This is a genomic window from Exiguobacterium alkaliphilum 12/1 (genome assembly GCF_000714435.1).
Lineage (GTDB): Bacteria > Bacillota > Bacilli > Exiguobacteriales > Exiguobacteriaceae > Exiguobacterium > Exiguobacterium alkaliphilum.
In genome coordinates this window covers 1-57,671 of record NZ_JJMW01000015.1, presented here as the reverse complement: position 1 = coordinate 57,671, position 57,671 = coordinate 1, and the positions used below count along the sequence as shown (strand labels likewise).

54 protein-coding genes, 1 pseudogene, 1 riboswitch and 1 other annotated feature (1 of these 57 running past the window's edge) are annotated in these 57,671 nt (G+C 52.9%); of the genes and pseudogenes, 16 read left to right on the top strand and 39 right to left on the bottom strand.

Translation table 11 applies throughout. The annotated features are described in order from the left end of the window. On the bottom strand, window positions 1-212 hold the start of the coding sequence (locus RT52_RS01770; protein WP_034814713.1) for a M42 family metallopeptidase. The gene continues 862 nt to the left of window position 1, outside the view; the window shows 212 of its 1,074 coding nt (coding positions 1-212); it begins with the start codon at window positions 210-212; its stop codon lies off the left edge, out of view. A 134-nt stretch (window positions 213-346) separates the two neighbouring features. Between RT52_RS01770 and RT52_RS01765 the strand changes: the two genes are divergently transcribed. The 4 genes from RT52_RS01765 to dhaM all read left to right on the top strand — a co-directional run bounded on the left by RT52_RS01765 (window position 347) and on the right by dhaM (window position 2,701). Beyond that, complete coding sequence (locus RT52_RS01765) at window positions 347-649, top strand: PepSY domain-containing protein (RefSeq protein ID WP_024371334.1); 303 nt, start codon at window positions 347-349, stop codon at window positions 647-649. A gap of 100 nt (window positions 650-749) precedes the next feature. Then, window positions 750-1,727, top strand: a complete 978-nt coding sequence (dhaK, locus tag RT52_RS01760; protein ID WP_034814711.1) for a dihydroxyacetone kinase subunit DhaK — start codon at window positions 750-752, stop codon at window positions 1,725-1,727. A gap of 19 nt (window positions 1,728-1,746) precedes the next feature. Beyond that, window positions 1,747-2,337, top strand: a complete 591-nt coding sequence (dhaL, locus tag RT52_RS01755; protein WP_034814709.1) for a dihydroxyacetone kinase subunit DhaL — start codon at window positions 1,747-1,749, stop codon at window positions 2,335-2,337. A 1-nt stretch (window position 2,338) separates the two neighbouring features. Continuing rightward, window positions 2,339-2,701, top strand: a complete 363-nt coding sequence (gene dhaM / locus RT52_RS01750) for a dihydroxyacetone kinase phosphoryl donor subunit DhaM (RefSeq protein ID WP_034814707.1) — start codon at window positions 2,339-2,341, stop codon at window positions 2,699-2,701. Between the two features lie 303 nt (window positions 2,702-3,004). Here the strand turns inward: dhaM and RT52_RS01745 are convergent, their stop codons facing one another. Together RT52_RS01745 and trmB are read right to left on the bottom strand one after the other, a co-directional pair. Then, on the bottom strand, window positions 3,005-3,514 hold the full coding sequence (locus RT52_RS01745) for a hypothetical protein (protein WP_235193473.1): 510 nt from the start codon (window positions 3,512-3,514) through the stop codon (window positions 3,005-3,007). A 105-nt stretch (window positions 3,515-3,619) separates the two neighbouring features. Continuing rightward, window positions 3,620-4,267, bottom strand: a complete 648-nt coding sequence (gene trmB, locus RT52_RS01740; RefSeq protein ID WP_034814706.1) for a tRNA (guanosine(46)-N7)-methyltransferase TrmB — start codon at window positions 4,265-4,267, stop codon at window positions 3,620-3,622. A 136-nt stretch (window positions 4,268-4,403) separates the two neighbouring features. Between trmB and cydS the strand changes: the two genes are divergently transcribed. Further along, complete coding sequence (gene cydS / locus RT52_RS17565) at window positions 4,404-4,514, top strand: cytochrome bd oxidase small subunit CydS family protein (protein ID WP_420834626.1); 111 nt, start codon at window positions 4,404-4,406, stop codon at window positions 4,512-4,514. Window positions 4,515-4,562: 48 nt separating this feature from the next. Here cydS and RT52_RS01735 read toward each other — a convergent pair whose 3' ends face one another. The 6 genes from RT52_RS01735 to pepV form a co-directional block, all read right to left on the bottom strand. Continuing rightward, a complete protein-coding gene (locus RT52_RS01735; RefSeq protein WP_034814704.1) occupies window positions 4,563-5,348 on the bottom strand; it encodes a phosphotransferase family protein in 786 nt (261 codons plus the stop codon). A gap of 50 nt (window positions 5,349-5,398) precedes the next feature. Next, window positions 5,399-7,564: a type I pullulanase gene (pulA, locus tag RT52_RS01730; protein ID WP_034814701.1), complete on the bottom strand. Its 2,166-nt coding sequence runs from the start codon at window positions 7,562-7,564 to the stop codon at window positions 5,399-5,401. A gap of 21 nt (window positions 7,565-7,585) precedes the next feature. Beyond that, on the bottom strand, window positions 7,586-8,425 hold the full coding sequence (locus RT52_RS01725) for an NERD domain-containing protein (RefSeq protein ID WP_034814699.1): 840 nt from the start codon (window positions 8,423-8,425) through the stop codon (window positions 7,586-7,588). Next, window positions 8,395-8,970 carry an RNA 2',3'-cyclic phosphodiesterase gene (gene thpR, locus RT52_RS01720; protein WP_034809497.1) on the bottom strand — a complete coding sequence of 192 codons (576 nt, stop codon included), beginning with the start codon at window positions 8,968-8,970 and terminating at the stop codon, window positions 8,395-8,397. Before thpR ends, RT52_RS01725 begins: the two co-directional genes overlap by 31 nt. A gap of 5 nt (window positions 8,971-8,975) precedes the next feature. Continuing rightward, complete coding sequence (locus RT52_RS01715; RefSeq protein ID WP_209325617.1) at window positions 8,976-10,127, bottom strand: MFS transporter; 1,152 nt, start codon at window positions 10,125-10,127, stop codon at window positions 8,976-8,978. A 61-nt stretch (window positions 10,128-10,188) separates the two neighbouring features. After that, complete coding sequence (gene pepV / locus RT52_RS01710) at window positions 10,189-11,574, bottom strand: dipeptidase PepV (RefSeq protein WP_034814696.1); 1,386 nt, start codon at window positions 11,572-11,574, stop codon at window positions 10,189-10,191. A 306-nt stretch (window positions 11,575-11,880) separates the two neighbouring features. On the opposite strand from pepV, the gene RT52_RS01705 reads away from it, so the two are divergent. Beyond that, window positions 11,881-12,102 carry a DeoR family transcriptional regulator gene (locus RT52_RS01705; protein ID WP_034809203.1) on the top strand — a complete coding sequence of 74 codons (222 nt, stop codon included), beginning with the start codon at window positions 11,881-11,883 and terminating at the stop codon, window positions 12,100-12,102. 84 nt (window positions 12,103-12,186) lie between these two features. On the opposite strand, the gene RT52_RS01700 is transcribed toward RT52_RS01705, so the two are convergent. Both RT52_RS01700 and RT52_RS01695 read right to left on the bottom strand, forming a co-directional pair. After that, the gene (locus RT52_RS01700; RefSeq protein ID WP_034809201.1) at window positions 12,187-12,897 is read right to left on the bottom strand and encodes a pseudouridine synthase; all 711 of its coding nucleotides are present in this window, start codon (window positions 12,895-12,897) and stop codon (window positions 12,187-12,189) included. After that, window positions 12,897-14,594 (bottom strand): putative polysaccharide biosynthesis protein, encoded by a 1,698-nt coding sequence (locus RT52_RS01695; RefSeq protein WP_034814694.1) that lies wholly within the window; start codon window positions 14,592-14,594, stop codon window positions 12,897-12,899. Before RT52_RS01695 ends, RT52_RS01700 begins: the two co-directional genes overlap by 1 nt. A gap of 140 nt (window positions 14,595-14,734) precedes the next feature. Between RT52_RS01695 and RT52_RS01690 the strand changes: the two genes are divergently transcribed. Further along, a complete protein-coding gene (locus RT52_RS01690) occupies window positions 14,735-16,006 on the top strand; it encodes a BaiN/RdsA family NAD(P)/FAD-dependent oxidoreductase (protein ID WP_200871122.1) in 1,272 nt (423 codons plus the stop codon). A 26-nt stretch (window positions 16,007-16,032) separates the two neighbouring features. Here RT52_RS01690 and RT52_RS01685 read toward each other — a convergent pair whose 3' ends face one another. The 5 genes and pseudogenes from RT52_RS01685 to RT52_RS01665 all read right to left on the bottom strand — a co-directional run bounded on the left by RT52_RS01685 (window position 16,033) and on the right by RT52_RS01665 (window position 22,524). Further along, window positions 16,033-16,560 (bottom strand): pyrophosphohydrolase domain-containing protein, encoded by a 528-nt coding sequence (locus RT52_RS01685; protein WP_376778075.1) that lies wholly within the window; start codon window positions 16,558-16,560, stop codon window positions 16,033-16,035. Beyond that, entirely contained in the window at window positions 16,557-17,624 is a 1,068-nt protein-coding gene (locus tag RT52_RS01680) for a hypothetical protein (RefSeq protein WP_034814690.1), read from the bottom strand. The genes RT52_RS01685 and RT52_RS01680 overlap by 4 nt, the downstream gene beginning before the upstream one ends. A 118-nt stretch (window positions 17,625-17,742) precedes the next feature. Then, on the bottom strand, window positions 17,743-20,145 hold the full coding sequence (leuS, locus tag RT52_RS01675) for a leucine--tRNA ligase (RefSeq protein WP_034814689.1): 2,403 nt from the start codon (window positions 20,143-20,145) through the stop codon (window positions 17,743-17,745). A gap of 41 nt (window positions 20,146-20,186) precedes the next feature. Further along, window positions 20,187-20,403 (bottom strand) — a binding site (T-box leader). A gap of 57 nt (window positions 20,404-20,460) precedes the next feature. Beyond that, window positions 20,461-21,144 (bottom strand): annotated as a pseudogene (locus RT52_RS01670) (bacteriorhodopsin); the annotation flags it as partial. Window positions 21,145-21,333: 189 nt separating this feature from the next. After that, entirely contained in the window at window positions 21,334-22,524 is a 1,191-nt protein-coding gene (locus RT52_RS01665; protein WP_245175446.1) for an MDR family MFS transporter, read from the bottom strand. 170 nt (window positions 22,525-22,694) lie between these two features. Here RT52_RS01665 and mnmL point away from each other — a divergent pair, with 170 nt between their 5' ends. Both mnmL and mnmM read left to right on the top strand, forming a co-directional pair. Next, window positions 22,695-23,678, top strand: coding sequence for a tRNA modification radical SAM protein MnmL/YtqA (gene mnmL, locus RT52_RS01660; protein WP_051690240.1), 984 nt, complete (start codon window positions 22,695-22,697; stop codon window positions 23,676-23,678). Continuing rightward, window positions 23,632-24,201, top strand: coding sequence for a tRNA 5-(aminomethyl)-2-thiouridylate-methyltransferase MnmM (gene mnmM, locus RT52_RS01655; RefSeq protein ID WP_034809186.1), 570 nt, complete (start codon window positions 23,632-23,634; stop codon window positions 24,199-24,201). The genes mnmL and mnmM overlap by 47 nt, the downstream gene beginning before the upstream one ends. Window positions 24,202-24,226: 25 nt before the next feature. Here the strand turns inward: mnmM and RT52_RS01650 are convergent, their stop codons facing one another. Then, entirely contained in the window at window positions 24,227-24,943 is a 717-nt protein-coding gene (locus RT52_RS01650; protein WP_034809184.1) for an alpha/beta fold hydrolase, read from the bottom strand. 88 nt (window positions 24,944-25,031) lie between these two features. Continuing rightward, entirely contained in the window at window positions 25,032-25,499 is a 468-nt protein-coding gene (locus RT52_RS01645; RefSeq protein ID WP_034814687.1) for a GNAT family N-acetyltransferase, read from the bottom strand. A 164-nt stretch (window positions 25,500-25,663) separates the two neighbouring features. On the opposite strand from RT52_RS01645, the gene RT52_RS01640 reads away from it, so the two are divergent. After that, window positions 25,664-26,161 carry a hypothetical protein gene (locus tag RT52_RS01640; protein ID WP_034814685.1) on the top strand — a complete coding sequence of 166 codons (498 nt, stop codon included), beginning with the start codon at window positions 25,664-25,666 and terminating at the stop codon, window positions 26,159-26,161. A 39-nt stretch (window positions 26,162-26,200) separates the two neighbouring features. Here RT52_RS01640 and metK read toward each other — a convergent pair whose 3' ends face one another. Further along, window positions 26,201-27,409, bottom strand: a complete 1,209-nt coding sequence (metK, locus tag RT52_RS01635) for a methionine adenosyltransferase (protein ID WP_034809180.1) — start codon at window positions 27,407-27,409, stop codon at window positions 26,201-26,203. 131 nt (window positions 27,410-27,540) lie between these two features. Further along, window positions 27,541-27,657, bottom strand: a riboswitch (SAM riboswitch). 316 nt (window positions 27,658-27,973) lie between these two features. Between metK and pckA the strand changes: the two genes are divergently transcribed. Next, window positions 27,974-29,545 carry a phosphoenolpyruvate carboxykinase (ATP) gene (pckA, locus tag RT52_RS01630; protein WP_034814683.1) on the top strand — a complete coding sequence of 524 codons (1,572 nt, stop codon included), beginning with the start codon at window positions 27,974-27,976 and terminating at the stop codon, window positions 29,543-29,545. Window positions 29,546-29,575: 30 nt separating this feature from the next. Here the strand turns inward: pckA and RT52_RS01625 are convergent, their stop codons facing one another. From RT52_RS01625 to RT52_RS01570, 12 genes are all read right to left on the bottom strand, one after another. Next, the gene (locus RT52_RS01625) at window positions 29,576-30,334 is read right to left on the bottom strand and encodes an alpha/beta hydrolase family protein (protein WP_034814681.1); all 759 of its coding nucleotides are present in this window, start codon (window positions 30,332-30,334) and stop codon (window positions 29,576-29,578) included. Continuing rightward, complete coding sequence (ytkD, locus tag RT52_RS01620; RefSeq protein WP_034814679.1) at window positions 30,315-30,788, bottom strand: RNA deprotection pyrophosphohydrolase; 474 nt, start codon at window positions 30,786-30,788, stop codon at window positions 30,315-30,317. The genes RT52_RS01625 and ytkD overlap by 20 nt, the downstream gene beginning before the upstream one ends. 98 nt (window positions 30,789-30,886) lie before the next feature. After that, window positions 30,887-32,239 (bottom strand): glucose-6-phosphate isomerase, encoded by a 1,353-nt coding sequence (locus RT52_RS01615; protein ID WP_034814677.1) that lies wholly within the window; start codon window positions 32,237-32,239, stop codon window positions 30,887-30,889. Window positions 32,240-32,345: 106 nt separating this feature from the next. Next, entirely contained in the window at window positions 32,346-33,509 is a 1,164-nt protein-coding gene (locus RT52_RS01610; RefSeq protein WP_034809175.1) for an iron-containing alcohol dehydrogenase, read from the bottom strand. 68 nt (window positions 33,510-33,577) lie between these two features. Beyond that, on the bottom strand, window positions 33,578-34,576 hold the full coding sequence (locus RT52_RS01605) for a Gfo/Idh/MocA family protein (RefSeq protein ID WP_034814675.1): 999 nt from the start codon (window positions 34,574-34,576) through the stop codon (window positions 33,578-33,580). Window positions 34,577-34,666: 90 nt separating this feature from the next. Then, window positions 34,667-35,059 (bottom strand): S1 domain-containing post-transcriptional regulator GSP13, encoded by a 393-nt coding sequence (yugI, locus tag RT52_RS01600; RefSeq protein WP_024371302.1) that lies wholly within the window; start codon window positions 35,057-35,059, stop codon window positions 34,667-34,669. 194 nt (window positions 35,060-35,253) lie between these two features. Then, on the bottom strand, window positions 35,254-36,504 hold the full coding sequence (locus RT52_RS01595) for a lysine N(6)-hydroxylase/L-ornithine N(5)-oxygenase family protein (RefSeq protein ID WP_034814673.1): 1,251 nt from the start codon (window positions 36,502-36,504) through the stop codon (window positions 35,254-35,256). Between the two features lie 58 nt (window positions 36,505-36,562). Next, entirely contained in the window at window positions 36,563-37,747 is a 1,185-nt protein-coding gene (locus tag RT52_RS01590) for an aminotransferase (RefSeq protein WP_034814671.1), read from the bottom strand. Continuing rightward, window positions 37,744-38,238: an Lrp/AsnC family transcriptional regulator gene (locus tag RT52_RS01585; protein ID WP_034809167.1), complete on the bottom strand. Its 495-nt coding sequence runs from the start codon at window positions 38,236-38,238 to the stop codon at window positions 37,744-37,746. The genes RT52_RS01590 and RT52_RS01585 overlap by 4 nt, the downstream gene beginning before the upstream one ends. A 4-nt stretch (window positions 38,239-38,242) precedes the next feature. Further along, window positions 38,243-39,043, bottom strand: a complete 801-nt coding sequence (locus RT52_RS01580) for a glycosyltransferase family 2 protein (RefSeq protein ID WP_034814669.1) — start codon at window positions 39,041-39,043, stop codon at window positions 38,243-38,245. Further along, window positions 39,040-39,288 (bottom strand): NifU N-terminal domain-containing protein, encoded by a 249-nt coding sequence (locus tag RT52_RS01575; RefSeq protein WP_034809163.1) that lies wholly within the window; start codon window positions 39,286-39,288, stop codon window positions 39,040-39,042. The genes RT52_RS01580 and RT52_RS01575 overlap by 4 nt, the downstream gene beginning before the upstream one ends. Window positions 39,289-39,300: 12 nt before the next feature. Further along, complete coding sequence (locus tag RT52_RS01570) at window positions 39,301-39,534, bottom strand: DUF1871 family protein (RefSeq protein WP_034814667.1); 234 nt, start codon at window positions 39,532-39,534, stop codon at window positions 39,301-39,303. 500 nt (window positions 39,535-40,034) lie between these two features. Between RT52_RS01570 and RT52_RS01565 the strand changes: the two genes are divergently transcribed. The 3 genes from RT52_RS01565 to RT52_RS01555 are packed head-to-tail and all read left to right on the top strand — an operon-like array spanning window position 40,035 to window position 43,838. After that, the gene (locus RT52_RS01565) at window positions 40,035-42,311 is read left to right on the top strand and encodes a ribonucleoside-diphosphate reductase subunit alpha (RefSeq protein WP_081852635.1); all 2,277 of its coding nucleotides are present in this window, start codon (window positions 40,035-40,037) and stop codon (window positions 42,309-42,311) included. A 23-nt stretch (window positions 42,312-42,334) separates the two neighbouring features. Beyond that, a complete protein-coding gene (locus tag RT52_RS01560; protein ID WP_034814666.1) occupies window positions 42,335-42,841 on the top strand; it encodes a flavodoxin domain-containing protein in 507 nt (168 codons plus the stop codon). After that, a complete protein-coding gene (locus RT52_RS01555) occupies window positions 42,798-43,838 on the top strand; it encodes a ribonucleotide-diphosphate reductase subunit beta (RefSeq protein ID WP_034814664.1) in 1,041 nt (346 codons plus the stop codon). Before RT52_RS01560 ends, RT52_RS01555 begins: the two co-directional genes overlap by 44 nt. A 199-nt stretch (window positions 43,839-44,037) precedes the next feature. On the opposite strand, the gene RT52_RS01550 is transcribed toward RT52_RS01555, so the two are convergent. Next, the gene (locus RT52_RS01550) at window positions 44,038-45,951 is read right to left on the bottom strand and encodes an N-acetylmuramoyl-L-alanine amidase family protein (RefSeq protein ID WP_034814662.1); all 1,914 of its coding nucleotides are present in this window, start codon (window positions 45,949-45,951) and stop codon (window positions 44,038-44,040) included. Window positions 45,952-46,078: 127 nt separating this feature from the next. Continuing rightward, the gene (locus tag RT52_RS01545; RefSeq protein WP_034809153.1) at window positions 46,079-46,855 is read right to left on the bottom strand and encodes a MazG nucleotide pyrophosphohydrolase domain-containing protein; all 777 of its coding nucleotides are present in this window, start codon (window positions 46,853-46,855) and stop codon (window positions 46,079-46,081) included. Window positions 46,856-46,939: 84 nt separating this feature from the next. On the opposite strand from RT52_RS01545, the gene ytvI reads away from it, so the two are divergent. Continuing rightward, window positions 46,940-48,070, top strand: a complete 1,131-nt coding sequence (gene ytvI / locus RT52_RS01540; RefSeq protein ID WP_034814659.1) for a sporulation integral membrane protein YtvI — start codon at window positions 46,940-46,942, stop codon at window positions 48,068-48,070. A gap of 4 nt (window positions 48,071-48,074) precedes the next feature. On the opposite strand, the gene RT52_RS01535 is transcribed toward ytvI, so the two are convergent. Next, window positions 48,075-48,734, bottom strand: coding sequence for a DUF429 domain-containing protein (locus tag RT52_RS01535; protein WP_034809149.1), 660 nt, complete (start codon window positions 48,732-48,734; stop codon window positions 48,075-48,077). Between the two features lie 135 nt (window positions 48,735-48,869). Further along, entirely contained in the window at window positions 48,870-50,309 is a 1,440-nt protein-coding gene (locus RT52_RS01530; protein WP_034814658.1) for a leucyl aminopeptidase, read from the bottom strand. 330 nt (window positions 50,310-50,639) lie between these two features. Between RT52_RS01530 and ptsP the strand changes: the two genes are divergently transcribed. Next, a complete protein-coding gene (ptsP, locus tag RT52_RS01525; RefSeq protein WP_034814656.1) occupies window positions 50,640-52,358 on the top strand; it encodes a phosphoenolpyruvate--protein phosphotransferase in 1,719 nt (572 codons plus the stop codon). 46 nt (window positions 52,359-52,404) lie between these two features. Here ptsP and ptsG (RT52_RS01520) read toward each other — a convergent pair whose 3' ends face one another. From ptsG (RT52_RS01520) to RT52_RS01505, 4 genes are all read right to left on the bottom strand, one after another. Beyond that, window positions 52,405-54,435 (bottom strand): glucose-specific PTS transporter subunit IIBC, encoded by a 2,031-nt coding sequence (ptsG, locus tag RT52_RS01520; RefSeq protein ID WP_034814654.1) that lies wholly within the window; start codon window positions 54,433-54,435, stop codon window positions 52,405-52,407. A 112-nt stretch (window positions 54,436-54,547) separates the two neighbouring features. Then, window positions 54,548-56,074 carry a glucose-specific PTS transporter subunit IIBC gene (ptsG, locus tag RT52_RS01515; protein WP_034814652.1) on the bottom strand — a complete coding sequence of 509 codons (1,527 nt, stop codon included), beginning with the start codon at window positions 56,072-56,074 and terminating at the stop codon, window positions 54,548-54,550. A 215-nt stretch (window positions 56,075-56,289) separates the two neighbouring features. Further along, window positions 56,290-57,135 (bottom strand): glucose PTS transporter transcription antiterminator GlcT, encoded by an 846-nt coding sequence (gene glcT, locus RT52_RS01510; RefSeq protein WP_034814650.1) that lies wholly within the window; start codon window positions 57,133-57,135, stop codon window positions 56,290-56,292. A 105-nt stretch (window positions 57,136-57,240) separates the two neighbouring features. Further along, a complete protein-coding gene (locus RT52_RS01505) occupies window positions 57,241-57,558 on the bottom strand; it encodes a YuiB family protein (protein ID WP_034805322.1) in 318 nt (105 codons plus the stop codon). Between the last annotated feature and the right edge of the window lie 113 nt (window positions 57,559-57,671).

Below are 57,671 nucleotides of genomic sequence, written 5' to 3'. Positions count from 1 at the left end.
GCGACCTCATCCAAATGGCCTGCGACCATGATGCGTGGTCCCGCCTCGTCCCCGGTCCGTTTTCCGAAAATCGAGCCGATGCCGTCCGTCATGATTTCATCCGCATGCGGTGTGATGCGGTCGCGCACAAACTGACGGACGTCAGACTCAAACCCCGGTGCCCCCGGCAGCTCGGTCAGCGTCTTGAATAAGTCTCTCGTTTTTTGTTTCATCTGTCTCATCCCTTCAACCGTTGTGCCACCATTATATACAGAAGTTTTCATGAGATGCGAATGCTTTTCATTCCAATGGGGTACAGGTTTTGGTACGATATACATGATAGCCATAGTTCAAGGGAGGTAGTCATATGAAGAAAAGGTATTGGTTAGTTGGAATCGGGGTCGCTGTCGTTGCCGCACTTATGACGAAGAAAGTTTTGGATGAACGAAGCTTATCGGCCGAGGACGCACTCGAATACACGAAACGCGCATTTTCTGCCAAAGGTCATGTCCAAGGGGCATGGATCTCGGCATCACCAGAAGTGTACACGTATGACGGGCGCGAGTATGACGTCTTCAAAGGCGGCATCTCGGTTCTCGAGAATGACGAAGAAAAAACGTACCAGTTCACAGTCGATTCAGAGACTGGTGCACTACTTGAATATGCGTAATCAAGTCGGCGAACACTCGCCGGCTTTTTTTGTTTAAACGTCTAGAAAGAGTGGAAAAATGTAATTGGTACTTTTTTAAATCGAAAAGGAGTGATCCCACGTGAAAAAACTGATCGGTGAAGCAAATGAGCTCGTATCGCAAATGGTGGAAGGGATGGTCCATGCCCATCCCGACGTGTACGGTCGTGTCGAAGGGGTAAACGTCATCTGTCGGGCCGATGGTGCGAAGTCTGGAAAAGTCGGTCTCGTCTCAGGCGGCGGAAGCGGTCACGAGCCTGCGCACGCTGGTTATGTTGGCGATGGGATGCTCGATGCGGCGGTGTGTGGAGAAGTGTTCACTTCACCGACACCGGATATGGTGCTCGAGGGCATCAAGGCAGCGGACGGCGGAAACGGTGTCCTCCTCGTCGTGAAAAACTATGCCGGTGACGTCATGAACTTCGAACTCGCGGCCGAACTCGCTGACGCCGAAGGGATCAAAGTCGACCACGTCGTCGTCGCCGACGATGTCGCCATCTCAAACAAAGACGACCGCCGTGGTGTTGCCGGGACTGTATTCGTCCATAAAGTCGCCGGTGCGGCAGCAGCGAGCGGCAAGTCGCTCGAAGAAGTGAAAGCCGTCGCTGAGAAAGTCGCGAGCCACGTCCGCTCAATGGGGATGGCCGTCGAGCCTTGTTATATGCCGGTGAGCGGTAAACCAGGCTTCGATTTGAACGAGGAAGAGATGGAGATTGGCATCGGGATTCACGGGGAGCGCGGCGTCGAGCGCAAACCGACGACGAGCGTTGATTCAATCGTTGACGACTTACTCGATCACTTGAAACAAGAAGTCGAACCCGGCGAAGTGGCCGTCATGGTCAACGGAATGGGCGGCACCCCGCTGTCCGAACTATACGTGACGTATCATTTCGTCGCCAAAAAATTAGAAGCCGCCGGCTATACGCTCAAACGGAAATACGTCGGCAACTATATGACATCGCTCGAGATGCATGGTTTCTCCATCACGATCTTGCCGCTCGACGATGAAATCACAAGATATTTAGACGCGCCTTCGGCCGCACACGGATTTAAAATTTAACAAACGAGGTGTTGATCGCATGTTAACGATTGATGGATTGAAAAAAGCGCTACGAAACGCCCAATCAGAGATCGAAGCACATAAAGACACGTTGACCGACCTAGATCGCGCTATCGGCGATGGGGACCACGGGATCAACATGTCCCGTGGGTTCGATGCCGTCTCCGCCATTCTTGATGACGACTATGAATCGTTAGGCGCGCTGAGTAAAAAAGTCGGCATGACGCTCATGGCAAAAGTCGGCGGAGCAGCCGGTCCGCTTTACGGGTCCGCTTTCGTCAAAGCCGCGACAGCGTTCGGCGATGCGACCGAGGCCGACTTCCCGCTCGTCAAGCAAGCGTTAGAAGAAGGCGCCGCGTCCATCAAGGCACGCGGAAAATCCGAGGTCGGTCAAAAGACGATGGTCGATGTATGGGAACCGTTTTTGAAGGGGTTGTCCGATTCGGACGATTACGCAGAAAAGCTCGACCGTCTCGTCCATGACACGGAAGATATGAAAGCGACGAAAGGCCGTGCTTCATACTTCGGAGAGAACTCTCGGGGCACGGTCGACCCCGGTGCAATGTCGAGCGCCATCATCTTGAAAGCCATCATGAAGGAGGTCGGTTAACATCGTCGAACTTATCATCGTCTCCCACAGTAAAAAAATTGCTGAAGGGATCCAAGACTTGTTGAAAGAAATGGCGCCGACGGTCCCAATCCATCTCGCCGGCGGACTCGAAGATGGGAGCATCGGGACCGATGTGACTCGAATCCTCGAGGCGATTGAAGCCGTCGACAAAGAGGCGCTCCTCTTATCCGATATCGGTTCGGCGACGATGAACGCCGAATTGGCAATCGATATGTATGAAGGCGATAAAGCCGTCCAGTTCTATGACGGTCCGATTGTCGAGAGTGCGTTCGTCGCAGCCGTCTCGTCTAGAAACGGGATGGAGCTCGATCAAATCATGGATCAACTGAAACAAGAAGCATGAAAAAAAAGCCTTTCGGCTCTCAAGCTGTTGACGAACCCCTTCGCAAAAAGCGGATCGGTTCGTCTTTTTTGTGTTCTAAGAGATCGAGCCCCCCTAGAAAAACACAAACGGCCACCCGACGGCGACCGTTTGTGTTGCTCGTCCGACGGCGCCCCGACTCCGGCAGGAAAAGCAATCCGACGGAGACCCGGCAGCGACGCGAGTCGCGATGCGGCTCCGGGATTGCCTGCGGAAAACGTAAGCGCCGGAAGGACGAGCGATTCAATTGATGTAAGTCAACAAGCTGAGCCTTTTGGCTCTTTTTTAGCGTGGATTATCGTTTTTCTCGTAAATCGGGTTCATGTATTCAGTCGTCGAGTAGAAACGTGGCACGACGAAGAACAAGATGAGTGCTGGAATCGCAATCAACAATAACATGATTAAAACTGGTAACCAGTAAACGACTTTTTGTCCGAGCAAATCGATGTTCGCATCTGAAAACTCTGTCGCACCCTCGACTTCAGCAAGGTCCGCCGTTTCTAAAATCTTGTTTTCTGTCGCATCGAAATAATGGAACTCGGTCTTGCGTGTGATGAAGATCCCGTCACGAATCGTATCGAGTTCGACGACCGCCGCAATGATTTCATTACCGTTCGAAGACGTAAGCGTCTCTTGCTTGATAATTTCAGCCGTTCCTTCTTTGTAATCATAGTGCGTGGCTTTTAAATCCTCTTCGAGGGCGTCCAAGAACGCCTCGTTCGCCGACGGATTCAGTGGTGCGATTGTCAGAATGAAGATTACTGCAAGCAGGCTTGCCCATGCTTTTTTCAACATCCCCATGTTCCCCCTTCTTTAATTCCAATTTAGCGTCATTCCTATTGTACCAAGAAGAAAGAAAAAAGTGTGAAGAAAATGCTATTAAAATAAGAAAAAAGCGTGTCAAATTTTCGATCGGAACGCGGCTTCCATACGATAGATCGGTTGCCCCATGGCGCTAAACCGCTCTTCATACTCGGTTCTAACGTTATCGGCCGGTTCATTTACGTGAAGATCAAGTGAAATATCGGTGAAGTACATGCCGTACTGGCTCATGCTTTCGAGTGAGTATTCGAATAGACCGCGGTTATCCGTCTTGAAGTGAATCTCGCCCCCACGCGGCAATACGGCCTCGTACGTGGCGAGGAACGTCTTGTACGTCAGACGACGTTTTGCGTGACGTGTTTTCGGCCATGGGTCCGAGAAGTTCAAGTAGATGCGATCGACTTCACCGGCATCAAAATAGTCAACGAGCTGTTTCGCATCGACCGTCAAGACGCGCACGTTCGGCATCGGCGTCTCGACCAACTTTTGAACGATTGACACAGCTACGCTCTCGAACAACTCGATGGCAATGAAGTTGACGTCTGGGAATTGTGTGGCCATCCCAAAAATAAATTGACCTTTCCCGGACCCGACCTCGATATAGAGCGGGTTTTCGTTACCGAACTCCTCGTTCCACTTCCCTTTCAGCGTCTCTGGTTCGGAGATAAAAACGTGTTCTTGAGCTTGCATATAATCTTTCGCCCAAGGCTTATGGCGTAATCGCATGAAAATCCTACCTTTCGTTCATGAAATGTTCAAGTTTATTCCGACTGTGGCCCATCGAGCAAGCAGTCCCCTTGCGATTATACACGAAAACATTGTTTAATGAACGTATATCATCCTTCATAGGGAGGTTAGATTGATGAGCACGTTGGACCAATTTTTGATTTTTTATGCGGCCCCGTTAACATTTTTCGGCGCCGTCATCGCGACGTTCGTATGGGCGTTCTTTATGAAACCAGATGATGTGTGATGCATATGGAAAGGGATGACCCGATTACCGGGCCATCCCTTTTTTTGTTCATTCATCGGCTTCCTCGAGAAGTTCTTTCAACACCGTGAGACCTTCGAGCCGCTCGAGATCACTTTGTTCCCCATAAATCGTAAGCACGGTTTGCGCGACGGCGTACCAATGCATGCGTTCATGCAACGACTGCGTCAAGTCGACGCCGTATTGACGGAACCAATCCTCCCAGCCCGCCTCATCGACGTAACTGTAGAGCACCATCGCCAAGTCGAAGGCACGATCAGCGATAATCGCATCGTCCCAGTCGGTCAAGTACAGTTGGCCGGATTCATCTTCTAGCCAGTTGTTATGATTCAAGTCCGAATGACAGACGACGAGCTCTCGGTCGTCATCGGCCGGCTGATGGCGGGTGAGCCACTGTATGGCCTCGTCGATTATTCGGTTCGACTCATCTTGGCCGTAGGCGACACATTGCCGGAGCAAAAGCGACGACGTGACGGGTGTATGATTTAATTGCTGTAACATGAATAATAGCTCTTTCGAATGATGGATTTTTCCAAGTTGTGCCGCCACGTCCGAACGTTGCATATCGGCTGGCGACAGTTCACGACCTTCGATAAACTGTTGGGCACTGAGGACGTCACCGTTGTACATCCGTTTTGTCCATAACAATTTTGGAACGATGCCTTCGGCAGATAAAATCGCCAAGAATGGAGACGAATTTCGCTTGACGAAGATTTTTTGTTGGCGCGTCGTCGCCACGTATGCCTCGCCAGTGATGCCGCCTGCGGAGGCGACCGTCCATTCCTCGCCGAGCGCACCGATTATATCTGAATACATAGTCATCACGCTCAAATCTCATAAGAAGTTAAAAAGATACAATCACCATATTAACACGCGATAATCGTCATTGACAACGACTCGACTCGAATCTCGGCTGGATTCCGGTCAATCGGCGTCAAGCTCGCCGTCTCGCCCTGGACGAACACGTTCCAATCCCCTTCCGCATGGAACGTCACGTCTTCAAACGTCCCGTTCAAATAAACGCGGACACGTTGCCACGCATCATACGAATGGCTCGCCGTCACCTCGTAGGCGATGACGCCAGCGGGAGACGGTAAAAACTTGAACTGCTCGATGACTTTTTGTCGTGTGTCATACCGGAAGCACGTATGGCGACGCCGCAGCTTGAGCAACGTTTTCACATATTCGACTTCGCAAGCACGCTCGTCGCGGAGGTCCCAGTCGAGATGGTTGATTCGGTCGGGTGCGTTATAACTATTCTCGACCCCATGCTTCGTCCGACCGAACTCCTGTCCTGCGTGTAAGAAGGGCACGCCTTGGGAGGTGAGGACGATGGCCGTGGCAAATCGTTGCATCCGTAGCCGTGTCGCCTCGTCGATGTCCTCGCATGCGAGCTTCAACTTGTCATACGTCGTGTAGTTGTCGTGCGCCTCGACATAATTGATCGTATATTGCGGGCTCGGGAAGCGGCCGACCGTCACGTTCGGAATTTGAACGGCACCGGTCAAACATTCTCTCAGTTCCCACTCTCGCCACTCATTACCGGAGACGAACCCACGCTCGCGGTCGTTGAACGTCGAGCCTTTGAGCGCATCCCGCATCATGTCGTTGAAGTGACCGATGCGCGGCATATGGGAAGCGTTATGCGACGTCGCTTTCACTGACGGACTGAGCGGTGTCGCCAAGTCCCACCCTTCCCCATAAATCAGGATGGAGCGATCGATTTTATCGAGCGCGATGCGCACTTGATTCATCGTCTCTACGTCATGGATCCCCATCAAGTCGAACCGGAATCCATCCACGTGATATGCCGACGCGAAATAGGTCACACAGTCGACGATCATGCGCCGCATCATGTAGCGCTCGGACGCGGTATCGTTCCCGACCCCGGTGCCGTTCGCCACAGTCCCGTCATGTTCGTAGCGGAAGAAATAATACGGGACGAGCGCCTCGAGGGCGGATTGCTCCCGAACGTAAACGTGATTCATGACGACGTCGACAACGACCCGGAGGCCGGCGCGGTGCAAGTCGGTGACGAGCTCGGCGTACTCGGTCACGCGGGACAACGGCGCCCTCGGTTCGCTCGCGTAACTGCCTTCAATCGCGAACCAATGAATCGGATCATATCCCCAATTGTACGGCATGCGGGTCGCCTCATCGACACTTCCAAAATCATGGACCGGAAGCAGTTGGACGTGGGTCACGCCGAGCTGTTTGATATAGTCGAGCCCGGCACTATGTCCGGCTTGTGTCGTGAGTCCCGTCTCTGCCACGCTTCCGTACAACCCTTTCATGCGGCTCGTCGATGACGGATGGCTCGTGAAATCACGGATGTGTAACTCGTAAATGACGGCATCTGTCGCTTTTCGAAGCGGCGGCCGCTCCACTCGTTCGACGCTTGAGGCGAGATGGGACTCGACATCGACCAGTACGCCAAACTCGCCGTTGAGACTGACGGCTTTCGCGTAAGGGTCGACGACATCGTTCGTCTCGACCGGCGTCTTCACGTGCAGCCGATAGAGGAGCCCTTCATATAATCGCGGAATGTCGGCATGCCAGACGCCGCGACTTTGTCGCGTCATCCGAAACCGTTCGATTTCACGGGAGGTCGTCTCATCGTGCACCGTCACCCATATCGAGAAGGCGACCGGTGACCAAATGAACGCTTCAATCGTAGTTGCACCGAAGACGAGACCGAGCGGGCCGTCATACGCATAACGCCGCTCGAACTCTTTGGTCTGGACGATCTCTCTTGGGACTGCGACGATCGTCTTATGGCCCGGGTGGAAGACGGTATAGACGGTCTCGAGCGAGACGGGCCGGCTCAATCTCACGTCCCGTTCCATCGTCCCCGTCTCGGTCCAACGTTCGTCGACAATCGTATAGTCGACAGGGCGCCCATTTTGTTCGATCTGCACTGGAATGGCTTCATATTCTGGAACGACCTCGAGCCGGATCAATTCGAACGATAATAAAGACGCTCGCTCGATTGTCGCATGTGTCGTCGTCTGTTGGTCATGTGTATGATGCATACGCGTTTCATCCTCTCCTACCTACTGATCTATAAATTGTCGAAACGGCATCTGAGCTGTCTGGTCTAGAAGTGTCGCCACATCTCGAATTTGTTGGGCTTTCACGATCGGGGCACGCCCGTTCACTTGTTTGAGCCACTGGTCATAGTCCGACCGTGAGATGAACTGGGTCGTGCTTGATGTAGGTACATGATCGAAATAGCCGTTCGGGGCCACCGTCACTTTCTGTAAGACCCCGTCATAGGACGGAAGAAACAGACGGACAATCTCCTCAGTTCGCGTCAAAGCGATGAGCGGATTGACTACACGGGTATTTTCCCCTTTGAGCGGCTGATGAATCCATGTCTTCTCTTTTGATATGTGATAGATGCTCCGGTCCCCTTCGAGCCATTCGACGATATAGAGATGGGACGGACCGATGATGAGATGACTCAACTCCACCGTCGCCCCGTTCCAACGGACGACCGGACGGAACATGAAGAAATGGTGTTCATTCCATTCCGTCAACATGTTCCGGTAGCCGAAGTCACGTAAAAATGCGAGCAACGGGGCGTCCGCCTCGGTCGCACCCTCGCACGCGAACTGCAACTTTTGCATCTTCTTTCGCGACGCCAACAGCGCCTGAAACTGTGAATCGGTCAACGGGGTCGGCTCGAGTTCGATGCGTTCGGTTCTGCGCCAAAATTTCCACCACGGGTTGTCGAACTCGACGACTTCGGGCGGATTCAAACGATTGAGCTCGTGCAAGCGTCGCATGCGGGCCGTATCGGACTCCACATATTCTTGGTAACGGTTATATTGGTCCAAGACGTTTCGTTCATACTTCGACGTCACGTCAAAAATTTTAATCGGGATCGCCATGTGTCCTCCTCTGAGCGTGTTAACGGGAATACGTCCACCGCTTCATAAGCAGGGGTGTGACTCGGGTTGATTCGATACAAGACGGCCGCGTCAATCGTTTCGGTAACATGGAACGTCGGTGCCATGTGCGGCACGACATGGCCACTGTCCCATTTTTTTGCGAGTGTGACGTGCGGGACGAACGTTTTTCGGTCGAGCCCCGGTACTTCATCGTGCAATCGTCCCCGCAACGTGCTCACGAACGCGGTGAGTGCAGGCGACGCTTCTGGAATGATCGTCAAGACGCGCGGACGATCCGGTCGACCGAAGAAATCAATCTGTTCGAACGTCAACGTGAACGGTCTCGTCTCATTCGCCACTTGTTTCGTGATTTCTCTCACGGCCTCGACTTGATCGTCATCGAGCGCCCCAAGAAACTGAAGCGTCAAATGGAACTCGTCCGGTCGATAGACACGGCGGTAGGAATAATAAGGGAGTACTTCCCGTTGAATGCGTGCGAACTCGTCTGCTTCTATCGGCAAGGCGATAAAATAATGTGTCGTCATCGGAATCATCCTTTCTCACGGAACCGTCTCATGCCTAAAAACAAAGCCGCTCCAAGAAGACTGACTGCGGTGTACATCCAAAATACACCAATGATGCTGTCGACTTCAATGATGATTCCGCTCAATTGGTTGAAGGCAGCCGTCGCCAAACCTGACGTGAGTGCCATATAGACGCCAATCGCCGTCGAGGTCACGTTCAGACTGACGAGGCTCCTTACGAACTGAAGCGCTACCGGGATGAGCAAGCCGACGACGAGCCCTTGGACGATTGCCAAGATCCAGACGACGAGAAGTGGCGGCTCGAGGGCGAGCCAGCCGTTTCGGATGGCCGAGATGAAGGCGGCGCCCGCGAGCACGTTCACCGTGCCGAGTTTTGCGACGATTTGATACGCGACTTTCATGAATGGGATCTCACAGAGCACGGCGACTAAAAATAATGTCCCGACGAGCGTCGTCGACCCACCGATACTCGTCACGTAAATGCCGAAGTAATAGTTGTTCGCATAAATCGGACCGAAGACGAGCATCCCTCCGATTAAAAAAGCGACGAACGGGACGTTCCACACGGCCGACCAGGCGAATGGCGCGACGGTCGTCGTCCGGGCCAACCCCGGTTCGTCGATTCGCCGCAAGATGATACTCCCAAGGACGAGGACGATCGCACTGAGGAGGAACGTGCTCGAAAGCCCCCATGGTGTGTCGGCGATTCGGCCCATCATGAACACAGCGATGGCGAACCCGGCGGAGCCATAGAGTCGAATCGCACCGTAATCGATTTTAGCGCGGGCCGTATAGTCGAGCGTCATCATGTCAACGAGTGGGATGTGGGCACATTGGAAAATCGACCAGGCGACCATCAACAGAACGATCCACAAGTAAGCTGTCGCGAACAAAAACGTGATCGAGATGGCGGCAGCGCCAATCATCGCGAGGACGAGCCAAGCTCGGACGCGACCGGTCCGATCGGCGAGCATTCCCCATAGCGGCTGCACCCCGATGGAGAGAATCGGCAGAATCGCGACGATCGTCCCGACCTCACTCGGAGACAAATCAAATCTGGATTGAGAGAAAAATAACGTCATGTATGGAATTAACGCACCTTGGGCGAAAAAGATGGCGACATAAATCAATTGGTATAACCGTTTTTGCTGATTCACAATAAACTTCCTTTCGAATAGGCAGAGAGCTGACCGATTCAGTCAGCTCTCCGAGTGTTTTTCATTTAGCGAGCTCATAGATGGCTTCCGCATAAATCGCAGCCGCCCGTAACAAATCTTCAATTTCCATGTATTCATCGACTTGATGGGCCACATCTTTTGCACCAGGGAACAGCGCGCCGAACGCGACACCGGCCTCGAGCGAACGGGCGTAAGTCCCCCCGCCAATCGCCATCAAGTTGGCCGACTCGCCCGTTTGCCGTTCATATACAGCTTGAAGCGTCTTGACGAGTGGATGATCCTCCGCGACGTGATGCGGTGGCATATGGTGACGTGTTGACAGTTCGAAGCCGAACGACAAGGCGATTTCTTTCAAGTTTTGCAACCGTTCCGTGAATTTCGCCGTGTACGGATAACGGATGTTGAGCGTCGCTGTGCGCTCATCCTCGTTATAACGGAACACGCCGCCGTTGACGGTCAAGTCGCCCGTCTCGTCACTCGCTTCGATTCCGAGGGAGATGCCCCGCGAATCGGCAAAGACGTGGCGGATGAATTCGATGTAACGCTCTCCTTGAATATCAAGTGGCAGCGGCAACAAGAATCCAGCGAGGACGTAGGCCGCGTTCACGCCGTTATCCGGCTCCATCGCATGGGCCGCGACACCACGCATCGTGAGCGTGTACTCCCCTTTATCGTAGACACACGTCCCGTCCGCCTCATATTTTTCAAGGTAAGCTTCAAACTTCTCCTCGAGCACATCGTCCGTCTTCAAGACGGCCGTCGCGTAATCCGGGACCATGTTCGGACGTTCCCCGCTCATGAACGAGATCAATTGATGTTTCACTCCCGGTACCCGTTGAATTGGGACTTGTTTCAATACCCCGTCATACAATCCTTTTTCCGCGTTGATGATGGGAAAGTCCGCGTCTGGGGCGAATCCGTACGTCGGCATCTCTTCTTGTTTGAAATACTCGCGCACGCAACGCCACTCACTCTCTTCGTCACACCCGGCGATGAGCCGAACCCGTTTCGAGAGCGGCAGACCGAGCTCTTTCACGATCTTTAACCCGTAATACGCGGCAAGTGTCGGCCCTTTATCGTCGTTGCTGCCGCGCGCGAAAATTTTCCCGTCCGCGACCGTCGGGTTGAACGCCCCATACGTCCAACCTTCCCCGGCCGGCACAACGTCCAAGTGGCAAAGAATGCCGACGAGTTCGTCCCCTTCCCCGTATTCGAGGTGTCCGGCGTATCCGCCGACGTCTTTTGTCGTGAACCCGTCCCGCTGACCGAGCTCGAGCATGTAGTCGAGGGCCTGGCGCACGTCCGGTCCGAACGGCTCATTCGGTCCTGCTTTTGATTCGTCGAGCACGCTCGGGATGCGAAGCAATCCGTGTAAGTCGTCTAGAAATGCCTCTTTTCGTGTATCGACTTCTTGTCTCCAGTTCATGTCAATCTCCCCTTTGCGAATGTTGTCTCCTATATTAGTATATCCAAATGTTAGAAAGACGAACATTCATTTCGAAAAGTTTTTTTCGTTCGTCTTTTAGCTTGATTTTACCTGTTTTACAAATTATTCATTCGATTTTTACGTTCGTAACATCAACTTTACATTTGAAACGTTCGTGCTTTTCACTTGCAATTCTATCCGAGAGCGGTATACTAAAGGTGTAATTTTAGAAAATAACAATTTCATATTTCATTTTGTCGTTCGTCGGTTATGTCTTTACCATTCTACGCATTGGGAGGTCATCCAATGAAAGGTTCAACAGATCGTATGCTAACCCGCATCAAGTCCATTTATTTGTTCATAAACGAAAGGGAATGCGTCACCACTTCAGAACTAGTAGAAGAGTTCGGAATCACATCGCGCACTGTCCAGCGTGATTTGAACGTGCTTGAGTACAATAATCTTGTTGAGAGTCCGAGCCGCGGAACGTGGACCGCATCGAAACGGTCGCTGAAGACGGCAAACTGAATAAAAATTACGTGGAAGTCTCAAGTTGAGGCTTCTTTTTTTGCGCAAGAAAACCGATGGACAACTCGTCCATCGGTCGCTTCATCACGCCAACAAGGCGTCATATTCTTCTTGCGTCAACTCCCGGTAAGCACCCCGCTCGAGCGTCGGGTCTAGTTCGAGCGTCCCGATTTGAATCCGTTCGAGCCGTTCGACGTGTTTCCCGACGGCCGCGACCATCCGTTTGACCTGATGATACTTGCCTTCAGACAACGTCAGGCGAATCATCGAGCGACGACCGTTCCGGCTAATCACTTCAAGACGGGCCGGTTTCGTCGTGTATCCGTCTTCGAGCTCGACGCCTTCGGCGAACCGGCGCACATCGTCGACGGTCATCTCGCCATCGATTTCAGCGACATACACTTTATCGACGTGCTTTCGCGGGGACATGAGCGCATGATTGAACGCCCCGTCATTCGTCAACAACAGTAGCCCGGTCGTGTCCTTGTCGAGCCGTCCGACCGGAAACAGTTCGTAATGTGCGTAGGACGGATCAATCAATTCGAGAACCGTCGTCTCGACTTGATCCTCGGTCGCGCTGACGACGCCCTCCGGTTTGTTCATCATCAGGTAGACGAACGGTTTATAGTCGACCGCTTCACCGAACACGGTCACAACCTCTGTCTCTGGTTTCACATGCCGCTTCGCATCTTTCACCGGTTGACCATCCACTTGAACAGCGCCTTGTTTCAATAACAGCTTGACGTCTTTTCGGGATCCATACCCCATATTGGCCAATAATTTATCAATCCGCATTATGCTTTCCTCCGATACTCGAATCGTTTCCCTAACAACTTACCGGCCAAATGACTTCTCCAACCGAGATAGCCGTAGACGATGAGGCCGAGACCGAAGCCGACGAACGTCGCGAGAATGTCATTCCCCCAGCTCGGTTCTTGATTCAACGTAACGAACAACGACCCATAGACGACGATAAACATGACAGCCCCCATCGCGAACATGAGCATCGTTCGGCGGAGCAACTGTTTATACGGGAACTGGAGCGCCCGTTGAATCTTCCAAACCATGAGGACGATGGCGACGATATAGCCGGCAATCGTCGCATAACCGGCCCCGATGCCGCCGAGCAAATAGACGAACGGGACGTTCAAGACGACTTTAGCGAGGAGTCCCATCGCCGTGGCAAAGATGGTGAAATATTGCCGATTGATTCCTTGTAGAATCGCGGCCGCTACCGAGTAGTACGCCAAGAAGAACGCACTCGGCGCGTAGTGAAGTAAGTACACCCACCCTTCCCGGTCACGCGGGAACAACGTCCCGAACAACGGTTCAGCCAATGCGACGAGACCGATGACGGCTGGAATCGTCACGAAGAACGACACTTGGAAGATGTGATTCACTTGGTTGCGCACTTTCGTCATGTCTCCGTGCGTAAACGAACGCGTGACGAGCGGGATGGTCGCCATCGACACACTCGCTGCAATCGACACGGGAATCAAGACGATTTTATGGGCGTTCCCAGTCAAGAATCCGAACGCCGACGTCGCCTCGGACACCGTCTTCCCTGAATTGAGAAGCGTGTTCACCATCGTCAACTGGTCGACGAACTGATAGAGCGGTGTCGACAGTCCGACCATGACGATTGGAATCGAATAGCTGAGTAGCTCGAGCAAGAGCGACTTCATCGACCGGACCGGCGTTTCTTCCGGATTTTCCGTATTCGTGTGGATCAGCTTTCGTTTCCGCCAGTAAATGGCCAACACGACGATACTACCGATCGCTCCGATGAACGCGCTGAACGTCGCGATCGTGACGGCGAGCACTTTTAATCCGTTCAACTCTGTCGTCTCGACCGCACCGGTTCCGCCGAGCGTATCGGCGAGCGGTCGAATCAATTCCGAATCCGCTAAGACGAACAAGACGAGCATCGTCCCGCTGAGCAGGAACAAGATGCGGACGATCTGTTCGATGACTTGTGAGATTGCCGTCGGTGCCATGTCTTGATGACCTTGGAAATAACCGCGGACCATGCTCATCGCCGGGATGAGGAGGAGTGCGAAGCTGACGCTGCGCGTGACGAGCGTGAGCGAGTCGACATATTGCTGATTGTTGTCGGAGTTACGGACCATCAGCTCCGAGAGCCAAGGTGCCGCAAAAAATAAGATGAGAAATGCGACGACGCCGGTAGCGAGCATAAGTTTCATCCCTTGTCGGAACAAGCGTTGACTCGTCCCGTATTCGCCAAGCGCGTTATACTTGGCGATGAACTTCGAGACGGCGACCGGAATGCCCGCCGTCGAGATGGCGATCATGAGTGCGTAATACGTATACGCCGCCTGATAGAGCGTGACACCGGCAATCCCGACCATCGCTTGGAACGGGAACGTATATAACAACCCGAGCATCCGAGAAATCAAGTTCCCGGCGGATAGAAGGAGCGTCCCTCTGACGAACGACTCTCTTCCTGAATCTTGTTTGACGCTTGATGACATGCGTTACCTCCATCTATTCGGTTCATCATGAAATGACTTCGTTTTACAAAACAACTGTTTCTCATTATACTCTTACTGTTGCGGATAATAAAGTTACGATAATTTTACCGATCGATTTGATAGAAACGAGGTATACCATCATGAAAGACGTCATCATCATCGGAGGCGGGCCGAGCGGTCTCATGGCCACTTATGCCGCGGCGAAAGCCGGCGCGCGCACGCTCCTCATCGACAAAGGCTCAAAACTCGGGCGCAAGCTCGCGATCTCTGGCGGCGGCCGTTGTAACGTGACGAATCGGAAACCGGTCGACGAACTTGTCCAGTTTATCCCCGGGAACGGTCGTTTCCTTTACAGCGCCCTCGCCCAGTTCGACAATCAATCCATCATTGATTTGTTCACCGGATTCGGCATCCCGTTGAAAGAAGAAGACAACGGTCGGATGTTCCCGGTGACCGACAAGGCACAAGACGTCGTCAATACGTTGCTCCGTGCCATCGACGACCTCGGCGTCGAGATTCGAAAGAACGCCAAAGTAAAGACGCTCCATTTTAATGAAGAAAACGAGTTCACAGCCGTCGAACTCGAAGACGGGGAACGTATCGAGGCGAACGCATGCGTGATTGCCGTCGGCGGACAGTCGGTCCCGCATACCGGATCGACTGGCGACGGCTACCCTTGGGCCGAGAAGGCCGGTCACACGATCACCGAACTGTTCCCGACCGAGGTGCCCATCAAATTGAACGACGCCTTCATCGGGACGAAGGAACTGCAAGGCCTCTCGCTACGAGACGTCGCCCTCACCGTCCACGGTAAAAAAGGGAAGCCGATCAAGACGCATCGCGGGGACATGATTTTCACGCACTTCGGTATCTCCGGACCGATTGCCCTTCGTTGCAGCCAGTATACGATTAAAGAGCGTAAGCGTAGTAAAGAACGTGTCGTGACGTTGTCGCTCGACTTGTTCCCGGACATGGCGCGCGACGAACTGTATCAAGAACTACTCAAACAAGTTCAGTCGCAACCGAAACGAGCCGTCAAAAACGTCTGGAAAGGTTTCATCCCGGAACGGATGCTCGACTTGTTGCTCGCGGCACTCGCGTTCGGTGAAGAAGACGCGAGTCAGTTGAAGAAGCAATCGGTCCTCGATTTCGCGACTCAGCTGAAGGCGTTCGAGCTTCACGCCATCGGCACGCTCGACTTCGACAAGGCGTTCGTCACCGGCGGCGGTGTCTCCGTCAAAGAGATCGCCCCGCAGACGATGATGTCGAAAAAGGCACCTGGCCTATTCTTCGCCGGCGAAGTGCTCGATATCCACGGTTATACGGGCGGCTATAACATCACGGCGGCATTCACGACCGGGCATTGCGCGGGGTCGCATGCAGCCGAGTTCGCTTCTGTTGAAGCAAAATAAGAGTAGGTGGTCGCGACCACCTACTCTTATTTTTTTGCCATCTGTCGGAGCACTTCAGCCTCGAGCTCTGGCTCAGGCGGCATCCACCCTTCTGGCTTCATGATTTTATTGTCCGATTCGCGCAAAATCGGTTTGCCGTCCGGACCGAGTTTCGCCATATTCGCCCGTTGTACGATTTCAAACATCGGCACCGGGTCAAGCCCGAGCTCGACGAAGCTGCCCATGACGAAGTAGAGCGCGTCCGTAAGCGCATCGCCTTGTCCGACGAGACGCTCGACGTCCGATTCGGGCAACGGCATCGATAACGACTTCTCGACCGCTTGGTCTAGACCTTGCTTGAATGCGGCGACGGCCTCTAAAAATTCCGCTTCGTTACGAGACGATTGGTGTAAAAACTCGACGACCGCTTCTTCGGCCGTCCAGACCGAGCGTTTGACGGCACGGTCAAGGACGAGTGGTTCCGGTGTCTTCGCTTCCGGGTGTCCGAACGTCTCATGGAACTGGCGGACCTCTTCAAAAAAATAGCGTTTACTCATAGTACCCTCTCCTATCAGTCGACCGAGACGAAAGCGTCCAGGTCGAACACGTCTGGTCGTACGATTGCAAAAATCTCGTTGTCTTGCAGGAACATCCCGGTCGATCCGTACACGCGCGGTGTCACCATCTGGCCGTTCATCGTTCCTTCATTCGGGTTGATGGTGTATAAGACGAGCTCTTCGGAGTCAAGGACGTAAATCCGGCCTTGTCGTTCGACGAGCCCGACGCCGCGGAACTTCTCGAATTTTTGTTGAATCGAGGCGCTCATACCGGTCGTCGTGAGCGCTTTGCGCGATTCAATCGCCCACTCGCTGAGCGGTTCCGGATCAGGTTCGGCCTCAGTCTGTAACGCTTCGTCTTCTGGTGAGACCGCATCGACATCGATTGTCTCTTCTCCCGTCGCTTCGTCGCTACCGCTCGACTCACCCTCGGGCTCATTCCGCTCCTCCGTCTCGACTTCCGTGATGCGCTCTTCGATGTAGAGGAGCTCGACGTCGGTCGTTCCCGATTCACGGTTCATAATGATTAAGCGTTCGGTCGTCTGGTCAAAGCCGAGACCGAACAAGCGGTCGTTCGGTCGGATGCCGGCAATCGCTTTTCGTTCTTGCTCGACCCAGCGACCGCCTTCCCGTTCAATCGTCACGAGGACGCCCTTGTCCGTGACCGCAAAGATTTTCGTCTCGGTGATCATCCGCATGCCGATGAACTCGCTCAGCTTCAACGTTTGTCCTTCGTTTTCGAGTTGGAGCGAAGCGATGACACGGTTGGCGTTTCCGCTCACTTCGAAGAACTCACGATTGTCCGTCAAGACGAGGTAGGCACCAATCGTGTCGCTGTAGTACACTTCGTCAATCTGTTGAATCTGTTCGAGCGCATCGGTCGTATCGATGTCCTCATCGTCGGGCGAGGCCTCGACCGGCGGGAGCGGTGTCGCTTGATGGCTCGTCTGAATCTCGATTTTATCAAACGTCGCGCCGATTTGTCGTTGAATCTCCTCGTCGGAAAAGACGAGCACGTAACAGAGAATCATCCCGACCAACACGGCGAACGAGGTCGTAAATAGTACGTAAGAACGTTTCATGGACGGTTTGTCCCCTTTTTCTGCAGTATCGCCCTTTAGTGTAACAAACCCTCTCGAAAAAGAAAACGGCGTCAGGAAAAAGAAAAGAACATGTGACAATGTCACACGTTCTCTTCGGTCATCCTACGACGATATTGACGAGTTTACCAGGTACGACAATCACTTTGCGGACCGTCTTTCCTTCCGTGAACTCTTGAACGCGTTCGTTCGCGAGCGCATCAGCCTCGAGTACTTCTTTCGAAGCGTCACGGGCCACGTGCATCTTCGCACGAAGCTTCCCGTTCACTTGGATGACGACTTCAATCGTGTCGCTGACGAGTTTCGACTCATCGAACGTCGGCCAGGCCGCGTACGTCAAGTCTTCCGTCATGCCGAGACGCTCCCACAATTCTTCGGCCAAGTGTGGCGCGACCGGGGCGAGCATCTTGATGAAGTTGACCATCTCTTGTTTTGGAAGCGTGTCTTGTTTGTACGCCTCGTTGATGAAGACCATGAGTTGCGAGATGGCCGTGTTAAAACGGAGCGCCTCGTAGTCTTCGGTCACTTTTTTCACCGTCTGATGGTATGTCCGCTCGAAGTCGGCCGTCGGCGCGCCGTCTGTGAGCTCCGTTTGGTCGAACAAACGCCAGACGCGGTCGAGGAAGCGACGAGCGCCGTCAAGTCCGTTCGTCGACCAGGCGATGGCCGCGTCGAGCGGTCCCATGAACATCTCATAAAGACGGAGCGTGTCGGCACCGTGCGATTTGATGATGTCGTCCGGGTTGACGACGTTGCCTTTTGACTTCGACATCTTCTCGTTGTTCTCACCGAGGATCATCCCTTGGTTATAGAGCTTTTGGAATGGCTCGTTCGTCGGAACGATGCCGATGTCGTAGAGCACTTTATGCCAGAAACGTGCATAGAGCAAGTGAAGGACCGCATGCTCCGTACCACCGATATACAAGTCGACCGGGAGCCAGCGCTTCAACTTCTCTGGGTCGGCGATCATGTCCTCGTTATGCGGATCGATGAAGCGAATGTAGTACCAGCAGCTGCCGGCCCACTGTGGCATCGTGTTCGTCTCGCGACGCCCCTTCTCTCCTGTCACCGGGTCCGTGTATGTCAACCACTCGTCCGCGTTCGCAAGCGGTGATTCGCCCGTACCCGACGGTTTGATTTCATCGATGATTGGGAGTTCGAGCGGAAGCTCTTCGACCGCTACCGTCTTGAGTGTGCCATCTTCCATATGAATGATTGGAATCGGCTCGCCCCAATAGCGTTGGCGACTGAACAACCAATCTCGGAGACGATACGTCGTCTTGGCGCGGCCAGTGCCGGCGAATTCGAGTTCTTCGATGATTTTGGCAATCGCATCGGCTTTGTTGAGCCCGTCAAGCGAGCCTGAGTTGACGTGAACGCCGTCTTCGACGTAAGCCGCCTCCTCCAAGTTGCCGCCTGTGACGACTTCGCGGATTGGGAGGTCGAACGTCTTCGCGAACTCATAGTCGCGGTCATCATGTCCAGGTACGGCCATGACCGCGCCCGTGCCGTATGTCGACAACACATAGTCGGCAATCCAAACCGGAAGTTTCTCGCCATTGACCGGGTTGATCGCGTAAGCGCCGGTGAATACACCCGTCTTCTCTTTGGCGAGGTCGGTCCGCTCGAGGTCTGTCTTTTTCGAGACTTCTTCGACGTACGCTTCGATGGCGACGACTTGTTCAGGTGTCGCGATCGCTTTCACGAATGGGTGTTCCGGTGCGAGCGTGACGTATGTCGCGCCGTAAAGTGTGTCCGGACGTGTCGTGAACACCGTCACGACTTTATCGTGACCGTCGACTTTGAAATCGACTTCGGCCCCGACCGACTTGCCAATCCAGTTGCGTTGCATCTCTTTGACACTGTCTGGCCAGTCAAGCCCCTCTAAATCGTCGAGCAAGCGCTCGGCGTATTCCGTGATGCGAAGCACCCACTGTTTCATCGGCACACGATAGACCGGATGGTTTCCGCGCTCCGATAACCCGTCGATGACTTCTTCGTTGGCAAGCACAGTCCCGAGGGCCGGGCACCAGTTGACGGCGACTTCGTCGACGTAGGCGAGTCCGCGGTCGTGGAGCTGTGTGAAGATCCATTGCGTCCATTTATAGTATTTCGGGTCCGTCGTGCTGATTTCACGGTCCCAATCGTATGAGAAACCGAGTTCTTTTAACTGGCGTCGGAACGTGCCGATGTTGCGCTCTGTGAACTCGCGCGGGTCGTTCCCTGTGTCTAACGCATACTGCTCGGCCGGAAGACCGAACGCGTCCCATCCCATCGGATGGAGCACGTTGAAGCCTTGCATCCGTTTCATGCGGGCGATGATGTCCGTCGCCGTGTAACCTTCCGGGTGACCGACGTGAAGTCCGGCTCCTGACGGATATGGGAACATGTCAAGGACGTAGAAACACTCCTTGTCCGGATCTTCTGTCGTCCGGAACGCATCCTTCTCTTCCCAACGCTTTTGCCATTTCGGCTCGATGTCTTGATGTTTAAAATAGTCCAAAATTCATCCTCCTCTGCATAATAAAAAGCCTTCCGCCCCGGTAATGGGACGAAAGGCTTAAAAGCTCTCCGCGGTACCACCCATGTTGCATTTCTGCCACTTGAGACGCCGATAACGTGGCGTAACTCCGGTTTACCCTACTCTCGTTCAGGCAAACTGCTCCAAGGCGAGTTCTCGACGTCCATATACCGGTTCGCACCAACCACCGGCTCTCTACGATACAGACAAGACGATACTATTCCTTTTCATCGCGATAGTTTATCTACCCTTTCATTCTATCCCAAGATAAAAAACCGCGTCAATGTGAACTTTTCGTTACGTCTTAATTTGTTTCATCGTCGAGATGGTTTTGACCGCAAAGAACGCGATGAGTCCAAACCCGACTTTGTTCACTAAATCCGCCACGTTGTAAATCAGCTCCCGTACGAGCTGGACCTCAACGCCGCTCGCAAACAGCGTCACCGCATAGCCGATCGGATATATCGCCCACCCGACTAAAATGAAGAGACGCATGTTGAGGAGCGCTTTCCGAATCGGTGCCGGAGACGACTCCGCCGCTTTCGTGACGTTCGTGAATAACAAATAGATGATATAGAGCCAAGCGAAACAACCGACTAAATAACCCCATAGCCCAAGCTGCGTGAAGCCACCGTTCAAGTTGATTGACGATTCCCCGAGATAACCGGCCACGATCATGATGACGTCGGCCACGATCAGTTTCGTCAGTAACCCCGTCTTCATCTTCCCTTTCAAACTCAACAGCAACGGGAACTTCACAAGCAAGAGCGGCGTCGTGACGAGCCAGTCGATATAGCGAATCTCCGTCGGGAATCCTGTGATTTCCGATAGCAGACCTGAATCGCCGACCGCATCTTTCATAAAGTAATAATGAATCGCTGCGACGAACGTGACGAGCGCTGCAACCGTCGCGACGGAACGATATTCAGGGTCTAAGCTGTTTCGTTCCACCAAAAAGTATAGCGTTGCCGCAGCCATGCCGACAAAGCCGACCTAAAACATATACTGTGTCGCCAATACAAGTAAGTTCACTTCTTCACTCACATTGTCCATCTGCTTCACATGAGACAAGACGAAAGACGACCCGGCGTTACGATGTGAAAGGATCCTTTACTTCTTTTTAATGCACAACTCAATGGTGCAACGTATATGAAGATGCAGCGAATATGCTCATTCTTCCGATGTTTGTCGATTCAGTGAACCCGTTTTAATGAAGAAGAAGAGACCGATTGCACTGAGAAGAATCATGAGTCCGAAGACCGCATTGATACCGAACACGTCATATAATATCCCGGACATCGTCGGGCCAATCATGCGCCCGACCGACGCCGCGATATTAACAAGTCCTTGATATTGACCGGCTTTCCCTGCCGGTGCGAGTTTGGCGGCAATCGTCGGGACCGCCGGCCAGATAAACATCTCGCCAACCGTCATGACGATCATCGCGACCATGAACATCGCAAAACCTCCGGCGAACGGCACAACGAGGAAGGCCGCAAGGAAGATGACGCCACCAATGATGAGCTGGCGCTTCAAGTCGTCTTCAAATTGACGCAACATCCGGTTAAGGAGCGGTTGGGCGAACACGATCATCGCCCCGTTCACCGTCCAGAGTAGCGAGTATTCACTAATCGTCACGCCAAGCCCTTGCGAGTGGACGGCGATCGTCCCTTGCCACTGGACGTAGACGAACCAGAGGGCGGCGTAACCGATGGCAACATACCACATCGATTTCATCGTCGCACCGGACAACGTCGTCGCGGCCGCCTCAAGTTGCGACTGAATGACCGGACGAGTCGTTTCTTTCAAGTAACGGAAGCCGAACAAAAGCACGACGACGAACAAGACCGACAAAAAGAAGTTCGCATAAAAGATCCATTCGATGTTGATGCGCGCCACTTGTCCGCTCATCGCCGTACCGAGCGCGACACCGACGTTTTGGGCGACATATATCGCATTGAACGAACGGCGCCCCCCTTCCGGCCAAATCAAGCCGGCGAAAGCATACACTGTCGGGAAGACGAGCCCGCCCGAGAAGCCGATGAGCCCGAGCCAGACCAAGTATCCGAAGAACGTCGCATGGAACAACAGAAATCCAAGTGAGCTGGCAAGGAGCAGTGATACCGCGATCACGAGCGTCGTCTTGCCACCGAGTCGGTCGAACAACGTCCCGCCGATATAGTTCCCGACGATGGCGAGGGCGGAGTTGACGAGGAGGGCGATACCGGCGAGCGTCATCGATTCTCCTAAATATCCATTAATATATAACGTGTTGAACGGCCATAAAAAAGACGCCGCCGTCGTATTGAGCGCCATCGCGATGACCAAAATCCATATTGAGATCGGCATTTTCTTGTTCACGCCAACTCCTCCTTTCCCATCGCCTAAACGATAAAAATTCGGCACGACGGCCGAATCCAAAATTAGTCCTTCTCCAAGCTAACGGAACGGTCCATAACTGTCAAGAAAAAGTACTCATTCTGAAGTTTTGCACCAAACAGTATGTGATAACGTGAGCAAAGAAGGAGAGGATGAAGATGATTAACCCATTTGGTGAAGCCAGATACAATAAGTTGAACGAAGCGTATCGCCGGGAGTATGGCGGAAAGGTGTTCAAAGTCCCGCTCGACGGTGGGTTCACTTGTCCGAACCGGGACGGCCTCGTTTCAAAAGGAGGATGTACGTTCTGTTCCGATGATGGGAGCGGCGACTTTGCCGGGAATGCGTGTGACCCAATTTCGGTCCAGTTCGCTGAAGGGAAGGCCCGGTTGCACCGTAAATGGAAAGAAGCACGGTATATCGCCTATTTCCAAGCGTTCAGTAATACGTACGCCCCGGTCACACGTCTACGTGAACTGTTCGAGTCAGCGCTCGAAGAAGAAGGTGTCGTCGGACTATCGATTGCGACACGGCCCGACTGCCTCCCGGACGAAGTCGTCGCCTACCTCGCCGAACTGAACGAGCGGACGTCGCTTTGGGTCGAACTCGGTCTGCAGACAATCCATGACAAGACCGGCAAAAAGATCAACCGCGGCCACGATTATGCGACGTTCTGTGACGGACTGGCGAAACTTCGCCGCCACAATATCCGGGTGTGCGTCCATATCATCAACGGACTACCGGGCGAGACGCCACAGATGATGCTCGACACGGCGCGAGAAGTTGCTAAAATGGATATACAAGGAATCAAGATCCATTTGCTCCACGTCTTGAAACGGACGCCGCTCGCAAGGCAATATGAATTAGGGCTCCTCGATTTGATGGATGAGACGACGTACGTCTCGCTCGTCTGCGACCAGCTCGAACTGTTACCGGAAGACGTGATCGTCCACCGGTTGACGGGTGACGGTCCGCCCGACTTATTGATTGGGCCGATGTGGAGCCGGCAGAAGATGGCCGTCTTGAACGCCATTCATGCCGAATTGGAACGCCGTGATTCCTTCCAAGGAAAAAAGAAGGATGAGAGATATGGGATTAATGAGAGTGTTGCCGTTCGCGAAACATCTGTTACGTGAACATGTGGTCCCCGGCACGGTCGCCATCGATATGACGGCCGGTAACGGGCACGATACATTATTTTTAGCCGAGCTCGTCGGTGACGGGCACGTCTATGCGTTCGACGTCCAAGAAGAAGCGGTCGTGGCGACACGACAGCGACTCGAGGAAGCCGGCATGGCCGAACGGGTCAGCGTCATCCACGACAGCCACCACACCGTCCAAACCATCGTCGCAGACGAGACCCGTCCGATCACCGCGGCCGTGTTCAACCTCGGATACTTACCGGGTAGCGACAAGACGGTCACGACGACAGGCGAGACGACGATTGACGCGCTGCGCCAGTTACAGGACGTCATGGCGATCGGCGGTGTCATCGTCGTCGTCATCTACCATGGGCACGACAGCGGTAAAATCGAACGGGACGAGGTGCTCGCTTACGTCGAGTCGCTCGACCAAAAACAAGCCGGTGTCCTGCGATACGGCTTCATCAATCAAGTGAATCATCCCCCGTTCATCATCGCAATCGAAAAACGGGCATGATAAAGGCGACTCGGACGAGTCGCCTTTATTCTTGAATCAATTCGTAAAACGTCAACAGCGTCTCGGCGAACTTCGTGTTCAGTCGTTCATAGCCGAAGTGTGGGAAACCTTCGAGACGACGGATGTAAACTTGGTCGCCTCCGATTTTTCGGCAGACGTTCAGCGTCAGCTTCACATCGGCGAAACGGTCGTCCGGCGCGTAAAAACAGGCGAGCGGTAAACGCGGCAAATGTTTTTTCTCTTCCTGATGCTCGACGATCTCTTCTTCAATCTCCCGGTACTGGGCGTACGTGATCTCGCCGAACCGGGATGACTCTTCGCCGCCCCCGGTGAACGTCATCATACCGAGCGGCAAATCGGGGCGGAAGCGATCGACGGCGGAAGCGACGACTTGTTTCAATCCGCCGATTTGACGGGACGAATGCCAGTCAAAGAGCGGGGAGATGTACGTCAAACTGCCGAGCGGGACATCATACTCCTGTAACAGTCGGTTCGTCAACAGCGCACCAAGGCTGAAGGCGACGACGTGAATCGGCAACTTGTACTGTCCGGCTTCACGGAGCGTGTTCTTAATGAGCAGTTTATGGTCCTCAGCCGTCAAGCCGAGCGTCGGCCCGGCAACGACGAGCACTTCGTAGTCCGTCCGCAACCGATCGAGGAACGCCTCGCTGACACGAGACGTGAACTGGAGCGGGTATACAATCACGATGACCCCTTTTCGTGATGGTTCTTCGTATGTCATGCTGTCACCTCATTATTAGTATGTCTGTTTTATTCTAACAAAAAACATCAGCCGAGACTGATGTTTCAATCAAAATCCGTCTGGAGTCTTAGCGTGGGTCGTATCGCAAGTGAACGAGCTCCATCGGCTCATCGTACACTTCTTCTTGAATCCGGTTCAATTCGACGAACGATTGATGGTTCAAGAAGGCGAGCGCCTGCTCGTTCGAACTCTCAACGTACAGTTCGACCGGTTGGCGTTTTCGTCCTGCAAGGTGTGTCAACAGCTCTGCCCCTAACCCTTGACGGTGATGGGCCGGATGGAGGTAAAGACGAAGCACTTCCCACGTCTCGCCCCGGTCAATCGCATGATAAAACCCGATGACGTCGCCGTCCGTCTCACCGACGATGAACAACTGTTCTTTCGCTTCTTCACTCGAACTGATGGCGCGCACGATTTCCTCGAGCTGATACGCCCGTTCCATCACGCGCGCACGCGCGTTGTCCGCGTCGGTCGTCGCGAGCGCGATTTCTCGAATTAGAGCGGCATCTTCCGGCACGGCTTCCCTCATCTTCATGACAGCTCCCCCTTTTGGCCAATCTAGTACTATCATTCCCCATCCCGCCAAAAATATCCTGCCCCTTCATTACTTTTTCATGACGAAATGAGCGAACGGGTTATGTTCCAATTTGACACGGGTATAAAGGTACCAATGCCAACTTACAGAAAAGGAGTGTTTTTATGCAACCACCATTGCAACACGACCCGCATGCTACACAAGCGAACAACCCGAACCGTCAATTCGACCATGAGTCGTCGAACGGTCCAAAAATCAACGTCGTCACCGGCATGTTGCTCGGTGCCCTCGTCGGCGGGCTCCTCGCCCTCCTCAGCTCATCAAACCGAGAGAACACGAAACAGTCATTCTCGAGTGCGAAAGCTTCTGTCGGCGGACTCGTCGAGACGGTGAAAGAAGATCCGGCCGGTAAGGCCTCACAAGTCATCGATCAAGTGAAGGCGGCCTCAGGCATCATCCAAGAAGTCGCGACAGACGTCCAAAACGTCTATGAAAAAGTGGCCGGCGAAGCCGACACGGTCAAACAAGACGTCAATAAAGTCGTCGAGACGGCCCAAGAGGCGAAATCGGATTTACAATCGATCGGCGAGAAAGTCGTCGAGGCGAAAGATACCGCGTTAGGACAAGGACACGAGTCGACTGACCATAAGCCACAGGCATAACAAAAACGACCTTTCGCGTGAAAGGTCGTTTTTCTTTGATTACGCGAAGCGTTTCGCGCCTTCTTCAAGTACTGCTGCTTTGTCCGTTTGCTCCCATGGGAGTTCCACGTCTGTGCGACCGAAGTGGCCGTATGCTGCTGTCTGCTTGTAGATCGGGCGGCGAAGGTCGAGCATCTTGATGATGCCGGCCGGACGGAGGTCGAAGTTCTCACGGATGAGTTCTACAAGCTCGGTCTCGCTCAATTTACCAGTGCCGAACGTATCGACCGCGATCGATACCGGGTGTGCGACACCGATTGCGTATGCAAGTTGAACTTCTGCTTTGTCCGCGAGGCCAGCTGCGACGATGTTCTTCGCCACGTAACGAGCCGCGTATGCTGCAGAACGGTCAACTTTCGTAGGATCTTTACCAGAAAACGCGCCGCCACCGTGACGTGCGTATCCACCGTACGTGTCGACGATAATCTTACGTCCTGTGAGACCTGCGTCCCCTTGTGGTCCGCCGATGACGAAACGACCAGTTGGGTTGATGAAGTATTTTGTCTCTGCATCGATAAGTTCAGTCGGGATGACCGCGTCGATGACATGTGCTTTAAGATCTGCTTGAATTTGCTCGAGCGTGATGTCTTCAGCGTGTTGTGTCGAGATAACGATTGTGTCGATACGAACCGGGTTGTTCGCTTCGTCGTACTCGACCGTCACTTGCGTCTTCCCGTCCGGACGGAGGTAAGCAAGCGTGCCGTTTTTGCGGACTTCCGCCAAACGACGTGACAATTTGTGTGCGAGCGAGATTGGGAGCGGCATGAGTTCAGGCGTTTCCTTCGTCGCATAACCGAACATGAGACCTTGGTCCCCTGCGCCAATCGCATCGAGTTCTTCTTCAGTCATTTGACCTTCACGTGCCTCGAGCGCTTGGTCGACACCTTGCGCGATATCGACTGACTGCTCGTCGATTGAAGTCAAGACAGCACACGTCTCGGCATCAAAGCCGTATTTCGCGCGTGTATAACCGATCTCACGGACCGTTTCACGGACGACTTTCGGGATATCGACGTACGTCGATGTCGTGATTTCACCAGCTACGAGCACGAGACCTGTCGTGACAGACGTCTCAGCCGCAACGCGGGCGTTTGGATCTTCTGCTAAAATTGCGTCCAAAATCGAGTCTGAGATTTGGTCACAAATTTTATCCGGATGTCCTTCAGTGACGGACTCCGAAGTGAAAAGTCGACGGTTCAAGTTTGACATTTCAAAAAACCTCCTATAATAAGGGTGATGTGTGGACGGTACTCGTTCCCCTTACGCGTTGCTTTGGGACGGTAATGAAAAAAACCTTTCGCCACGTTCAAATGGGAAAGGTTGAATCGTTCTTCCTTACCCTCTTATCGTTCGAAGCTTACGCTTCGCTTCAGGATAGCACCTTTTCCGACAACATTACATTCGGACGGTTGCTGGGCTTCGTAGGGCCTTGTTCCCTCCACCGCTCAGAATAAGAGTATCCGTTACGAAGACCATCATATAAATGACGTCCCGTTCTGTCAAGCGTATCGACCGAATTCGTAAAACTTTTCACGAACGGGCAAATAGTTATGTTTGTGAAATAACAAACATTTTTATGACGGTTTCCGATTTTGTTCTATGACCTGGTACAGAATATGTTAGAATGACAATGTAAGAAAGCGCTTACTTGTTAAAGTGAAGAAACGCTTGTTTTTAATTAGTGTGTCACATATAATAAAAACGTCATACTAATTAACTGCGGAAGTATGCGGATTTCATCCACATCTATTTAGGGGAAAGGTGGGATTCGGGATGGCGACAACGCTCCTGAAAATCGAAGAATTAATTAACGGTGCCGACGTGAAACGGAACTTGACGGTTCCAGAATTGGTGGAAGAAGCCATTCAAAACGGGGAAGGTGTGCTGACGAAAGACGGGGCTTTATCTGTCAGTACAGGCAAATTCACAGGCCGGTCACCAAAAGACAAATTCGTCGTGCAAGATGAAGTCAGCAATCACTTAGTCGACTGGGGACCGGTCAACCAACCGATCGCCGAAGAGAAGTTCACAGCGTTGCTCGATAAGGTGCTCACCCATCTTGAGCAAAAACAAAAGCTCTACTATCTTGAAGCGTCAGCAGGTGCGGATGAGCATTACACGCTTCCGGTTCGCGCCATCACAGAATATGCATGGCACAGCTTGTTCGCGAAGCAACTGTTCCTTCGTGAATGGCCGACAAAAGGTGCGTTCGACCCGTTCACGGTCATCTATGCACCGAGCTATAAGGCAGATCCGGCTGTCGACGGCACGAACTCCGAGACGTTCATTCTCGTCTCATTCGCCAAACGTACGATTCTGATCGGGGGAACAGAGTACGGTGGTGAAATCAAGAAATCAATCTTCTCTGTCATGAACTTCCTGCTCCCGGAGCAACACGTCCTCTCGATGCACTGTTCGGCAAACGTCAACGACGCCAACGAGACCGCACTCTTCTTCGGGCTATCGGGAACCGGGAAGACGACGTTATCGGCCGACCCAGAACGTCACTTGATTGGTGATGATGAGCACGGCTGGTCTCCAGACGGCGTGTTTAACATTGAAGGTGGCTGCTATGCGAAGACGATCAACTTGTCGCGTGAGAACGAGCCGCAAATCTATGACGCGATCCGTTTCGGATCTTTAATCGAGAACGTCGTCTTGAATGATGACCGTTCACCTGATTACAAAAACATTTCCTTGACGGAAAACACGCGAGCCGCCTATCCGATCGATTTCATTGATAACGCCATGCTCCCATCACGCGCCGGACATCCGAACACGATCGTGTTCTTGACGGCTGACGCGTACGGTGTATTACCGCCAATCAGCAAATTGACGAAAGAGCAGGCGATGTATCACTTCTTGTCTGGTTACACGTCGAAACTGGCTGGTACGGAGCGCGGTGTGACCGAGCCGCAAGCGACGTTCTCGACTTGCTTCGGGTCTCCGTTCTTGCCACTCGCACCAGAACGCTACGCTGATATGCTCGGCACGTTGATCGAGAAGCACGACGTCGACGTCTATCTCGTCAACACAGGCTGGACGGGCGGCGTATACGGCGAAGGGTCGCGGATGAAGCTCGCTTACACGCGCGCGATGGTGAACGCGGCCGTCAACGGAGAACTCCGTGACGTCGAGACGATCCGCCACGACATCTTCAATGTCGACATCCCAGTCGACATCAAAGGTGTGCCACGCGACGTCCTCAACCCGCGTGACACATGGAAAGATTCAGCGAAGTACGACGCCGAGGCGCGCGCGCTCGCGATCAAGTTCCAAGATAACTTCAAACGGTTCACGAAAGCGAACGAGTCGGTCATCGCGGCCGGACCAATCGTCTTCTAAATTAAAGAAAGGGCTAGTGCACATGTGGCACTAGCCCTGTTTCGTTTGCTTCAGCATCCAATCCATCGCCCGCTCCGTCGTCTCCCACTTGTCCCAAAACGGCAATTGGTGCGCGAACGGGACGACCCAAAGCTCGGCCTGTGCGCCGAGCTTTTCGGCGACAGCCGTCGCATGGCGGAGCCGGACTTGCTCATCGTCCGTCCCATGAATCAACAGCGTCGGCGCGTCCCAGTCTTTATAGAGCGGCGACCGCTCAATATACGCCGCACTCGCCGTCTCCGGGTCCCCGCCCGTCATCCGTCGAAGCATTTTGCGCATCGTCTGTTGCTCCTCATACGTCCATTTCAAATTCGTCACACCGGCCCATGATGTGACGGAGACGAGCGGACGGACGGAAGCGAGCGATAGCGCCATCATCCCGCCCCGTGAGAAGCCGAGTGCATGAATCCGTGGATTCGTCTGCTGCACCCGGTCATAGAGCGACAAGACGTCCTCTAAATCGTCGCCCCCGAAATCTTCTTTGCCGGTCCCGCCGTGATTGCCCCGATACACCGGGGCAACGACGTGAAAGCCACGCGCCGCGAATTGCATCAAGCGTGGCAAGCGGACGTCCCCGATGCGGCCCGTCCCGCCTCTCAAGTAAAACAGAACATGGCCGTTCGGGCGTTTCGGCGTGATCGTATACGCGACGACGTCTTCCCCGTCACGCGTCTCGTACCACCCTCGATGAATGCGATAGCCCGCGTAGGGAGCGAGGGGCTCAATCCGGTCAAACCATGTTTTTTGCATGCAGCACCTTCATCGTCTCAGGCAAGACGCGATCTTTCATCATGAAACTGTATTGATTGTTGCGGAGCAGGTTTTTCGGCAGTTCGTCAAGGAGTACGGCACCGTCTGTCTCCTCCACGGCCGGATGGTCCTCGAAACGGTCGATGACGGCAAAGTATATGTTCTTTATGACCGTGTCACCTCGTCCGAGCACCCGATATTGGCCGAGGTAATGGAGCGATTTGACGATGCCCCCCGTCTCTTCGAATACTTCGCGTATCGCCGCATCATCCTCGTGTTCGCCCGGTTCGACTTTGCCCCCGGGGAACTCGAGACCGCGCTGCTTATGTTTCGTCAACACCCATTTGTCCCCGTAACGGGCGACGACCCAGACGTGGAGCGGTGTATCTGAGAACGGATAATGGGTGAAGCTCAACTCGACTTGATTATGATAGTAGTCCGTGAATGTCAACATAGTCCATCCCTTTCTTTCCCGTGTCTACTCTCACTTTACCTTGTCTCACCCTAGTTTCAAACAAAAAAATCGGCCCACCGAAGTGGACCGACGTAAAATCATTGGTTCAAACGCTTTTCGAGCTCTGCCTTTTGTTCCTCGTAGCCAGGTTTTCCGAGAAGCGCGAACATGTTCGCTTTGTATGCTTCGACGCCCGGCTGGTTGAACGGGTTCACCCCGAGGATGTAGCCGCTCATCGCGCACGCCTTCTCGAAGAAGTAGAACAAGAAGCCGAGGTGGTATGGCGTCATCTCCGGCAATTCGACGACGAGGTTCGGCACGTTGCCGTCCGTGTGGGCGAGAAGCGTTCCTTCTGCCGCTTTGTCGTTGACGAATTGAATCGTCTCACCGGCGAGGAAGTTCAAGCCGTCAAGGTCTTGTGCATCCTCTGGCACGTTCATCGCATGGCGCACGTTTGTGACACGGATGACCGTCTCGAACAAATCACGACGCCCTTCCTGGATGTATTGTCCCATCGAGTGAAGGTCTGTCGAGAAGTCGACCGCCGCCGGGAAAATCCCTTTGTTGTCTTTTCCTTCCGACTCGCCGTAAAGCTGCTTCCACCATTCCGAGACGTAATGGAGTGCCGGCTCGTAGTTGACGAGAAGCTCAATCGATTTCCCTTTCGCGTACATGGCGTTACGGACGACCGCGTATTGGTACGCCTCGTTCTCTGAAAGTTCAGGTGAGCTATACGCTTCTTGCGCGTCACGTGCACCTTCCATCAACGCGTCGATGTCGATGCCGGCCGCAGCGATCGGCAAGAGGCCGACCGGTGTGAGGACCGAGAAACGTCCGCCGACGTCATCCGGGATGACGAACGTCTCATACCCTTCCGCATCCGCGAGCGTCTTCAAAGCACCGCGGGCACGGTCCGTCGTCGCGTAAATGCGCTCACGGGCACCGTCTTGTCCATACTTGTCTTCCATGAACTGTTTAAGGACACGGAACGCGATGGCCGGTTCTGTCGTCGTCCCCGATTTCGAGATGACGTTGACCGACACTTCTTTGTCTTTTAAGACGTGAAGCAATTCTGTCATGTAAGTTGACGAGATGTTATGTCCGGCGAAGAACACTTGTGGCGCTTGACGCTCTTCCTTCGACAAGACGTTGAAGAATGAGTGCTGGAGCATCTCGATGGCCGCACGCGCACCGAGATACGAACCGCCGATCCCGACGACGACGAGGACGTCCGAGTTGTCACGGATACGCTCCGCTGCCGCTTTGATGCGGGCGAACTCATCGGTATCGAAGTTCGTCGGAAGGTCGACCCATCCTAGAAAATCACTGCCTGCCCCGCTCCGGTCGTGGATGACCGAGTGGAGTGCTTTCACCGTTTCTTGCATTTGATCGATTTCGTGTTCCCCGACGAAAGATAGGGCGTTTGAATAATCGAAACGTACAGTTGACATGTCATTTCCTCCTTTAAATCGCTCATTTAAGAGCCATACATGACCCATCATAAACGGAAACGTTGGATTCGTTCAATCATTATTGCGAAATAGGCATCAAATCGCCTCATTTGCTCAACTCAAGAATGTGTGCCACATCTTCCCGTTCTAGTGTACGGAAATTACCGAACGCCCCACGTTTCATCGCAGAATCAAGGATTGCGTCGAACGACGACGCATCGATGTCATAATCGCGAAGCGAGCTCGGAGCACCGAGCTTGTCAAAGAACGCCCGGATCGCCTCAATCGTCTGTTTCGCCGTCTCGAGGTCGTCTCCTGCCGGTTCGACGTCGAATACTTCCGTGCCGAGTCGTGCGAAGCGCGCTGCATTGTCCGCGTCAAGGACGTGCTCCATCCAACGTGGGAACAAGATGGCGAGTCCGCCTGCGTGCGGGATGTCATGGACGGCCGACACCGCGTGTTCGATATTGTGTGATGCCCAGTCCCCTGATGCGCCCATCTGCAAGACGCCGTTCAAGGCGATCGTCCCGGCGAACAAGATGATGGCACGTAATTCGACATTTTCTAAGTCGTCGACAAGCTTTGGTGCCGACTCGACAACCGCCTTCAATACGCCTTCCGTCATGCGCTCTTGGACCGGGGCGTGATTCGGATGGAAGTATTGCTCGAAGCAGTGGCTCATCATGTCGACGATGCCGTAAATCGTCTGGTCTTTCGGGACCGACACTGTATAGCGCGGGTCGAGGATTGAGAACGTCGGATAGACGAGCGGGTGGCCCCAGCCGTATTTCTCTTGCGTCTCCCAGTTCGTGATGACCGAGCCCGAGTTCATCTCTGAACCTGTCGCAGCGAGCGTGAGCACGGTACCAAACGGGACCGCCTCGGTCGGGATGTGGTCGCGAAGGACGATATCCCACGCATCGCCTTCGTACGGGATGGCCGCCGAGATGAGTTTCGTACAGTCGATGACCGACCCGCCACCGACGGCGAGCAACGCGTCGATGTTTTCTTCACGCGCCTGTTTGACGGCACGGCGTACCGTCTCGATGCGCGGGTTCGGCTCGACACCAGCGAAATCGACGAAGTCGATCGACGCATTGTTCAATTCCGCGACGACTTCCTCGTACGTCCCGTTCTTCTTGATGCTCCCGCCTCCATAGACGAGCATCACTTTCTTCGCGTCGAGCAATCGAAGCTCGTCAGCAAGTTTTTCAATCTGATGCGTCCCGAAGATAAGTTTCGTCGGGTTTTTGTATTCAAAGTTGTGCATAAGTCAGCCTCCTCAAGAAAATATGTAACACCTACACTATATACCCTGTTTTTCCTGAATGAAAAGCATCATGCCTGTTCGTAGATACGATCGATAATGGAATGTAAGATGACCGCTTGATCGGCCTGTTCGTAGGTCGGCTCGTGTCGGCACGCCTCGAGGAACGCTTGGATTTGCACCGCATACGGGTCGACATGCTCCAAATGCGCCGGGGTTTGGTCGAACAACGCACCGTGCGCCTCCGTATGGAGATGGAGCGGAAACAGTGTCGCACCTCCTTCCGTCCCGCGCAATTCGACACTCATCGTGTCACGCGGTCCGACGTTCGCCATGAAGCTGCCGTCGAACATGAGGGAAGCTCCGTTTTCGAACTTCACCATCGCCCGCGCCGTGTCTTCGACAGAAAATGTTTCGGCGTCCCACGTTCCCATCAATCCGACGCCCGGGCGCGTGCCAAGATATTGCCCGATGTGGCCCATCACGTCGATTGGCTTCGGGTACCCCATCAAATAAAGCGCCAAATCAAGCATGTGGACGCCATGGTCGAGGAGCGCCCCACCGCCTTGAAGCTCTTTATCCGTGAACACACCCCATCCCGGGATGCCGCGACGCCGAAGGGCGACGGCGGTCGCCGCATAAATCTGACCGAGTTCACCGGCTTCAATCATTCGCTTCAACAGTACCGTATCCGCTCGATGTCGATAATGGAAGCCATAATGTAGCGTCCGCTTCGCACGTTCGGCAGCCTCCCGCATCTCGCTCGCTTCATTAGCTGAAATGCCCGGCGGCTTTTCACAAAGTACGTGGCATCCCGCTGCGAGCGCCGCGAGGACTTGGTCTTTGTGAAGCGCATTCGGCGTGCAGACGCTGACGGCATCAAGCGATTCATTTTGAAGCATCTCTTCGACCGTCTCATAGACGCGTTCGATTCCGAATTGTCGTGCCGCCGCCTCTCCTCGCGCGCGCGTGCGGTTCATTACGGCGACGATGTTCGCACCGGCGGCGATGTATTGCGGGATGTGTGCCGTCGTGGCAATCCCACCTGTTCCGATTATTCCAATGTTCATCGCGTTCACTCCTTTTTTGTACTGTTCGGGACAAGCGACTTGTTTTCCTGTACAAAAAAAGACGACCTATCGCTAGGTCGCCTCGATCACTTACTTCTTGAAGTTCGTGTTTTTGATCCAGTCTTCGAGCTTGTCCTTGAGGACTGTGAAGCCTGGTGCTTCTTCTTGCTTGAAGTTAGAAGCTTCGTTGCGGCGTTGGCCACCACGACGAGCCGGTTTAGCCGACTTTTCGCGTTTTGGAGCTTCTTGAGTCGCTTTCATCGAAAGCTTGATTTTCTTAGAAGCTTCATCAACTTCAAGAATTTTCACTTCAACTTCTTGACCGACTTGAACGTACTCGTTCACGTCTTTCACGTAGTCGTGTGAGATTTCAGAGATGTGGACAAGACCTTGTGTCTCGTCGTCGAGTGCGACGAACGCACCGAAAGGTTGGATTCCTGTTACTTTACCTTTTAAAACTTGATCTTTTTCGTATTTTGCCATTACAAACACTCCTATGCTAAATTCATCAACTTACTATAACATACTTTTTTCGATAAAGTGTAGAAATTAGTAAAAAAGATTATTCGGAAAGATTTCGACGTTTCAAAGTCTAAAGGCGGGGTAAATACAAATCAAGCAAGACTTCAAGTATTCCCCCCTGATTCCGCTAGGCTTTGGCCTAGCCCTTTTTTTGTTCAAAACGTTGTAAACGGCTTCTGGACACTCACTTCATACAGGGTTTCTCCCGCCATCTCATTCAAGATGATCGCGTTTCGATACACGGCCATGCCGAGGTTGGTCGCCGCAGGACCGTGTGAGTGTTCGATGTTCGTGTGCGTGAACAACTTCCCACCGAATCGACCTTCCATCTGAATCTCATACGTCTCATTGACTCGCCATTCCTTCTCGGCTTCCCAGACGATCGGCAATCGGTCAATCCAAGACGGAAGCAACGGTCGGTATCCTGTCGCGACGACGACGAGGTCGTACGTCCGTTCAATCGCTTCCCCAGTATACACGTGTTTACCCGTCAACCGATGCGTCAGCCAGTCGTACGTGATCGTTTCGACTTCAACTTGCGTGAGTAACGCCGCCTGTTGCTCGGTCGACTCTCCTTCTGCCGTCCGATGATACAACGTCTCATAAATTGCTGTCATCGTCTCTGGGTTCACCCCGTGACGGAAACGTTCGAACGACTTGAGCAACGCTTGACGTGACGTGTACGATAGAGCGTGGAAGTACCGAACGTAGTCCACACTAAAAATCTCATCACCTAACTTCCCCGCCTCGAGCGACTCGAAATGGTCCGACCGTGTAATCCAGTCGACCCGTTGCTCATTTGTCGCGTCGCCGAGCAAGTCGAGGAACACTTCCGCCGCACTTTGTCCGCTACCGACGACGGCGACACGATACTTGTCCTTTAACACATCTCGATATGTCATATATTCGCTCGTATGGATGACTTGTTCGAATCCGTCTGGAACGAGCGGCGTCATGCCCGTACCGAGCACGACGTGTGTAGCGCGAAGCTGAATCGTCTCTCCGGCTGACTCCACGGTCACGACATACCCTTCCCCGTCGGCCGTCACATCCGACACCCGGTGCCCGAACTTGACGGTCGACAAGCTTTCGGCCACCCACCTGAGGTAACGATTATATTCCGTCCGGGGAATCGTATTCCGCTCTTGCGTGATGAACGTTTGAAGTCGTCCTGCCTCACTCAAATAATTTAAAAAGCTTGCTTCGTTCGTCGGGTCGGCGACCGTGACGAGGTCTTGCAAATAATGCGTTTGCATCGTCATTCCGTCGATGAGCATCCCTTCATGCCACATCATCTCAGGTCGTTGTTCATAACAAACGCCTCGTAACGTCGTCTTCTCCGCTAACGCCATCAACCCTAAATTGTACGGTCCACAACCGATGGCGACAAAATCTACTTGTTCCATATGTTTCACCTCGCCTATTCTTTCCCGCTCACTATACCGCTAAAACGTCAACAGACCCTCATTGCTGAGAGTCTGTCGTCACCGTCACTTCGAACTGGCTCATGAACCGATCGATGCGACGAATCGCTTCTTGCAGTTGTTCAATCGATGTCGCGTAACTCGCGCGGACGAACCCTTCTCCGCTCGCACCGAAGGCGTTGCCTGGGACGACCGCAACACGCTCTTCGAGCAAGAGCCGCTCGGCGAACTCCTCGCTCGATAGACCGGTATGGCGAATCGACGGGAACGCATAGAACGCGCCTCCCGGCATATGTGTCGGCAGGCCGGCGTCGTTCAGCGCTTGGATGAAATAGTTGCGGCGTTGGCGATAGCTCTTCACCATCTTCGGCACGTGTTGTTCTCGGCTCCGGAGCGCTTCAAGACCGCCGAACTGAACGAGCGTCGGTGCACACATCATGCCGTACTGATGGACTTTGAGCATCTCGCGCGTCACGACCTCCGGGGCACACGTGAAACCGAGGCGCCAACCGGTCATCGCGAACGCTTTCGAGAACCCGTTGACGACGATCGTGCGCTCACGCATATCATGTAACGTCGCAAAGCTCGTGAACGGTTCATCATACGACAGCTCGGCATAAATCTCGTCACTGACGACCCAGAGGTCGTGCTTCGTCGCGAGTTCGGCGATGTCCGCGAGCTCTTCCCCTGTCATCGTCGCCCCTGTCGGATTCGATGGGAAACAGAGGAGCATCGCTTTCGTCCGCTCGGTGATGGCGGCCTCGACGTCTTCCCGGCTCAAGCGGAACCCGGATTCAGGACGACACGCCACCGGCACGACCGTCCCTCCCGCCATCTCGATGAGCGGTCCGTAGGAGACGAACGCCGGCTCGACAACGATGACTTCGTCGCCCGGGTTTAAGAGGGCCCGAAATGCGATATCGAGCGCTTGTGAGGCGCCTGTCGTGACGATGAGCTCGGTCGCCGGGTCGTACGCGACGTCGAACCGTTGCTTCATATAATGCGAGATCTCTTGCCGCAACTCGAGAAGTCCGGCATTGGCACTATACGCCGTATAACCTTGTTCAAGCGCCGCATAGCTCGCTTCGCGCACGTTCCACGGCGTGATGAAGTCCGGCTCTCCCACCCCGAGAGAGACGACGTTCTCCATCGTCTGTGCCAAGTCAAAGAAACGGCGGATGCCCGACGGCTTCATCGAGACGACTTGATTCGAGAGTGACTTCATGGCGTGATGTTCAACCGCTTGTCTTCGACTTGTGGGGTGAACAAGATGCCATCATGTTTATACGTCTTCAGTTTGAAGTGAGTCGTCGTCGAAACGACCGAATCGAGCGGCGACAGTTTATCCGATACGAACGACGCCACGTCTTGGAGCGAATTAGCCCGGATGACGACTTGAAGGTCGTACGCCCCTGACATCAAGTAGAGCGCCGTCACTTCAGGGAAGCGGTAAATCCGTTCGGCGACTTCATCGAACCCACGACCGCGTTTCGGCGTCACTTTGACGTCGATGAACGCCGTCACGTCATGCCGATTGATTTTTTGCCAGTTGACCATCGCGCGAAAGCCGAGCAAAATCCCGTCTTGCTTGAACTTCTCAAGCATCGCGTCGACAGTCGCTTCGTCGGTCGAAAGCATATCCGCGAGGACTTTCGTTTCCATGTATCCTTTTTCCTCGAGTAGCTCGAGCAGTTCTAACTCTTTTGTTGTATACATTCTGTCATTCTCCTTCCGTTCTACCGGGGAACGCTCCCGTGAACGTTCTCTCTGTCTGTCTCACATAATCACGCCGTTCGGCTTGGACGATATGAAAGTTTTTCATCTCCATGTTGACGAGACCGTGCTTCTCGCAAAAACGGTCAAAATATCGCCGCCGCGTCTCGTCTTGTTTCGCCGATAAGTTGTCGGTACCGTTGAAGGCATAGAGCACGGTCGCCCGTGCCGGATGCGTGATCGTCCCCTGTTCGCTGACGCGTAATATGAAATCCCAGTCCCAATAATTATAGACATCCTCGTCAAACGGTCCAATCGCATCGTGCAGCCGTTTCCGGTAGAGCGTGCCCGACGGAATATACGTCGAATCTTGCCGCAACCGGACCAAGTCGAGGTCGTAAGCGAACGCTTCCCAGTCCGTGACGACACGATGACCGTCTTGCCACTCGAAGCGAAACAGTTCGGCGTCCGTGAAGACGAGGTCGGACGAACGAATGTCCTCGAGCGCTTGCTCGATATGGGTCGGCATCAGCAAATCATCATCGTCGAGCAGCAAGATATACTCCCCGGCCGCCTCACGCACGCCGCGATTGCGTGCCTTGACGTGATGGTTCTCACCGAGCTCAATGTAGCGAATCGTCAATCGGTTCAAAAAAGGCGCCAAAAGATGTTGTTTTGGCGGCCCGTCATTATTGATCACAACGACTTCAAACTGCTGATACGTCTGGACAACGAGGCTGTCTAACAGTTCCGTCAATTCCGCTTCACGCGAATGGACCGGAATGACGATCGTGACGAGCGGACTCATCCGCGGTAAGCTGTCTCGACGTGCGGCAAAATCGTTTCCCAGCTGACGCCGTTCTCTTTTGACACGGTGACGAAGTCGCCGTAAGCGAAGACGCTCTCGACACCTTCGATTTGAACGAGTTTCGCGAGGAGCGGCTGGTCCGTCGCTTCTCCAGCTTTCACGCTCTGGCTTTTCGCCCCGAAGACGTTTTCCGGAAGTGTGATTTTCATTGCGTTTGGATTCGGTGTTGGATCGATGCGTAACATGTAAGTTCCCCCTTATAGTTGACAAGATTGTGAAGACGCGAGTAGTCGTCTCGCCATGGCCCGCGTGTCGGACTCGGTCGGACATTCATCGAACGCATCCGTCAAAATATGACGGATCCGCGTAGACAGTTCTTCCTCTGTCCCGACTTCGGTCAGCGCCACGGCGATATCATCGAACTCAGGTCCATACGACCCGACTCCGTAACCGAGTGGGTCCCATGCTAATAATAAGTCTTCTGCTCTCATTTGTTAAACCCTTCTTTTGATACGTTTTTCAAACCTTACCTCCTCAATCTACCGCACTTTCGTCCTCGACGCTACCTCGGCCCCGGATTCCCCTGTTTTTCAAAAACGAGCACTACCATATATAGTGGTGACTCACATAACTCGCCACTTAAGATATCGTGTGAAAATTGTCACTTTGGACCGGATGATGTCGACGTTTTTTTGGAATTGACCGCTTACATAAAACACAAGCTATACGACCTCGCTTCGATACCAAACTTTTTTCTATCTCAAATCTCATCTCAAATCGGATGACAGCGCCGTTTTCGGGTGAAAGTAATCCATCACACTGCAGTTCATCGAATGTCAAGGATTGCAAAACTAAATATAGGTGATTTATGATTAAAAAGACAAAAAAACGTCAATATATAGTTAACGGTACTTTACTACGCGTAATGGCTATTGACGTTAAATCGGACACGTTCCACTATATCTTGATAACATCTACATCTGACGAAGGAGTGATCGTTTTGACATCCCCTATCCAACACGAGACGATGTTGGCCCACGCGCCAACGCTTGAAGACGTCTCGAAACTGATTCAATCCATCAAACAACGCTACCCACAACTGAGTGTGGAACGATATGAAGAACGAGCGATTCGGGCGCTCGAGTCTAAAACGCTGACACAAGATATAGTATATGAACTCTTGACGATGCACGCCCTTGATATGTTGCAGGCCGAAGAACCGGATTGGACGTTCGTCGCGACAGAGATGTACTTGAACCGCCTCTACTTAGAAGCTGCACGGAATCGTGGCTACGATGCCTCGATGCGTTACGGTGCGCTCTATCCGATGATTGAGACGCTGACGAACAAGGGCATCTTCACATCCGCCCTCATCGACACGTACTCAAAAGAAGATATCGACTATTTGGAGACGTTAATCGACCCGTCGCGCGACCGCCTGTTCACGTATATCGGCTTACGCACATTGTCTGACCGTTACCTCGGACGCGATCACGTCAAAAACTTGTTCGAGCTTCCACAAGAACGGTTCATGGTCATCGCGATGACGCTCATGCAAAAAGAAGCGCCGGCACAGCGCGTGAAACTCGTCGAAGAAGCATATTGGGCCCTTTCGAACTTATATATGACCGTGGCCACACCGACGCTCTCGAATGCCGGGAAATCATATGGTCAGCTCAGCTCATGCTTCATCGACACGGTCGACGACTCACTTCGTGGCATTTATGACTCGAACACAGACGTGGCCACCCTTTCGAAAGGCGGCGGTGGAATCGGTGTCTATCTCGGCAAGATTCGCTCACGCGGCAGCGACATTAAAGGGTTCAAAGGCGTCTCAAGCGGGGCACTCCCTTGGATGAAACAATTGAACAACACGGCCGTCTCGGTCGACCAACTCGGCATGCGCCAAGGTTCGATTGCGGTCTATTTAGACATTTGGCACAAAGATATCTTCGAGTTCCTCGATGCGAAATTGAATAACGGCGATGAGCGCCTCCGGACGCACGACTTGTTCACAGGGGTCTGTCTGCCAGACTTGTTCATGCGCACGGTCGAAGCCCGAGGTGACTGGCATTTGTTCGACCCGCACGAGATTCGTACGGTCATGGGCTTCAGTCTCGAAGACTTCTATGACGAGACAGAGAACGGCGGTTCGTTCACGGAGAAATATATGGCATGTGTCAACACGCCAGAACTCACCCGCGTGACCGTACCGGCAATCGATCTCGTCAAACGTTACATGCGCTCGCAACTCGAAACGGGGACGCCGTACATGTTCTTCCGGGACGCGGTGAACCGTGCCAACCCGAACAAACATGCCGGCATGATTTACAGTTCGAACCTCTGTTCAGAGATCGCGCAAAACATGTCACCGACCGTCATCGACGAGGAGTATACGGAAGACGGGAAAATCGTCATCACGAAGACGCCAGGCGATTTCGTCGTCTGTAACTTGAGCTCAATCGCGCTCGCCCGTGCCGTCAAGTCGGACGTGCTCGAGCGACTCATCCCGATTCAAATGCGTATGCTCGACAACGTCATCGACTTGAACACGATCGAAGTGCCGCAAGCGATGATCACGAACCAAAAATATCGTGCCGTCGGTCTCGGAACGTTCGGCTGGCACCACTTGCTCGCCCTTGAAGGAATTCGTTGGGAGTCGGTCGATGCAGTGCAATACGCAGAAAAACTGTATGAGAAAATCGCTTACCTCACGATTCAAGCTTCGATGGAACTTGCGAAAGAGAAAGGTGCGTTCGGTGTGTTTGAAGGTTCGGAATGGCATACCGGTGAGTACTTCAAACGCCGTAACTATCGTTCACACGACGACCTCGACTGGGACGGACTCGCCGCAGAAGTCCATCAAAACGGTGTCCGGAACGCCTACATGATGGCCGTCGCGCCGAACTCGTCGACTGCCATCATCGCAGGAAGTACGGCATCGATCGATCCGGTCTATAAAAAAGTGTATTCAGAAGAGAAGAAAAACTACAAGATTCCGGTCACTGTACCCGATCTCAATCCTGAGACGAACTGGTTCTATAAATCAGCGTTCGAAGTCGACCAGTTATGGAGCATCCGCCAAAACGCGGCGCGTCAACGTCATATCGACCAAGCGATCAGCTTCAACTTGTACGTCAAGAACGATGTCAAAGCGACGGAACTCCTCACGATGCACCTTGAGGCGTGGTCGCTCGGCATGAAGTCGATTTACTACACACGCTCAACGACCGTCGAAGTCGATGAGTGCGAATCATGCGCTTCGTAATATAAAGAAAGGTGGGACCGACCATGAACATCGCAATCGTCTACAGTTCAATGAGCGGAAATACGGAAGAAGTCGCGTCACTCGTTGAGACGGCCCACATCGAACGAGGCGACCATGTCGCCCTGTTCGAGTCGGACCGAATCGGGCATCGCGAGGCGGCTGCCCTCGCATCGTACGACCTCGTCTATTTCGGTTCGTACACGTGGGCCGACGGCGTGTTGCCAGATGAGATGAAAGACACGTTCCGTCTCATCTTAAAAGAACTTAACGTGCCGATTCGCCAAGCGGCCGTCTTCGGTACCGGGGACAAAATGTTCGTCCACTTCTGCCGGGCCGTCGACGAGATGGCGTACCACCTGTCTAAATACGGGATTCCCCTCGCCGGTGAACTGCTTAAAATTGAACAATCACCGCGCAACCAACCGTACAACGTCCGACACTGGGCCGAACGGTTGGCACGAAACGCCGAAGAAGGAGTATATGCCAATGACCATTCAAAAGATCAAACTACTGTCGCCCAAACATCCTAACCGGGCGACAGCGATTATCGGGGGCGAGACAAGTTCTATCGTCAACTGGAATGACATCGCCTATCCGCAATTTTATACAATTTATAAGCAACTGCTCTCAAACTTCTGGATTCCAGATGAGATTTCGATGTCAAAAGACATGCAACAATGGCCGCAGTTGAGCGAACGCGAGCAGGATGCATTCAAACGCATCATCGGCTTGCTATCGATTCTCGATTCGGTGCAGACGCGCTACATCCTTGAGTCTTCGATGTTCTCGTCAGACTCGTCGGTGCACGCCGTGCTCGCCGTCATCGCGCAACAAGAAGTCGTCCACAACCAATCGTACAGCTACGTCCTCTCAAGCCTCGTTCCGCTCAGCGAACAAAATCGAATCTTCGATATCGCCAAAGACGACGAGATGGTCATGAAACGTAATCAATTCATCTTGGACTTATACGAAGACTTCCGGGAAGAACAGACGGCCGAGACGTTCGCAAAATCGCTCGTCGCTTCAATCATTCTCGAAGGAATCAACTTCTACTCAGGCTTCGCCTATTTCTACAATTTGGCCCGCCATCAGAAGATGGTCGGCACGTCGACGATGATCAGCTACATCCAGCGTGACGAGATGCAACATTCTTACTTCGTCAGCCAGTTGCTCCGTGCCGTGTTGACAGAAAATCCACAGATTGACGCGGACGGTGGCTTCAGCGAATTCGTCTACGACACGATGAAGCAAGCCGTCGACTTAGAGATCGAATGGTGTGAGTACGTGCTCCGCGACCTCGACGGACTCGACGTGAGCGAGATGCGCGACTACGTGAAGTACCTCGCCAACAAGCGACTCCGGGTAATCGGATTGAACGACTTGTATGAAGGGTTCAACGAAGACGTCATGCCTTGGATTCGCGCCTATTCGGACGACTCGCTCAACGCGACAAAATCCGATTTCTTCGAGCAAAAATCACGCTCTTACGCGAAAGTCACCGACGCCAACGGCTTCGACGACCTCTAACAAACGAGGCTGGGACATAACTCAGTAGATTTATAAGAAAGAGGCCACCTGGCGCGACTCGTTCGCGCCAGGTGGCCTCTTCTCCTTTTGATTGAAATACTTTAGAACTGGCTAGTTATGTCCCAGCCTCGTTTTGGTGTACCGAAAAACCCTCGACTGATTCGTCGAGGGTTCGCTGTCCTGCGCGAGCAGAAACGGATCAATAATAAGTTCTTACGTATTGGGCAATGCCTTCCGCAATCCCTTGCGCCATCCGTTGGCGTGACGCTTCACTGCGAAGGTGGACGACATCCGTCGGTGACGTGATGAATCCGAGCTCAACGAGTGCTGATGGCATCAAGCTATGGTTAATAACAGCAAAGTTAGCCGTCTTCACACCACGGTTCCGCATGCCGGTTCCTGACATACTCGAAACAAGATTGTTTTGAATGTTCGTTGCCAATACACGGCTACGAGCACTTTGAGATGTCGAACCTGAGTAAAACGTTTCAATTCCATTCGCTGTCTTATCTGTTGATGCATTCGCATGAATGCTAACGAATAATTCACCGCGAAGATCTCGTGCGATTGTCGGACGTTGTTGTGGCGTGTAATAAATATCAGTCGAACGGGTTAAACGTACTTGGTAGTTATATTTTGAACTGAGGTACGATTCGATACGTTTTGACACATCGAGAACGACTGTCTTTTCGTAAAGCGATCCGTTCAACGCACCTGAGTCTTTCCCACCGTGCCCCGGATCAATCACGATAACTGGTCCTTTTGAGACAGATGGCTTCGTCGCCATCGTGAATCCTGCCGAGATGAACCCGTCACGGCCGTTGTATTTAATCTTATAGAATCCGCTCGTCAAACCGTAATGTTCAACTTCTGTTCCATGTGCTAACTTCCCGAGAACCGTCGAGTTTACTGTGGCAGCTGAACGTACGTTCAACGCGTCACCTGGCGTGTTCGTATACACTTTTCCTTGCGGTGCCGGAGCTGGTGCGGCCGGGGCTTTACCGGCAGTCAACCAAGACGTCGGCGTGAAGTATGTCTTCGTCCCGATATAGACGACCGACCAGCTCGAGTTGTGGGCACTATACGTCACAGCCGTATAGTGCGGCAAGACGAGTTGTACCGGTGAGCTCTGATGCGTCTGACCGAACAAGTTGGCATTGCGGTTTGCATAACCTTGCACTTTTGCCGGTTCAGGCGTCGTCGTCGTCGGTGGTTGAACCGGTGCCGGACCAGGTGTGATCCATGCCGTCGGTGTGTAGTACGTGGCGTTCCCGTCATAGACGACCGACCAGCTCGAGTTGTATTTACTCGATACGACCGGTGAGTTGATTGGAAGCACCTTCATGACTTTTGAAGCTTGATTGCGCGTCTCGAACAACTTCATCTCACGGTTCGCATACCCGTTCTCTTTCGTCACCGAAGGTTGAAGTGTTCCGGCCGTGATGCCGCGGGTCGGTGTATAGAACGTGCTCGTCCCTTCGTAGATGACCGACCAGCTCGAGTTGTGGATGCTGAACGTGACGGTACGGTTAGCCGGAATCGTTTTGACGACCGGAGACGTCTGCAACGTTCGGTTGAACAACTCGATCGTCCGGTTCGTGTAGCCCGTCTGTTTTTGTGGCGTCGCGGTGACGACTTTCGGGGCGATATACGCTTTCGCCGCGTAATACGTCTTGCCATTTAAGAAGACCTTCACCCAAGACGTGTTATGGGCGGCATACTGGACTTCCGTCCCTTTTCTGAGCGTCGTCACGATTTGCGCATCGCGGTGGGACGTGACACGGATGTTCAAGTTCTCCGTCGTCACACCTGTCGATGATGCCGCTTGTGTCGTGATTGGAGCCGGCGCTAACGGTTTGATGTACTGCGCCGAGGCATAGTATGTACGATTGTTTAGATACACTTTATGCCATGATTGGTTATGAGTACCATATTTCACTTTCGTACCTTTCGGCAACGTCGTAATGAGCGTTCCCGTTGTGCTCGCTGTCGAGCGGACGTTCAAGTTGACAGTCGTCTCGCCATCTAAAGTCGAGGCCTCAACCGTTGGCAGTTGGGCGCCGAACAAGAGAAGCGAAAGAATGAGGGCAACCTTTAATAGCTTCATTTTCATTCAAAATATTCCTTTCCTCTCGCGCTACTTACTACTAACAACAAGTTCATATTAGCATAATGCTTTTAAAAAAAAAGTAAGTATTTGAAAAAAAGATGAATATTTTTGATAAAAAGGGGAATAGTTTTTAGTTACTTTGTCGAATGATGATGTAATTCCCATTTCCATATTTTTCTTCCGTCACCTTTACATTCGAAAGCTCCTGTTTAATCGTCGACAAGTTCCACCCTGATATTGGCGGACAAAGGACGAACCCGTCGAGTCCCTCGACAGAAGCAATCTTTAAAAAGCGACGTAAATTATATTCTCGTTCAATATATCGGTCGAACGTTTCGTTTTCTTTAGCCTCAATTCCACCCCAATATCGCCCTTCGACTCGTCGCGGGTACGTACGGACAGAATTTTCCGTAATCGGATCCGGGGTGTGATCGAATCGACCAAAGTCCCGGGACGATTTTGCTTCGACGAGCGCCCCGATGGAAGCATTTACGTCGAGTCCGATTGTTCCCGCAATCGAGAAGACCGCCTGTTGTACGCCTTGAAGATGCATTTGGAGCGCCCCCGGTGTCGCCGTCGCTTTCAACTTCTTGTCGCCCTCGTAGGCGTTTAAGATGCGGGCGACTTCCCCAGATTCGCGAACGAGTGCGTAATACGTCACATGGACCGGAACGTCACAATCGTGACTCGTTGGCGCCTCGAGTGCGATCGCATACTGGTTGGCCAAACACGTCGAGATGACGAATACGTCTAAAAGCTCTTCGACGAGCGCCGTACGATCGTCTTCATAAAGAGCCGCACCGACTTCCCCCACCTCTTCTAATAATCGAGCCAGGCCCGACAGCGGTCGCCAATAGCCACCTAAATGAATGATCATCTGATCGACTTGTTGTTGAATTTCTCTCATTTCCTTCACCTATCCTTCTGCTCTATTAACCGGCCCCATGGTATACTATGCTCAATCGAATTGTACGGAAAGGGGTAACGCCTCATGTCATCCGCAAAACTTTGGCAACTTGTTCGGCTTATTCTCGTCATACTTGGTACCTTCGCCGTCATTTGGGTACTCGGCATCCTATTTCAGTACACCTATCCTTTCGTTCTTGCCTTCTTGTTGTCCTTGTTGACCGTGCCGCTCGTCAATTGGTTCGAACGAAAGGTGAATCTACCGCGCGCCCTCGGGACACTCGCTTCGCTATTCATCGTCATCGGAATTGTGACCGGGATGATCATGATCGTCATTTCGCAATTGATTCGCTACGCCACGATCGCTGCGGAAAAACTTCCTGGTCAAATCGAGACGTTCACGACCTTTGCTCAGCGTGTGTTCAACGAACGCATCGCCCCGCTCGTCAATGACGCATACGACAGCCTCGAACAGCTCAACCCGAGCCAGACGACTTCAATCGAAGGTGGAATCACGGAACTCGGCGTCCAGCTCGGTGCGGCAATCGGGGTCTTGTCTCGCGGTATCGCAAGTATGCTCCAAGGATTACTGAGCGCTTTACCGCTCGTCTTGTTGCTTTTCATCGTCATCGTGCTCGCCTGGTTTTTCATCACGAAAGATTGGCCGTCTTACATGCGCCAAATCGAACGGTTGAATGAACGCAAAGGGTTCAAAGAGTTCGAGGCCGTCATGTTCAACTTGCGCTCCGCCTTGTTCGGCTACGCCCGGGCCCAAGTGACGCTCATTTCCATCACGTTCGTCATCGTCCTCATCGGCATGTTCATCCTTCGTGTCGACAACCCACTCTCGTTCGCGCTCCTCGCCGCCTTCTTCGACCTGTTGCCGTATCTCGGGGTCGGCACGCTCTTGATTCCGTGGGCGGCCTATGCCGCCATCACGGGTGACTGGTTCGTCGCCATCGGCGTGCTCGTTCTCTATTTGATCGTCATCGTGCAGCGCAACTTGGCCGAACCGAAAATCGTCGGTTCGCATATCGGATTGAATCCGCTCGCGGCGCTCGTCTCGATTTTCGTCGGGTTGAAACTGTTCGGCGTCCTCGGCTTCATCTTGGGACCCGTGTTCGCCGTCTTGCTCAAGGCGTTGTACAACGCCCAAGTGTTTCACTACATTTGGCGCTTCATCATCGGCCCCGCGCCCATACCAAAAGAGCGATGACGCATCATCGCTCTTTCTTTGTCGGGACCGCCACGTAAGGCGCGCCTTCAGTTTGGTCTGGCACCGTCGTAATACCTGTCGTACCGGCCTCGTAAGCAGCGACGGCGAGGATACAGGCGTCGATAATGTCGTCGACCTGCACGTTCGACATCTTCCACTTCCACGGGGAACTGTTCGAGTAACGGCGAAGCATTTCAATCCGCTCCGCTTCGCCTTCCGCCGTCTTCTTACTAAACTGCGCCTCTTGCCCGGTCATCACGGCAAAGCATACTTCCGGATGCGACTCGTACACGTCGTCACGGTCGAGCTTTTGGAACTCACGGATGCGCGGCGTGAGGTTCCACGCCTGCTTGCTGATTCCTTTTCCGACGAGCTCGCGGCTCATCGTGTTCGCCGCGTCGTACGTCGCTTCTCCTAACACCTCTTGAATCGGCGGGGTGAAGATGGACGACTTCCGCTTCGTCAACTCTGATCGCATATACGCATCGCACGCTCGATCCGGTTGTGCGACCGTACCTAACGTTTTCGGCATGTCGACGAAATGGACGGCCCCATCGATCAACAAATCTTCTAACTGCTCTGAGATGGTCAGACAAAGCGAGATGCTATCGTACGTGATACGTACCCAGCTCCCGCGTGCCCCATCAATTCCTACTCCTACCACGGCGTACCTCCTGCATGAAAACCAATATCCCGAACACCGCACAAAACACGGTGATCCCTAACAACCATTGGGATGGCCAAGCCGTGTAACCGAATCCGGTCAGAGCGGCAAGGCCAACCAATCCCAATCCTAGTTTCACCGATTCCACCCGTCGAGTAAAGTAGAAAGTGTGCGGACCATGACGCCCGTCGGTCCTTTTGGACCGAGTTCGTTCGCCGTAGCACGATCGCTCGTGCCGGCGATATCGAGGTGAAGCCACGGCGTGTCGCCGACGAACTCACCAACGAACGCGCCACCGAAAATCATATGCCCGTAACGGCCTGGCGAGTTGTTCAAGTCGGCCACTTCCGACTTCCGCACTTGGTTGATGAACACGTCAAAGTACGGCATCTGCCAGACGAGCTCGTTCGTTTCCCGGCTCGCCGTCTCGAGCGCACCATAGAGCGAATCATCATTCGTCAAACAGCCCGTCACTTCCGTACCAAGTGCGACGAGGACACCGCCCGTGAGCGTCGCCACGTCAATGATTGCTTGTGGCTCATACGTCTTCGCGAACGTCACCGCATCCGCGAGGACGAGGCGTCCTTCCGCGTCCGTGTTCAACACTTCAATCGTCTTCCCGTTCATCGCCGTGATGACATCATCCGGCTTGAACGCATCACCTGAAATCATGTTGTCTGTCGCCGGGATGACACCGAGCACGTTGACGGCAGGTTTCGTCGTCGCAAGCGTCTCGAACAAGCCGAGCACCGTCGCCGCACCGCCCATGTCGCCTTTCATGCCGACGATTCCGTCTTTTGGTTTAATCGAGTAACCGCCCGTATCAAACGTGACGCCTTTCCCGACGATCGCAATCGGCGCGTCTTCCCCTGCGCCGTTATATTCGAGAACGATCAGCTTCGGCGGCAACGTCGACCCTTGGTTGACGGCGAGGAGCGCCCCCATCCCGAGCCCCTCCATCTCTTCCTTGTCGAGGATACGATGCTTGAATCCGTTCCGCTCCGCCAATTCGACCGCATAGTCAGCGAGTGCTTCGGCCGTCAAAATGTTCGCCGGCATCATCGTCAACGAACGGGCGATGTTCACACCACGGCCTCTTGCCGCGCCTCTTTGGACCGCGGCCTCGTCGACGTCACCACAAAGGGTGATCGTCACGTCAGCCACGGCCGATTTCGGGTCCGATTTGTATGTAGGATGCTCATACGTGGCCAACTCATACGCCTCAGCGAAAAGCTCACCGGAAGCACCGAACGTCTCGAGGGCGATGGCGACGTCCGCGAATCCTCGTGTCTTGACTTCCTTGGCGACTTTGCCGAACCATTTGCGCATCTGTTCCGTCGTGATGTCGTTTCGTTGTCCGAGGCCGACGAAGACGACGCGCTTCACTGAACCTTCGAACGTCGGGACGATTGAGACTTCCCCTGTCTTCGTCGAGATGTCAGCGGTTTGGATGAGCGACTTGACGCGCCCGTTATAAAGCGTGTCGAGTCCTTCCTCAATCGTATCGGCCGCCCCGATTCCGACCACGATCGTCTCGTACGACCCGTTCCAATCTAGCTCTTTCACTTGATACATATGTGCCACTTCCCTTCTTTATATATAGTTAGCATAACGAACTTCTCTGAAATAATGAAACGGTATGCGCAAGAGTCAAGAAATCTTCGAATTCAAGCGCTATCTCCTCGTTGTGACGACGATTTATTTTATGATAGGATAGGTAAGTACGCAATCCGGCATCCCTCACAGTCGAGGTGAGGCCATTTTGTTCGGTCGAGGCTTCCCCTAGTCGCAGACCGTTGCTACTCTAATCTTCCGCATTTTCGTTAATTCCTTTTTCATTTCGGGTAAGAACTAACGAGGTAACGTCGGAAGCACACTATTTCTTTGAAGAGAGGGACTACGCTTATGTCACACATTAAAGGTATTGGCGCATCTGCAGGAATCGCAGTCGCAAAAGCATTCGTCATGGAAACACCTTCATTCGACATCCCAACGAACAAAATCGAGGATGTAGCAGCTGAAAAGGCTCGCTTCGATGCGGCAATCGCGCAATCGAAAGTCGAACTTGAAGAAATTCGCGAAATCACACTCCGTGAGCTCGGCGAAGACAAGGCAGAGATTTTCTCGGCACACTTGCTCATCGTGGAAGATCCGGAAATCGTTTCCCAAGTGAACGAGAAAATTGAAAGCGAACACATGAACGCTGCGAAAGCGCTCGACGAAGTCGCGCAGACGATGATCATGATCTTTGAATCAATGGACAACGAGTACATGCGTGAGCGGGCAGCAGACGTACGTGACGTCACAAAACGCGTCATGGCCCACATCCTCGGCGTGACATTCATGACACCGGCTTCAATCTCTGAAGAAGTCATCATCATCGCAGAAGACTTGACGCCATCTGACACAGCACAACTTAACCGTAAGTACGTCAAAGGGTTCGCAACGAACATTGGCGGACGTACATCTCACTCGGCAATCATGTCACGCTCACTCGAAATCCCGGCTGTCGTCGGAACGAAAGTGGCACTTGAAGAAATCAAAAATGGCGATGTCGTCGTCATCGATGGAACAGAAGGCGACGTGTTCGTCAATCCTTCAGAAGAGCTCCTCAACGAATACGTTGCAAAACGTGAGTCGTTCGAAGCATACAAAGAAGAATTGAAGCAACTCGTCAACGAAGAGTCGGTCACGGCGGACGGTCATAAAGTGAAACTTGCGGCCAACATTGGGACACCGAACGACCTTGAAGGCGTACTCAAAAACGGAGCAGACGCAATCGGCCTCTACCGTACCGAGTTCCTTTATATGGACTCTGAGACGTTCCCGACAGAAGAAGAACAGTACAACGCCTACAAATCAGTGCTCGAAGGTATGGAAGGCAAACAAGTTGTCATCCGTACACTCGATATCGGCGGCGACAAAGAATTGTCTTACCTCGACTTGCCGAAAGAAATGAACCCGTTCCTCGGCTATCGCGCGATTCGCCTTTGCCTCGAAGAGACGGACTTGTTCCGCACTCAGCTCCGCGCCCTTCTCCGGGCGTCGGCTCACGGCGACCTCGCCATCATGTTCCCGATGATCGCGACACTCGAAGAGTTCCGTGCGGCGAAAGCCCTCCTTCTCGAAGAAGAAGCGAAATTGAAAGCAGAAGGCATCGCTGTCGGTAACTATGAGACAGGGATGATGGTCGAGATTCCGTCAACTGCCGTCATGGCGAAGCAGTTCGCGAAAGAAGTCGACTTCTTCTCGGTCGGTACGAACGACTTGATTCAATACACGATGGCAGCGGACCGCATGAACGAGAAGGTCTCGTACTTGTATCAGCCGTTCAACCCGGCCATCTTGAACCTTCTCCACAACGTCATCACAGAAGCACACAAAGCAGGCAAATGGGTCGGCATGTGTGGCGAGATGGCAGGGGAAGAGCTCGCGATTCCAATCCTTCTCGGACTTGGACTTGACGAGTTCTCGATGTCGGCTTCGAGCGTCTTGCGTGCACGTAGCCTCGTGAAGCGTTTGACGAAGTCAGAAACAGAAGCGATCGTCAACGAAGTACTCAACATGGACACAGCAGAAGAAGTCGTGAACTTCTTAAGCGAAAAGTTCGACATTAAAGCGTAATCAAACAGATGGCTCTCGCGAGTGTGCGAGAGCCATCTTTTGTTATTTATTCTGCTCCTTTGTCATCCGTTCTGAAATCGAGCGCCTCACCGGCGACGACGGTTTCCCCGAACGGTACGATGACGCGTTTGCCATCCCCGTTCGTCCAAATAATCGGCGTGATGAGCGATGGCACCCGGTCGCGAATGAGGTTGAGGTCGACGTCAAGCAACACGTCTCCCGCCTCGACCCGGTCGCCTTCTTTCACTTTCGAGGTGAAACCTTCCCCTTTCAAATTGACCGTATCGAGACCGACGTGAATCAAAATCTCGCGTCCATCGTCTGAAAGTAGTCCGATGGCATGTTTCGTCGGGAAGAAGGTAGTGATGGTGCCGGTGAATGGTGCAACGACTTTTCCATCACTCGGTTCAATCGCAAATCCATCGCCCATCATCCGCCCAGAGAAGACTTGATCCGGGACATCATCAAGCGACAAAATCGTTCCCGACATCGGCGCTAAGAATCCTTCTTCTTTTGGGTTCGATGTGCCTGACGTGACGACCGGTTTTTCTTTCCCGCGATATTCCCCACCTTCAATGATGGCAGCAATCTGTGACTTGAGCGTGTCCGACTTCGGTCCGAAGATCGCTTGGATATTATCCCCGACTTCGAGCACGCCCGCTGCGCCGAGGTCTTTCAGCAAATCTTTATCGACTTGCTTGACGTCGTTGACCGTGACACGTAGGCGCGTGATACAAGCGTCAAGGTGCTTGATGTTCTCTGGCCCACCTAGTCCGACGAGCACTTCGTACGGCAAGTCGTCCCCGACGACGGCACGTCCTTCTTTCCCTTCGACCGCGGCTTCACGACCCGGAATCTTCAAGTCGAATTTTTGAATCGCGAAACGGAATCCGAAGTAATAAATGACGGCGAATACGAGACCGATTGGGATGACGAGCCACCATGCGGTCCGGTTCGGCAACACCCCGAACAATAGATAGTCAATCAATCCGCCCGAGAAGGTCATCCCGATTTTGACGTTCAGTAAGTGCATCGTCATGAAGGAGAGACCGGCGAAGACGGCGTGAATCGCAAACAAGAGCGGTGCGACGAAGACGAACGAGAACTCGACCGGCTCAGTGATCCCTGTAAGGAACGACGTGAGCGCTGCCGAGAAGTAGAGCCCTTCGACGTTCTTACGGCGTTCTTTTGGCACGGTGTGATACATCGCAAGACAAGCAGCCGGCAACCCGAACATCATGAACGGGAATTTCCCAGTCATATACGTCCCGGCCGTAAATTCAACGCCATCACGAAGCTGTGCGAAGAAGATCCGCTGGTCCCCTTGGACGAGGTCCCCGGCTTGGTTCGTGTATTCACCGAACTGGAACCAAAACGGAGAGTACCAGATGTGGTGAAGCCCAAACGGAATCAAGGACCGTTCGACCAATCCGAAAACAAAGGCCGAGACGGCCACGTTCGCTTCGATGATCGTACGTGAGAACGTATTGATTGCGACCCCGATTGGCGGCCAGATGTAGGCGAGCGCAATCCCGATAATTAAACTGAATGCGGCTGTCGCAATCGGAACGAAACGTTTCCCGGCAAAGAACCCTAAGAACTCTGGCAACTTGATGTTAAAGTATTTGTTGTAGGCAAATGCGGCGACGAGACCGGCGATAATCCCCCCGAACACCCCCATCTGGAGCGTCGGAATCCCGAGCACGGTCGCATACTGTGGGTCCCCTTGGACGATTTCTGCAGTGATCCCGTTCCACGTGCTAATAACTTTGTTCATAATCAAATACCCGACGATAGCTGCTAACCCGGCAACCCCGTCCCCGTTGGCTAGCCCGATGGCGACACCGACGGCGAATAGCAAGCCGAGATTGGCAAACACGATATCCCCGGCATCGGTCATGACCTGCCAGACGAGGACGAGTGAATCGTTTGCCAAGAAAGGTAAGAGCGCGACAAGATCAGGGTTTTGGAATGCGGTACCGAACGCGAGTAAAAGACCGGCTGCTGGTAAGATCGCAACCGGAAGCATGAGTGCCTTCCCGATCCGTTGCAAGACACCAAACACTTTCTTCCACATCTTGGTTCCCTCCTTTTGTCAGAATACTTACTTTTCCCCATCTGACATATGCCTGAAACCGTTTCCGGACACAAAAAAAGCCAACCCCTGAAGGATTGGCTTTCCACTAGAATTAGTTGGCTTTCTTTTCGTTACCTGACGCGATAACGGCTTGCATTTCTGATTTCAATGCATCCGAGCGTGGTCCGAAGATGGCTTGAATGTTGTTTCCGACTTCAAGGACACCAGCTGCCCCAAGACGTTTCAACTCTTCTTTGTTCACTTGGTTCTTATCTTTCACTTCGACGCGAAGACGTGTGATACAAGCGTCTAAGTGTTTAATGTTTTGTGAACCACCGAACCCAACGAGGATATCTTGTGCAAGTTCCGAACCTGTAGCAGTTGATTGCTCAACGACTTCATCTTCACGGCCCGGTGTTTTAAGGTTGAACTTACGGATGACGAAACGGAATCCGAAGTAGTAAATGACGGCAAATACGAGACCGACTGGAATGACGAGCCACCAGTCTGTACGGTTAGGAAGTACACCGAAGAGAAGGTAGTCAATCAAACCGCCCGAGAACGTCATCCCGATTTTGACGTCTAAGATGTGCATGACCATGAATGAAAGGCCAGCGAAGACGGCGTGTACAGCGAACAAAAGTGGAGCAACGAACAAGAATGAGAACTCGATCGGCTCTGTGATACCAGTCAAGAACGATGTGAGTGCTGCCGAAGCCAAGAGACCACCGACGACTGCTTTACGTTCTGGACGTGCTTCATGGTACATCGCGAGTGCTGCAGCCGGAAGACCGAACATCATGAACGGGTATTTACCAGTCATGAACGTACCAGCTGTCAACTCAGCGCCATCACGGATTTGTGCGAAGAAGATTGCTTGGTCACCACGGACAATGTTACCTGCCGCATCTGTATATTGACCGAACTCGAACCAGAACGGTGAGTAGAAGATGTGGTGAAGACCGAACGGAATCAATGAACGCTCAATTAAACCAAAGACGAACGCCGCGAACGTAAGGTTTTCCCCTAACATGAAGTTAGAGAAAACATTCAATCCGCCTTGGATTGGTGGCCAGACGATAAGCATCGCGAAACCAGCGACGACAGCCAAAACAGCCGTGACGATTGGGACGAAACGCTTACCAGCAAAGAAACCAAGGAATTGAGGAAGTTGGATATTGAAGTACTTATTGTATGCCCATGCGGCGATTAGACCCATAATAATCCCACCGAATACCCCCGTTTGGAGTGTCGGAATCCCGAGTACGGTCGCGTATGCCGGATCACCTTGTGCGATGATTTCAGGCGTGAGCTCAAGCCATACACCCATAACTCTGTTCATGATGAGGAATCCGACGATGGCTGCGAGTCCGGCAACGCCGTCCCCTGCTAACCCGATGGCGACACCGACAGCGAACAAGAGTGCCAAGTTCGCGAAGATGATGCCACCCGCTTGCTCCATGAGCTGAGCGAATTTCACAATGCTTGCGTTCGTTAACCAACCTGCACGTGATGTGAGGGCCGGATTCTGCATTGCTGTACCGAACGCAAGGAGAAGACCGGCTGCCGGTAAGATTGCAACAGGAAGCATAAGTGCTTTACCGACTTTTTGAAGAACACCAAAAATCTGCTTAAACATGATAAATCCTCCTTCTTGTTTTGTCATACGAATGGACGACGTAGATGTCAGACAACCGACGTATCTAAACGTTTTCATAATAAACGTTTATAAAAACAGAAACAGGCATGAATAAGGGACAGAACGTAGACCTCTCCCATTGGAGAAATCGTAAGCCGTTCCACTCCTTACTCATGCCTGATCGAATCAGTAACACGTAAGATACGTGGTATCAGTTATCTACTTGTAAGTCGCTGGAGATGCATCGTCAAATATGTCGCTTCACCTCGCGGGACAGGACGCTTTAACTCGCGTTCCATGATGCCCATCAGCTCCCAAGCAGTACTATAGCATAGCGGATATTCTTCACGCAACACCTTTTCTATTTTTTGTGGGGCCTCGACGAGCTCACCCGTCGCAACCCGCTCAACGGCGTACCGTAAGTGCCGAAGTAAGCGCTTATAATCGAGTGAAGTCCGGTCCATTTTGACGTTCAACCGACTCTCAATCGTCTGGACGATTTGGCCGATGACTTGGTTGTGCCGGTTCACTTCCAAGACGTTTTTGAATGTCGTCGCCGAGTGGATATGGAGCGCAATAAAGCCAATCTCAGCATTGGGCAACAACACATCGAGCCGCTCATGAATCATGTCGACGATGCGTTCGGCGAGTGAATACTCGTTCGGATAGAGCGATTCGGTCTCGAGGAGGAACGGGTTCGTCACTTCCATCCCTTGCTCGATTCGTTTCATTGTGAAGAACAAATGGTCGGTCAAACCGATATGGATATGTTGATCGACTTTTTTGCCCGTACTCGTCTCGATGAAGCCGACGATCTCTTGCATGAAGGCGATAAAGTCTTCATCGACATGCTTGACGAGCTCACGATATTGCGATTGTTCCTCTTTATCGGTCAATTGATACACTTTCTCCGGGACACTGGCCGGGTCGACGAGATCGCCCGCCTTCTTGCCAAAGCCAATCCCCTTCCCGAGTAGAATGACTTCCGGATCCGTATCATGTTGACAAATGACAACGCTATTATTCAACACTTTTTTGATCGTATACATCGGTAATGTCATTCGTATCGCATCCCTTACTCACTAAAATCGTTTCGTACTTAGTATATCGGTTCATCCCCTAAAAAAGTAGGCGGAAAACAAAAAAGACGAACATTTCTGTCGTCTTTAAAACATCGAGTAACCGCTCTTGCGCAAGAATCGAATCGTCACCCCGGCTAAAATCGCACCGAGCAACCCGAAACCGAGCATAAAGATGTCAAGAAACTGCAGCCCGAGCAATCGTTCATAGACGCTTGCGAGCGCGGTCGACGTTTCCGTGACATAGCTAGAGAGCTTGACGTTATCAATCATCAAGATGACGAAAATCGGATAGATGAAGACGAGCGTCCACGTCTTTTTCAGTAACATATTCAAAATGAAGCCGATGCTGAAGAAGATGACCAAATATAAAATGGCACCGATAACAGCCTGGATGATATGCATATGATTGCCCCCTTTTCCCATCGTCTATTATACCGAAAACCGCTCAAACAGGTCAAAAAAGATTGACGTAACAGTGAATAAAAAAGAGGCTGGGACATAACTAGCCAGTTCTA

Excerpts from the sequence above, each read along its gene's own strand:
- RT52_RS01765 (WP_024371334.1), top strand. The coding sequence starts at position 347 with ATGAAGAAAAGGTATTGGTTAGTTGGAATCGGGGTCGCTGTCGTTGCC.
- dhaL (WP_034814709.1), top strand. The coding sequence starts at position 1,747 with ATGTTAACGATTGATGGATTGAAAAAAGCGCTACGAAACGCCCAATCA.
- RT52_RS01745 (WP_235193473.1), bottom strand. The coding sequence starts at position 3,514 with ATGTTGAAAAAAGCATGGGCAAGCCTGCTTGCAGTAATCTTCATTCTG.
- trmB (WP_034814706.1), bottom strand. The coding sequence starts at position 4,267 with ATGCGATTACGCCATAAGCCTTGGGCGAAAGATTATATGCAAGCTCAA.
- cydS (WP_420834626.1), top strand. The coding sequence starts at position 4,404 with ATGAGCACGTTGGACCAATTTTTGATTTTTTATGCGGCCCCGTTAACA.
- RT52_RS01735 (WP_034814704.1), bottom strand. The coding sequence starts at position 5,348 with ATGTATTCAGATATAATCGGTGCGCTCGGCGAGGAATGGACGGTCGCC.
- pulA (WP_034814701.1), bottom strand. The coding sequence starts at position 7,564 with ATGCATCATACACATGACCAACAGACGACGACACATGCGACAATCGAG.
- RT52_RS01725 (WP_034814699.1), bottom strand. The coding sequence starts at position 8,425 with ATGGCGATCCCGATTAAAATTTTTGACGTGACGTCGAAGTATGAACGA.
- thpR (WP_034809497.1), bottom strand. The coding sequence starts at position 8,970 with ATGACGACACATTATTTTATCGCCTTGCCGATAGAAGCAGACGAGTTC.
- pepV (WP_034814696.1), bottom strand. The coding sequence starts at position 11,574 with ATGAACTGGAGACAAGAAGTCGATACACGAAAAGAGGCATTTCTAGAC.
- RT52_RS01705 (WP_034809203.1), top strand. The coding sequence starts at position 11,881 with ATGAAAGGTTCAACAGATCGTATGCTAACCCGCATCAAGTCCATTTAT.
- RT52_RS01700 (WP_034809201.1), bottom strand. The coding sequence starts at position 12,897 with ATGCGGATTGATAAATTATTGGCCAATATGGGGTATGGATCCCGAAAA.
- RT52_RS01695 (WP_034814694.1), bottom strand. The coding sequence starts at position 14,594 with ATGTCATCAAGCGTCAAACAAGATTCAGGAAGAGAGTCGTTCGTCAGA.
- RT52_RS01690 (WP_200871122.1), top strand. The coding sequence starts at position 14,735 with ATGAAAGACGTCATCATCATCGGAGGCGGGCCGAGCGGTCTCATGGCC.
- RT52_RS01680 (WP_034814690.1), bottom strand. The coding sequence starts at position 17,624 with ATGAAACGTTCTTACGTACTATTTACGACCTCGTTCGCCGTGTTGGTC.
- mnmL (WP_051690240.1), top strand. The coding sequence starts at position 22,695 with ATGAAGATGATTAACCCATTTGGTGAAGCCAGATACAATAAGTTGAAC.
- mnmM (WP_034809186.1), top strand. The coding sequence starts at position 23,632 with ATGGGATTAATGAGAGTGTTGCCGTTCGCGAAACATCTGTTACGTGAA.
- RT52_RS01650 (WP_034809184.1), bottom strand. The coding sequence starts at position 24,943 with ATGACATACGAAGAACCATCACGAAAAGGGGTCATCGTGATTGTATAC.
- RT52_RS01645 (WP_034814687.1), bottom strand. The coding sequence starts at position 25,499 with ATGAAGATGAGGGAAGCCGTGCCGGAAGATGCCGCTCTAATTCGAGAA.
- RT52_RS01640 (WP_034814685.1), top strand. The coding sequence starts at position 25,664 with ATGCAACCACCATTGCAACACGACCCGCATGCTACACAAGCGAACAAC.
- metK (WP_034809180.1), bottom strand. The coding sequence starts at position 27,409 with ATGTCAAACTTGAACCGTCGACTTTTCACTTCGGAGTCCGTCACTGAA.
- pckA (WP_034814683.1), top strand. The coding sequence starts at position 27,974 with ATGGCGACAACGCTCCTGAAAATCGAAGAATTAATTAACGGTGCCGAC.
- RT52_RS01625 (WP_034814681.1), bottom strand. The coding sequence starts at position 30,334 with ATGCAAAAAACATGGTTTGACCGGATTGAGCCCCTCGCTCCCTACGCG.
- ytkD (WP_034814679.1), bottom strand. The coding sequence starts at position 30,788 with ATGTTGACATTCACGGACTACTATCATAATCAAGTCGAGTTGAGCTTC.
- RT52_RS01615 (WP_034814677.1), bottom strand. The coding sequence starts at position 32,239 with ATGTCAACTGTACGTTTCGATTATTCAAACGCCCTATCTTTCGTCGGG.
- RT52_RS01610 (WP_034809175.1), bottom strand. The coding sequence starts at position 33,509 with ATGCACAACTTTGAATACAAAAACCCGACGAAACTTATCTTCGGGACG.
- RT52_RS01605 (WP_034814675.1), bottom strand. The coding sequence starts at position 34,576 with ATGAACATTGGAATAATCGGAACAGGTGGGATTGCCACGACGGCACAC.
- yugI (WP_024371302.1), bottom strand. The coding sequence starts at position 35,059 with ATGGCAAAATACGAAAAAGATCAAGTTTTAAAAGGTAAAGTAACAGGA.
- RT52_RS01595 (WP_034814673.1), bottom strand. The coding sequence starts at position 36,504 with ATGGAACAAGTAGATTTTGTCGCCATCGGTTGTGGACCGTACAATTTA.
- RT52_RS01590 (WP_034814671.1), bottom strand. The coding sequence starts at position 37,747 with ATGAAGTCACTCTCGAATCAAGTCGTCTCGATGAAGCCGTCGGGCATC.
- RT52_RS01585 (WP_034809167.1), bottom strand. The coding sequence starts at position 38,238 with ATGTATACAACAAAAGAGTTAGAACTGCTCGAGCTACTCGAGGAAAAA.
- RT52_RS01580 (WP_034814669.1), bottom strand. The coding sequence starts at position 39,043 with ATGAGTCCGCTCGTCACGATCGTCATTCCGGTCCATTCGCGTGAAGCG.
- RT52_RS01575 (WP_034809163.1), bottom strand. The coding sequence starts at position 39,288 with ATGTTACGCATCGATCCAACACCGAATCCAAACGCAATGAAAATCACA.
- RT52_RS01570 (WP_034814667.1), bottom strand. The coding sequence starts at position 39,534 with ATGAGAGCAGAAGACTTATTATTAGCATGGGACCCACTCGGTTACGGA.
- RT52_RS01560 (WP_034814666.1), top strand. The coding sequence starts at position 42,335 with ATGAACATCGCAATCGTCTACAGTTCAATGAGCGGAAATACGGAAGAA.
- RT52_RS01555 (WP_034814664.1), top strand. The coding sequence starts at position 42,798 with ATGACCATTCAAAAGATCAAACTACTGTCGCCCAAACATCCTAACCGG.
- RT52_RS01550 (WP_034814662.1), bottom strand. The coding sequence starts at position 45,951 with ATGAAAATGAAGCTATTAAAGGTTGCCCTCATTCTTTCGCTTCTCTTG.
- RT52_RS01545 (WP_034809153.1), bottom strand. The coding sequence starts at position 46,855 with ATGAGAGAAATTCAACAACAAGTCGATCAGATGATCATTCATTTAGGT.
- ytvI (WP_034814659.1), top strand. The coding sequence starts at position 46,940 with ATGTCATCCGCAAAACTTTGGCAACTTGTTCGGCTTATTCTCGTCATA.
- RT52_RS01530 (WP_034814658.1), bottom strand. The coding sequence starts at position 50,309 with ATGTATCAAGTGAAAGAGCTAGATTGGAACGGGTCGTACGAGACGATC.
- ptsP (WP_034814656.1), top strand. The coding sequence starts at position 50,640 with ATGTCACACATTAAAGGTATTGGCGCATCTGCAGGAATCGCAGTCGCA.
- ptsG (WP_034814654.1), bottom strand. The coding sequence starts at position 54,435 with ATGTGGAAGAAAGTGTTTGGTGTCTTGCAACGGATCGGGAAGGCACTC.
- ptsG (WP_034814652.1), bottom strand. The coding sequence starts at position 56,074 with ATGTTTAAGCAGATTTTTGGTGTTCTTCAAAAAGTCGGTAAAGCACTT.
- glcT (WP_034814650.1), bottom strand. The coding sequence starts at position 57,135 with ATGACATTACCGATGTATACGATCAAAAAAGTGTTGAATAATAGCGTT.
- RT52_RS01505 (WP_034805322.1), bottom strand. The coding sequence starts at position 57,558 with ATGCATATCATCCAGGCTGTTATCGGTGCCATTTTATATTTGGTCATC.